The organism is Paenibacillus sp. NFR01 (assembly GCF_900111565.1).
In the GTDB taxonomy this organism is placed as follows: Bacteria; Bacillota; Bacilli; order Paenibacillales; family Paenibacillaceae; genus Paenibacillus_AQ.
Genome location: NZ_FOIK01000010.1, coordinates 1 through 57671 on the forward strand (window position 1 = coordinate 1; position 57671 = coordinate 57671).

Here is a 57671-nt window from a genome sequence, read left to right on the forward strand (position 1 = left end):
CTCCGTCTTTCATCCTCCCTTCAGGCGAAAAGAGGAATTATCCGGTATTAGCTACCGTTTCCGGTAGTTATCCCAGTTCATGGGGCAGGTTGCCTACGTGTTACTCACCCGTCCGCCGCTAAGCTTACCCCGAAGGATAAACTCCGCTCGACTTGCATGTATTAGGCACGCCGCCAGCGTTCGTCCTGAGCCAGGATCAAACTCTCCATAAAGGTGTTTGACTTGCTCATTTAAAACATCTGACGAGAATTTGCATTCTCTTTAATACTCACTCGTTGTTCAGTTTTCAAAGATCAAACTTTGTTTCGTCACTGCAATTTCTCGTCAGCAGCAACTCTTATACTATATCACATCCAGCCGTTCGATGCAAGCTCTTTTTTTTAACTTCATTCGAGCGTTTCATCTGATATTTCTTGGCCGGAATAAGAATATACCATGTACAGAGGATGAATGCAAGCTTTTTTTAAAAAAACTGATTTATGATTCTTTACTATAAAACAAGGCCGCGCCTGTAGGCGCGGCCTTGTAAGCTCGCAGCAGCATTTCAGCGTTTATTACTCCGTACGATTGCGCATATGCGGGAACAGCAGCACGTCACGGATGGACGGCGCGTTCGTAAGGAGCATGATCAAACGGTCTACGCCAATGCCGAGACCGCCAGTAGGCGGCATACCGTATTCCAGCGCGCGGATGAAGTCATCATCCATTTCATGGGCTTCATCGTTGCCTTGCGCTTTTTCCTGCAGCTGTGCTTCAAACCGCCCGCGTTGATCGATCGGGTCGTTCAGCTCGCTGAATGCATTCGCATGCTCGCGGGCCACGATAAACAATTCGAAACGGTCGGTGAAACGCGGATCCAGGTCGTTCTTTTTCGCCAGCGGAGAGATCTCGACTGGGTGTCCTGTAATAAATGTAGGTTGAATCAACGTTTCTTCAACAAATTGCTCAAAGAACGCGTTCAGGATATGTCCAAAGGTCATGTGCTTCTCGACAGGAACGCGATGCTCTTTGGCCAAACGCTGCGCTTCCTCGTCGGTCATGTGCACACCGAAGTCTACGCCAGTTACTTCTTTAACTGCATCCACCATGGATACACGGCGCCAGCCCGGCTTCAGGTCGACTTCCTGGCCTTGATAATTAATGACCTGGGTACCCAGCACTTCTTGGGCGATATGGGCAATCAGGCTTTCCGTCAATTGCATAATGTCTTTGTAGTCGGCATACGCTTCGTAGAGTTCGATCATGGTGAACTCCGGATTATGGCGCGTCGATACGCCTTCGTTGCGGTAAACGCGGCCGATTTCATATACCTTTTCCAATCCGCCGACGATCAGGCGCTTCAAATGCAGCTCAATGGCGATCCGCATATACAGCTGCATGTCCAGCGTGTTGTGATGCGTGATGAACGGACGGGCCGCCGCGCCACCGGCAATCGCATGCAGTGTCGGCGTTTCGACTTCAAGGAAGCCGATGGAATCCAGGTAACGGCGCATCGATTGAATAATCCGCGAACGGGTGATAAACGTCTGCTGAACTTCCGGGTTGATAATCAGGTCGACGTAACGCTGGCGATAGCGCAGTTCGACGTCTTTGAGACCGTGATATTTCTCCGGCAGCGGCAGAAGCGATTTGGATAATACTTCAAGATTGTCGACTTTAATCGAGGTTTCGCCGGTTTTCGTCTTGAACACCGTACCGCGAATGCCGACGATATCGCCCAGGTCGAGGATGGAAAATGCACTGTATTGCGCTTCGGAAATGCTGTCCTGGCGCACGTAAATCTGGATTTTTCCGGTCAGGTCCTGAATGTGGGCAAAGCTGGCTTTCCCCATGACGCGTTTACCCATGATCCGTCCGGCCACGCTTACCTCCAGCGCAAGCTCGTCCAGTTCCTCTTTGGTCAGCCCGTCATATTTGGCCAGCAGATCGCCGGCGGCAGCGGTGCGTTCATATTTTTTGCCGAACGGGTCGATGCCCAGCGCACGGAGCTCGTCCAATTTGGCACGGCGGATCTGCAGCAGCTCGCTGAGTTCGCTCTCGGTATTCTCTACGTTGTTGATTTCTTCGGTCATGATTTTCATCCTCTCTAACTGGCTAGCGTCTATACACAAGAAGAAACGGCTCCATTCTCACCGCATGAGAACAGTCCGTTCCGTGAAACAGGGATATTTGGAAAAAAGCTTCCTTGAGGGAAGCTTTCGTAACCGTTTCCTTCTTCCGCCCGAAAGGCGGCTTATCGTAACACAGGCCCGATGCCTGTGCTTATTTCATGGTGATATCAACAATTTTATATTGAATAACGCCGGCTGGTACGCTGACATCGACAATGGTACCCTTTTTCTTACCGATTATGGCTCTGCCTACCGGGCTTTCATTGGAAATCTTGTTGTTCAGCGGATCCGATTCCGCCGTACCGACAATGGTATATTCCATGATGTCGCCAAACTCCAGATCTTCGACTTTAACGGTAACGCCGATGCTTACGACGTCCGTGGCGATTTCATCGCTATTAATGATACGTGCGTTGCGAAGCATTTTCTCCAGCGTAATAATACGTCCTTCGATAAAAGCCTGCTCGTTCTTCGCGTCCTCATACTCCGAGTTCTCGCTGATATCACCGTAACCGATCGCTACCTTGATGCGCTCCGCCACTTCACGGCGTTTCACGGATTTAAGGGTCTCCAGTTCTTCTTCCAGACGTTTCAGTCCGTCCGGTGTAAGGATGACTTCTTTATCGCTCATCTCAACCGATTCTCCTGTCGTTTACAATTATTGAAAACACCATACTATATGCGAATCTGAAGGGATCAGAACCCTCCTTGCTGCACTGCTCTTGCGGTAACGGCGATTTTATACTGTGAAATTATATTGGAACCGCTACAAAATGTCAATGATGCCCCATATAAAGATCCATGTTTATCAATAATGCAGAATCATCGTTAATGAACCGCCGTCATTGCCGGATCCGCTGAAAGTTGGCTTTCGTCATGCTTCAGTTGTTCGACAAAATCATTCAGAATCCGTACCATTTCGTCACGCTTGGTTTCTTCCATAATAACGTCCTTGATGCGGGCAGCGGATTTCAATCCTTTCAGATACCAGGCCAGATGCTTGCGCATTTCCCGGACGGCCACGGATTCGCCCTTGAGGGCTATCAGCCGGTCCATATGAAGGATTGCTACCTTGATTTTCTCTTCCGGTCCGGGCTCGGGCATGAGCTCTCCGGTGTTCAAATAATGAATGGTCCGGTACAGCATCCACGGGTTGCCGAGCGCACCCCTCCCGATCATCACGCCGTCACATCCGGTTTGGTCCAGCATCGCGCGCGCGTCCTCCGGCGTAATCACATCGCCGTTGCCGATGACCGGAATCGAAACGGCCTCTTTGGCCATCTTGATATAACTCCAGTCGGCATGCCCGGTGTACAGCTGCTCGCGGGTACGACCGTGAACGCTCACCGCTTTTCCCCCGGCACGCTCAACGGCACGGGCATTCTCCTCCACAAAAATATGCTCGCTGTCCCAGCCAATCCGCATCTTCACCGTCACGGGCTTATCCACGGCATCCACCACGGCCGAAACCATCTCGTAGATTTTGTTCGGCTCCAAGAGCCAGCGGGCGCCAGCATCGCATTTGGTTACCTTTGGAACCGGACAGCCCATGTTAATGTCAATAATATCGGCATTGGTCTCCTTATCGACCACCTTTGCCGCCTCTACCAACGACTTGCGGTCTCCGCCGAAAATCTGCAGGCTAAGCGGCTTCTCGCGGTCATCCACGAACAGCATTTCCCGGGTGCGCTTGTTGCCGTGCATGATCGCCTTGTCGCTGACCATCTCCGCGCAGACGAGCCCGGTGCCGAATTCCTTGGCAATCAGGCGGAATGCCGGGTTGCAGACGCCGGCCATCGGAGCTAGAACGACTTGGTTTTTCAATTCAATATCACCGATCTTAAGCATGCAAGCTCACTTCCTTTGTACTCATTAATAAACAGGTATCGTTCTATTCTATCGGAGCGGTTCAATCAATTCCTCAACAGACACATCAAGAAAAATTGCAATTTTATTTAAAATTTGATCTTCCAAACGGCGGTTTCCCCGCTCCACCGCACCTAATACAGCAAGGGAAATTCCGACAGAATCCGCTAATTCCTGCTGCGTATAGCCTTTCAATTTCCGGAAGGCTCTGAGCCGTTGTCCCAAACGTTTGCTGTCCAAAGGCGGATTCCGTCCTTTCCTTCGATGTCCTTAAGCGCCGATGTTACCAAGCTGGAAAGCCGGTCATTGCCTTCCCCGGGAAGAATGTCGCTAAGCGGAAAAAGCACAAATGCGCGTTCCAGCATCCGCGGATGCGGCAGTGTCAGATCCGGCGTGTCCAATTCCTGCCCCTCCACCCACAGGAGGTCAAGGTCAACGGTCCGCGGTCCATAGCGGATATCGCGTACCCGGCCGAGCCTTGCTTCAATCTCCAGCATCGCATGCAGCAGTTGTTCCGGTTCCAGACTGGTCCGGAGCGCCGCGGCCATATTCAGAAACTGCGGCTGATCGAGATAACCGACCGGCTCGGTCTCATACACGCGCGATGTACGGAGAACCGCAATCGCCTCATGGCCGTCCAGCAGATGAAGCGCCTCACGCAAAGAGCCTTCACGGTTTCCGAGATTGGCCCCCAAAGCAATATAAGCCTCTGATGGCTCAGAGGTGGAATGTGTGTTCATGGATCGGTCTCACTTTCTTGTTCTGCGCAGCTCGACAGTCACGCCTTGAAAATGAATGTCAAACGGCGGATGCGGCTTGGTCACCTTGACCGTCACGGCATTGATAATAGTATAAGTGTCCAGTACCCGGGATGCAATACATTCTCCGAGCGCTTCAATCAGCTTGAAGGATTCGGTTTCGACAATCTTTTTGACCAGGTAGTGCACTTCGGCATAATTGACGGTCCGCTCCAGATCATCGTTTTGACCTGCTTCCTGCAAATCAAGCTCCAGTTCAAGATCGACATAAAAGCGCTGCCCCAGCTTACGCTCTTCTTCAAATACGCCGTGATATCCGTAATACTCCATACGGTGCAGTTTCATCTTATCCATCGTTTTAACCATCCCTTTGGTTTATCGTTTATGTCCGGTCCGCATACAGCATCGCATCACACATCGTTACCGTCCGTTTGATCTTCGCCACATCATGCACGCGCACGATTTGGCAGCCCTGAGCAATGCCGAAAGCAACCGTCGCCGCCGTGCCCTCGACTACATCATCGGCCGGAAGATCGAGCGCGGTACGGATGAATTTTTTACGCGACGTGGCCAGCAGCATGGGGTAACCCATCTCGACCAGCCGATCCAGTCCCATCATCGCCTGCATATTCTCATTATAGTCTTTGGCAAAACCGATTCCCGGGTCCAGAATAATCCGGCTGTCCAGCACACCTGCCGCTTTGGCGATGGCAATGCTCTCCCGAAGATCGGACTCCATATCCTCCAAAAAGCTACCGTAATCGCGATTCCTCCGGTTGTGCATCAGGATTATTGGGCAATCGAACGCTGCCGCTACCTTGGCCATTTCCGGATCGGCTTTTGCGCCCCACACATCGTTGATGATGTGCGCTCCCGCCTCCAGTGCCTGACGGGCCACTTCCGCTTTATACGTATCGATCGACAGAATCAGCTGAGGCGCCGCGCGGTGAATGCTTTCGATTACCGGGATCACGCGGGCTAATTCTTCCTGAAGGCTTACCGGGTCATGTCCGGGACGGGTCGATTCTCCGCCGATGTCGATAATATCCGCCCCCTCTTCCGCCATCCGCAGCGCATGCGCCACCGCCCGCTCCGGCTCGGCCCACAAACCTCCGTCGGAGAAGGAGTCCGGGGTTACATTTAAAATTCCCATGATCAGCGTTCGGTCCCCAAGCAGAAGCTCGCTGCCGCCGCAGCGGTAACTCCGTGTATAAAGTGTCGGTCTCATTGCGGTATCCCCGTCCTTCCTCTATATAAAGCGATCAAATTAGAGGTGTGTTGCCCACAGCGGCCTTCGCTGATGATATACTCGCTCTCTTCATCGCACAATGCCGTTACCGGTACAATCTCCTGAATGGAGGAGGTTACGAAGATTTCGTCGGCTGTCTTCAGCTCCTCCCAGGAATAAAAGCCTTGCTCCGTCATTAGACCGGATGCCCCGGCAAGCTCCAGCACCATTTCCCGGGTAATGCCCGACAGGATACCTGTCCGGATATCCGGTGTATAGAGCGTGCCGGCTTTGATGAAAAAGACGTTGCTCACGATTCCCTCGGCAAGATAACCGTCAGCGGTCAGCATTAAACCTTCCGCGCCGCGGGCGGCGGCGGGATAGCCGGCAAGCTCTCTTTTGGCCAAAATATTGTTCATGTAATGCAAAGACTTCAGCCGTACCGGGCCTTCGGGCGTGTTGCGCCGGGTCTGCAGCAGCTGTAGCGGTTTACCCTCTGTATACAGCGCCGGTGAAAAGGGCGGGAGCGCCTTGATATAGAGCAAATGGTTCGGATGTGCGTAGCGATCGCCCGGCAGGCCAAGCACATCTTCGCCTGCCGTTACGGTGTAACGGATATACGCTTCAGTGAGTTCATTTACTTCCATCAACTGCGATATCCAGGCCTGGAGCCGCTCCGGATCCGGGGTAAACGGAATGCCCAGCATACGGCAGCCGTCCGCCATCCGCCGCAAATGCCGTTCCAGCAAAAAAGGCACGCCGCCGTACGTGCGAAACGTCTCGAATAGACCCATTCCGTACAAAAAACCGTGATCCCGCGCGGGGACCACGGCTTCAGCGGCATGGACCGCCTTGTAGTTCAATCCGATATAGCTCATGCTTTCGCTTGGGCGGTGCGGCTGAGGAAATTGCGCAGCATCTGGTGCCCATGATCGGTAATAATCGACTCCGGATGGAACTGCACGCCCTCCACCGGATATTCCTTATGGCGCAAGCCCATAATTTCGCCCTCTGCGGTTTCCGCCGTAATCTCCAGGCAGTCCGGCAGGCTCTCGCGCTCCACGATCAGCGAATGATAACGCGTTGCGGTAAACGGCGATTCCATTCCGGCGAACACCGAGGTGCCGTGGTGATGGATCGGGGAGGTTTTGCCGTGCATCAGACGTTCGGCGCGGATCACGTTGCCGCCAAAAGCTTGTCCGATGGCCTGATGGCCGAGGCAGACGCCGAAAATGGGGATGCGTCCTTTGAAATGCTCGATCAGCTCAAGGCTGATTCCCGCTTCATTCGGCGTGCAGGGACCGGGAGAAATCAGAATATGGTCCGGGGCCAGCTTTTCGATCTCCTCCAGAGAGATTTCATCGTTGCGGCTCACCTTCACTTCTTGTCCGAGCTCGCCCAAATATTGCACCAGGTTGTACGTAAACGAATCGTAATTGTCGATCACCAAAATCATCGCGTTGCTCCCCCTTCGGCGCCGCCGGCGTTCCGGAGCTCCTGCAGCTTCTCGCTGCAGAGAACCGCCTTGACCACCGCTTTGGCTTTATTGTGGCATTCCCGGTATTCGCGGTATGGATCCGAATCGATCACGATCCCCGCGCCGGTCTGAATGTATCCGATTCCGTCCTGTACGGCCAGCGTCCGTATAACAATATTTAATTCCATATCCCCGCTGTAGTCAATCCAGCCCATGGAACCGGTGTACGGCCCCCGCCGTACCGGCTCCAGTTCTTCGATGATCTCCATCGTCCGCACCTTGGGCGCACCGGTGATCGTGCCGCCGGGAAACATAGCGGCGATCACATCGTAAGCGTCCTTGCCGGGGGCGATGATGCCCTCCACCTGCGAGACGAGATGCATGACGTGGGAGTAACGCTCCACCGTCATCAGCTCGGGCACCCGCACGGTGCCGTACGCAGCGACGCGGCCGACGTCGTTGCGCTCCAGGTCGACGAGCATGATATGCTCGGCGATTTCTTTCTCGCTCCCGCGCAGCTCCGCCTCCATGGCGGCATCCTCCGCGGGAGTGTGGCCCCGGCGCCGGGTTCCGGCAATGGGGCGGGCGCTGACCTTGTCCCCGTGCAGCTTCACGAGCAGCTCCGGCGACGCGCTCGAGAGCGCGAAGCCGGGCGAGCGGAGCAGGCCCATGTACGGGGACGGGTTCAGTTTACGAAGCCATTCGTAAACTTGCTCCGGCGTTGACGCGAGCGGCGCCTCCTGGCGCAGCGAGAGGTTCACCTGGAATACATCGCCTTGGCGGATGTATTCCTGCACCGCGCGGACGGCTGCCTGAAAGTTCTCCACCGCGAAGGCGGTGGACATGCCTGGCCACATACCGTCCGTGCCGCTGCCGGCGGCCTCCACCGCGGCGACGATCCCGTCCGCTTCGGCGGCGGTAGTGGTTAGCGCGGAAGCGGCCAGCCGCCGCCACTCGGCAAGCATCGCTTCAGCCTCAGCGGCAGCCTGCTGGTAAAGATCCTCCAAACCCTCGCACCCTGCAGCTACGACCGGTGTATACACCGCGCAGTATAACGCCTGTTCTGCATGATCGTAAATCCATAGCTGCTCGAATCGCAGCCAGACGTAATCGGGGAAGCCGGGCTGATCCAGGGCCTTGGATGGAAGCCTCTCCAGCGAACGGGCAACGTCATAACCCAGAAATCCGGCAACGCCGCCTGTAAACGGCGGAAGCGCCGCCGAAGCAGCGAGGGCAGGGGACCGATAGGGCCTGATCCACTGCCGTAACAGATCAAGCGGTGCGCCGGACAGCTGGACCGCCTCGGATCCAGGCCGGCTCAAATCCAGCATTTCGGCCACGGCGCCTTTTCCCTTGAGAACGGAAACGGGACGTAATCCCAGGTATGTATACCTTCCGCCTTTGCCGTTCTCCAGCAGGAGCGAATACGGCGCTGCGGCCTGCCAAGCGTTTTCCCATGAAACTGGCAGTCCCAGATCCAGATCGGACTTTAACACGTAAGGAAGCAAAGTGTATTTCTTCTCGGCAGCCCAGCGCTCCCACTCCGGCCAAGACGTCAAGACCTGCAATTTGGTTCCTCCTAAGCTATATTGCCTGTCAGTATACTGTACCGGGGACCGGTTTGCAAAGCCCCAAAATAAAAGAGCTTCCGCTATCCCTAAATCGGGACAGCCGAAAGCTCTTTATCGATGCTGGTTTCAGCAGCTTCAGTCAGGCTTAAGCTTCAAAATTGTACAGCGGCGTGCTCAAGTAACGTTCGCCGTTACTTGGAATAACGGCAACGACACGTTTGCCGGCGCCCAGTTCTTTGGCTACTTTCAGCGCAGCGAATACAGCCGCACCGGAAGAGATGCCGGACAATACGCCTTCTTCTTTGGCAACACGGCGCGCCGTTTCAAAGGCTTCGTCATTCTCGACATGGATGATTTCATCGTAAATATCCTGGTTTAGAATCTCAGGAATGAAGTTGGCTCCAATGCCTTGGATTTTATGCGGACCCGGTTTGCCGCCGGCCAGAATCGGCGATGCCGCCGGTTCAACCGCATACACCTTGATGTCCGGATATTGTTTCTTCAGCACTTCGCCCGCCCCGGAGATTGTTCCGCCTGTGCCGATGCCGGCAACAAACGCGTCCAGTTGTCCGCCGATGGACTCGATCGCTTCCACGATTTCCGGACCGGTCGTTTCCAGGTGGATTTTGAGGTTGGCTTTATTCTTGAACTGATCCGCCAAGAAGAAGTCCGGGTTCTCTTTCAGGATTTCTTCGGCTTTCTTCACCGCTCCGTTCATGCCTTCCGATCCCGGAGTCAGCACCAGCTCAGCTCCGTAAGCACGAAGAAGGTTGCGGCGCTCAAGGCTCATGGTTTCCGGCATTACGATAACGGCTTTGTAGCCTTTGGCTGCGGCAACAAGCGCCAGGCCAATACCGGTGTTGCCGCTGGTCGCTTCGACGATCGTTCCGCCCGGTTTCAGCTTGCCTTCTTTTTCCGCTTCCTCAACGATGCTGAGCGCGATGCGGTCTTTAACGCTGGAGCCCGGGTTTTGGTATTCCAGTTTCAGATAGATTTCAGCCGAGCCTTCCGGTACAATGCGGTTCAAACGAACCAGCGGCGTGCCTCCGATCAGATCTGTAATACTGTTAACGACTTTAGCCATGCGTGAACCCTCCTTGGAATGATAAATGAATTCAGCTATATATTCCCGACTAAATCGGTAGGTTTTACATTTGATCTCATCTTATCAATCTTGCAAGCGGTTGTCAATAAAAATTGCCGTATCGTACTTTGCCCGCAGATCGCTCTCCACCTGCTGGAGCGGAGCCGCCTGATCCAGCGCCAGCTCCTGCCGCACCTGCTCGCGAATTTCGGCCTCCTCCGGCTGCGGCGGAACGATCCGCCCGTCCAGCCGGATGAGGGCATATGCATCGTCCAGCTGCAGGGGACCGGCCATGTCGCCTTCATCCAGCTGACCCGCCGTCGTCAGCAGATCCGCCGGCCAGAACGGATCATCCTCTTCCACTGTACCGATGCTTCCTCCATGCTTGCGGCTCTCCTCATCAATGGATACTTCTTTGGCTAAGGCAGCAAAATCCTCCCCTGTCTCCAAACGGTCCAGCACCTGCTGCCCTTCCTCGTAAGTAGCCACTTTAATCAGCGAAAGCTGGAGCTCGGTCTTGGGCTTGAACCTTTCCGGATTTTGCGCCAGATAATCGTCGATGGCTGCCTCACTGACATGAATGTCCGCCGTGGCGATAGCCTGCAGCTTCAGCCGGTATTCCGTCTCCTCCTGCAGCTCCTGCCGGGTTAGCCCCAGCTCGGTCTGCATTTCTTCATAATACTGTTCCTCGGAATCATATCCGGCCATGCTGCGCTTCAGTTCTTTGGCAATTTCATCTTCCGATACGGCAATTCCGAGCTTATCGGCTTCTTTGTTGACGACAATGTGGTTAAGCATGGCAAGCAGCACTTCATCGCCATGCTTGTTGCGGAGTTCGTCGATCCATTCCTGTTCCGTAATCGCCTGCCCGCCGGCAGTCGCAATATCGGAGGAATCTCCATCCGCGGGCTCATCCTTCAAAGCGGCCATGGTGCGAAAGCTCCAATAGAGCAATCCGCCGAGCACCAGGGTGGCAACCGTGAGTATGACTACGGCATTGCGCAGCGCGCGTTCCTGTCTTGTCATCATTCCATCGTCCCTTACGATTTGGCCTGCTCGAGAACTTCCTTCATTTCGTCTTTGTTGAATACGTAAGCTTCATTACAGAAATGGCAGACCACTTCTACCTGTTCATCTTCTTCAATTAAACGTTCCAGTTCTGTCTGCCCTAGGCTGACCAGCGTCTGCTCCACGCGCTCCCGCGAGCATTGGCACTGGAAGCGGACCTCCATCTCATCGAGAATGACAGCGTCCGGCAGCAGCCAGCGGAGCATTTCCTCCGGCTCCATACCTTGGTCGAGCATGGCGGTGACGGAAGGCAGCGCACCTACGGCGCGTTCGATTTCAGTAATCTCCGAGTCACTTAGCCCCGGCAGGAGCTGAACGATGAACCCTCCGGCGCAGCGCACGGAATTATCCGTGTCCACCAGAACACCAAGCCCGACGGCCGAAGGGGTTTGTTCCGATACGGCGAAATAATACGTGAAATCCTCGCCAAGCTCACCGGAGATAATCGGAATGCTGCCGCGGTAAGGCTCCTTCAAGCCCAAATCCTTGATGATGTCGATAAAACCTTCGGTACCGACCGCACCGGCTACATCAAGCTTGCCTTGACTGTTGCTTGGCAGATGAACATGCGGCTCATGCACATAACCGCGTACTTCTCCCTTGGCATTAGCCTCTGCATTAATGTTCCCGATTGGCCCGTTGCCTTTGACCATAATGGCCAGTTTTTCCTCTCCCTTGAGCATCGCGCCCATTAAAGCCGCTGCGGTTACCGTCCGGCCCAGCGCCGCCGTCGCCACCGGGTAAGTATCATGTCTGCGCTGCAATTCGCTGACAAGCGCCGATGTCCGTACGGCAAACGCCCGGACTTTACCGCCGAGCGCCGTCCCGCGGACTAGCCGATCCTGTTGTGTATCCATCGGGTACAAACTCCTCCTATCTTTTGCCCAACATGGGCCTCTATATGTTTATTTGTTGCGTTCGTAAACGATGCGCAGTCCTTCCAGCGTCAACAGCGGATTCACTTCATCGATGCAATCCGTTTCTCCGGCAATCAGCGGCGCCAAACCTCCGGTGGAAATAACCTTCAGCTCCGTGGCGTTCATTTCCAGCTTGATGCGGCGGACGATGCCTTCCACTTGACCGGCATAGCCGAAAATAATACCCGCCTGCATGGCGTGCACCGTATTGCGGCCAATGACTTTCTTGGGCTTCTCCAGCTCGATGCGCGGCAATTTGGATGCCCGCTGGTACAAGGCTTCCGTCGAGATGCCGAGGCCAGGAACAATGGCTCCGCCCAGATAATTCGCGCCGGCATCAATGCAGTCGAAGGTGGTCGCCGTGCCGAAATCAACGACAACGAGCGGGCATTTGTACTGCTCAATCGCCGCTACGGCGTTGACAATACGATCCGCCCCGACTTCGCGCGGATTTTCGTAACGCAAATTCAGCCCGGTTTTGATGCCGGGGCCGACGAGCAGAGGTTCTTTGCCTATATACTTATTACACATTTCCACGATCACTTGGACCAGTGGAGGAACGACGGACGAAATAATGACGCCCTCTACCTCTTTAAGTGACAGACCCGACATGGAAAATAAATTGTGAATCAGGACTCCGTACTCGTCTACGGTCGACGAACGCGCAGTGCTGATCCGGAAATGGTGCAAAAGCGTCCGCTGCCGGTACACACCTAGGACAATATTTGTATTTCCGATATCCACGGCAAGAATCATTCCGGAGCCCCCTCCTTTTTGGCGTTGAGGTCCAGACTGATATCCAGGCTATCGAAGGAATAGGTCAGCCTGCCGACGGAAATAACGTCGACGCCAGATTCCGCGATCCGCCGTACCGTTTCAAGCGATACGTTGCCGGAAGCTTCCGTTTTGACATGCGGGGACTTGGCTTTGATGCGTTTAACCGCTTCGGTCATCAGCTCCGGCGGCATGTTGTCCAGCATGATGATATCGGCTCCCGCTTGCAATGCTTCCTCCACTTGCTCCAGACTTTCCGTCTCCACTTCGATCGTCATCGTATGCGGAATATTGGCCCGCGCCCGGCTGACCGCCTGACGGATGCCGCCCGCGCCTTTAATGTGGTTGTCCTTGATCATCACGGCATCGTACAAGCCAAAGCGGTGATTGGAGCCTCCGCCGATGCGGACGGCATACTTCTCCAGCATGCGATGTCCAGGCGTAGTTTTACGAGTATCAACCAGACGCGCAGGCAGGCCTTCCAGCTTCTGCACAAAAGCTGCCGTGCGCGAAGCGACGCCCGATAACCGCTGCATCAGGTTAAGCGCCAGCCGTTCACCCGTCAAAATGGCATGGGTACTGCCTTCGACCTCGGCAATAACCGTCCCTTTAGCGATCGCCTGTCCTTCCTGCACCAACGGTGTAAACGTCAGCGACGGATCAACAATCTCGAACACCAGCTCCGCAATCGGCAGGCCGCAGATCACGCCGCTTTCTTTGGCATGGATAATGCCCTTGGACTCATGGCCCGCCGGAATCGTCGTCCGGGTCGTTATATCGCCCGCACCGACATCCTCCTGCAGCCAGCCTTTAATACACTGTACCAATTCCTCATTATATCCGTTAAACATCATCGCTTAACTCCTCCACTATGCCCAGCTCGCGAATTTGGAGCAGATGCTTTTGCCACTGCGTATCGTTGCGCTGCGGATAATCCTCCCGGTAATGAGCCCCACGGCTTTCCTCCCGGGCCAATGCCGATTCCGCGATCAGCAGGCTGCAGGTCAACATGTTGGCGAACTCATATTCCTCCCGTTTGGTGAGTGCCGAAGCAAAGAGCGGCAATTGCCGTCTAAGCTCCTCCAGCCCCTTGTTCAGCGTCTCTTCATTGCGGCGCAGGCCGACATACCGTACCATCACCTTCTGCAGCTTGAGGCGCCGCTCGACAATCGCTTGAATCGGCGGCTCATTGCGCCCTTCCTGGCTGCCGGCCACCAGTCCGCTTACATCATGCGGCGGAAGTTCACGGATGCGCTCCACGATCCGCCGGCCAAAAACGATGGCTTCCGAAAGCGAGTTGCTTGCCAGTCGGTTGGCCCCGTGAACGCCGGTCGAAGAGACTTCGCCGCAGGCGAACAATCGGGTAATGCTGCTCTCCCCGTTCAGGTCGGTCTTGATGCCTCCCATCATATAATGCGCAGCAGGAGCCACGGGAATCCAGTCTGTCGTAATATCGAGTCCGTAACCCATGCAGGTCTCATAAATGGTCGGAAAACGGTGCTTGACCATTTCGGCCGGTTCATGGGTAATATCCAGGTATACAAAGGTCGATTTCGTCTTCTCCATCTCACTGATGATGGCCCGGGCCACGATATCGCGCGGCGCCAGCTCAAGCAGTTCATGATAATGCTCCATGAACCGCTCGCCGTTGATGTTCCGCAGCACGGCGCCTTCGCCGCGCACCGCCTCGGAGATCAGGAAACGCGGTGCGCCGGGATAACTGAGCGCCGTCGGATGGAACTGGATAAACTCCATATCCCGGATATGCGCTCCGGCCCGGTAGGCAATCGCCACACCGTCGCCGGTCGCCACCTCCGGGTTGGTCGTATAGCGATAAAGCTGACCCGCTCCGCCGGAGCACAGGATGGTCGCCTCTGCCTGCAGAAACACGCGCTCTCCGTTCGGCCGCTGCACGAGCGCGCCAAGGCAGGTCCCGTCCGATGTAATGAGGTCAATCACATAATGATCGTCCCATACCTCAATATTGGCATGCCGCGCAACCTGCTCGGCCAAAGCGCGGACAATTTCATAACCGGTGGCGTCCCCGTTGGCATGCAGAATACGGCGGTGGCTGTGCGCGCCCTCCTGGGTCAAGGCCAATACCCCGTCTTCCTTATCAAAAATCGTCCCAAGCTGGATCAATTCCTGTACGCCGGCCGGCCCTTCATTGACTAACGCATCCACCGCGCCGGAGGAGCATAGCCCGGCACCGGCCATGAGCGTATCCTGCCGGTGATAGGCCGGAGAGTCATCCTCAGCGATAACCGCAGCGATCCCGCCTTGGGCATATCTTGTATTGCTTTCCATTAGCGACTTCTTCGTAATCATAATAACCTTACGGTCTTCGCTGGCTTTAATCGCTGTATATAAGCCGGCGATGCCTGAGCCGATCACCAGACAATCCGTATGTATCTGAGACAGCTTGCCCAGCTCAAAATCTACTAAATAACGTGGAATCATTCCCGCTTTCACCTGTTTCAACGAAAGAGTAGCGCATGCTACCGGACTTGTAGCATGCGCTCTAAGGATTTTCTGGCTTTGTCGGCGACGGCAGGCGGTACGTAGATCTGCGGCTTCATTGTCTCCAGGCATTTGACCAGCTTTTTGAGGTTGTTAACTTTCATATTCGGACAAACCAGGTATTTCGTAGCAAAAATAAATTCCTTGTCCGGGCTGTCCTTGCGGAGCTGGAACCCGGTTCCGTCTTCGGTACCGACGATAAACTGCCGGCGGTCCGATTTCCGGCAATAATCGATAATGGCCGTGGTGCTTCCAACAAAGTCGCCCATCGCCACCACTTCGGGGCGGCATTCCGGGTGGACTACAAACTCCGCTTCCGGATACTTCGCCTTCATCTCCACAACATCCTTAACGGTCAGCATGTCGTGGGTGTTGCAGTAACCTTCCCAGATAATCAGCTTTTTCCCGGTTTTATCCTGTACATATTGCCCCAGATTTTTATCCGGCACCCAGATGATTTCTTCGGCATCCAGCGATTCGATCACCCGCACCGCATTGGCGGAAGTACAGCAGATATCCGTCTCCGCTTTGATTTCGGCCGAGGAATTAATATAGGTGACGACTTTGGCGTTAGGATGCTGTGCTTTCAGCTTGCGCAATCCTTCAACGTTGACCATATCGGCCATTGGACAGCCCGCGCGTTCGTCCGGAATCAGCACTGTTTTATTCGGTGCGAGAATTTTCGCGCTTTCCCCCATAAAGTGCACGCCGCAAAATACGATGACATCGGCATCGGTTTCCGCGGCTTTTTGAGCAAGCAAAAAGGAGTCGCCCCGAAAATCGGCAACTTCCTGAATTTCGTCGCGCTGATAATAATGAGCTAAAATAATGGCGTTGCGTTCCTTCTTAAGCTGTTCGAGACGTACGCGAAGTTCCCGATTCTGTTCCTGCTTGCGCTCAAGCGCCAGAGCTTCCACAGTTACTCTTTCCCCCTTATTTCTGACCTTTTTAGTATCCGGTATACAGCCTTCCCGGCTGCGTGATTTACAGAAGAATAGATTATTTTTTATTAATCACTAATGTACACAACGTTCCACCCCCTGTCAATGTAACGGGGGAGGAATCACGTGCTTCCCATATCGGGCGCAGGCATAAATAACCCCACAAAAAATCCGGCGAACCCGAAGGTCCGCCGGAGGTTTATGGCTTTAGGTTAAGCCGTTGGTAAGCTTAACTTAATTTTCCGTCATCTTTGTTGCCTTCGCCCGAGTCGTTTCCTTCTCCGGTATCCGGCTTGTTCGGAAGCTCTTTGGTAAGATCGCCAACGATGGAGGAGCTATCATCCGGTTTGCCCTGGATGCGGACACGCACATCTCCAATGTTGTCAATCACCGGCTCGCCGGCTTCAGTTGCCTCTTCCGTTACATCGGCCGGTTTGCCGTCTTCGGAGAGGTAACCTTGCTCGATCAGTTCTTTGATCTGTTCCAGTTCGAGCGTCTCTTTCACCAGCAGCGTTTGCGCGATGAGATGCATTTCCTTCGAGTGCTTCGTCAGCAACTCACGGCAACGTTCATAGCAGCTGCGGATAAAGTTCTGCATTTCCTGGTCGATCTCGTAAGCGATGGAATCGCTGTAGTTCTGTTCGTGCCCGATATCGCGGCCCAAGAATACTTGGCCTTGGGACGTACCGAACTGCATCGGTCCGAGCTTGTCGCTCATGCCGTATTCCATGATCATGCTGCGCACGATGCGCGTCGCTTGCTGGAAGTCACTGTAAGCGCCAGTACCGATTTCACCGATGAACAGCTCTTCGGCTACACGGCCGCCGAGCAGTCCGGTAACTTTATCAAGCAGCTCCTGCTTGGTCACCAGCATGCGGTCTTCCTTCGGAAGCATTATGACATATCCGCCGGCGCGGCCGCGCGGGATAATGGTAACTTTATGGACCATGTCGGCATGTTCGAGGAAATAACCAACGATGGTGTGGCCGGCTTCGTGGTAAGCCACGATCCGTTTCTCGCGGTCGCTGATGATGCGGCTGCGTTTCTCGGTGCCGACGATGACGCGGTCGATCGCTTCATCCACTTCGCGCATCGTGATATCCTTGCGGTTACGGCGTGCTGCCAGCAAGGCTGCTTCGTTCAGCAAGTTCTCGAGATCCGCACCGGTAAAACCAGTGGTGCGTTTGGCGATAACGTCGAGCTTCACGTCTTTGGTCAGCGGTTTGTTGCGGGAATGAACCTTCAGCACCGCTTCGCGGCCTTTCACGTCAGGGCGGTCAACCGTGATTTGGCGGTCGAAACGTCCCGGACGAAGCAAAGCGGGATCGAGAATATCGGCGCGGTTGGTGGCCGCGACGATGATGATGCCTTCGTTGCCGCCGAAACCGTCCATCTCAACGAGGAGTTGGTTCAGCGTTTGTTCGCGTTCGTCATGCCCGCCGCCGAGTCCGGCGCCGCGTTGACGGCCGACAGCGTCGATTTCGTCAATAAAGATGATACATGGCGCGTTCTTCTTGGCATTCTCGAACAAGTCGCGGACGCGGGATGCGCCGACCCCGACGAACATTTCCACAAAGTCGGAACCGGAAATACTGAAGAACGGAACGCCGGCTTCCCCTGCGACTGCACGGGCCAGGAGCGTTTTACCGGTCCCTGGAGGACCCACAAGGAGCACACCTTTCGGAATACGGGCGCCTACCGCGGCAAATTTGCGAGGATCCTTGAGGAATTCGACCACTTCGACGAGTTCCTGCTTCTCTTCATCGGCACCTGCCACGTCTTCAAAGGTAACTTTCTTCTTCTCTTCATTATATAGGCGGGCTTTGCTTTTGCCGAAGTTCATGACTTTGCCGCCGCCGCCCTGTGCCTGATTGAACAGGAAGAAGAACAGGATGAACATAATCACCAGCGGAATGATGGAAGAAAGGAATGTCAGCCAAATGCTGTCGCCTTCCATTTTCTTCTGAACGAGTTCGACCCCGTTGGCATCACTTGCAGCTATAAGTTCATTGAGGGCTTGGTCGGTTGGAGGAACGTATGTGGAGAAGTTGCTCGACTTGGTGTCGGCCGGCTTGTTTCTATACTCGCCGGTAACCAGGAAGGCGTTGCCTTCAAACTGGACCGTCATGCTCTTCACATTGTCGCTCTTGAGCTCCTGTCTAAACTCATCGTATCTAGGGAAATCGGCGGATTCATTGCCATTGCTGACAAATTGGACAATGCCCACCACGACTAAAAATAAAATCAAATAAAAACCAGAATTCCGGATGAACCGATTCATCCCCTACCTCCTCTCACAACGCTCAAGTTATTGTACCATAGCCTGCCGGGGGTCCTCAAATTCAGGGGAAAGCCCGGAATGTGATCCGTGGATCTAAGGCTGTCGATTAACTTATTTGGAATAAACTTCAGGCTTCAGTACACCCACGTAAGGGAGGTTCCGATATTGCTCTGCATAATCGAGTCCATAACCCACTACGAACGCGTCCGGGATAACAAAACCGGTATAAGCGGCCTCAAGGCTGACCGTGCGGCCCGACGGCTTATCGAACAGCGTCACCACCGTGACGGAAGCTGCGTTGCGGCCCTGCAGCATTTCAATGAGATAGCTGAGGGTCAGACCGCTGTCGATAATGTCCTCTACAATAAGAACATCCCGTCCTTCGACGGAGGTATCCAGGTCCTTAATGATTTTTACGACTCCGGAAGACTTGGTCGACGCCCCGTAGCTGGACACCGCCATAAAGTCCATTTCCACCGGTACTGTAATAGCTTTAACCAGATCCGCCATAAAAATAAACGCACCCTTAAGCACACAGATGACCAGAGGCAGCCGGCCTTCATATTCCTTGCTCAGCACTGCGCCAAGCTCCCTGATTCTTTGTTGGATTTCCTCTTCGCTGATCAAGATTTCTTGAATATCGTTCTGCAACTTGCGAACCTCCTAAGATATACTATGAAAGACTTACTTCGACCATTACGCCCCTTCGCGCTTCTTATACTTCTTCCTCCAGAGATAAAAAAAGAACCGAGGCCGTGTGCCGCCCGACAACGGCATGCGCCGAGCGTCTGACGCCCGGAATCCAGACAATATTGCCCAGACCATCGCAAACCAGCGGAATCGCGGCACGCTTCGAAGAAGGTATCTTATCGTCAATGTAAATATCTTTTACCTTTTTGCTTCCGTTTAATCCCATAACCTTAATGGTATCTCCAGGCAACCGGGAACGGACAGTCAGCGGCATGACCAGCGCATCGCGGTCAAACCATGCGGTCATTTTCCCGTTATCTTCCCCCTGTACGCGCAAATCTTCCTTGTTCAGTATCTCCATCGTCAATACTTTGCCGATCTCCGCAATATGCAGCCGGGAGTCCGGCCAAGTCAGCCGATATGTATAGCTTGCCTGCCGTTCGGAAGGCTTAGACGAGAACCGGATCGTGTCGTACTCCCGCCTGCAAACGATGCCGCCGCCGAGATCCAGGCTCCAGGTCGTCGGTTCATGCTGCAGCGTTCCCCGGCGAACCGCCTCAATCTTCGGAAAATCCAGTGCAACGGTATCCGCCGACAGATAATTTAATATTAGTTTAATCAAACGCCGTTGTAAAGCGGACGGCATCGCCGCGAAGGCGCGGCGCTCCAAGGCGGATTGTCCATTCTTGCGAAAAACAATCTCTTCATAGTATTTGGCTGTTGCCTCCTCCATAAATTCATCTTCCGCGCCGGTAATTTCGGCCAGTTGAAGCAGCGATTGGCGGATGTTCGGATGATGTTTCTCCAGCTCGGGCAACAGTTCCAGCCGGACGGCGTTGCGCTTATAATGCGTTTGCAGATTGCTTGCATCCACCGCATAGGCAAGGCCTTCGCTCGCGCAGAGCGAAACAAGCGCTGTTTTGTTAATACGCAGGAACGGCCGGATGAGTTCCACCTTTTTTTCGGTCCGCTTCCAACGCATTCCGGCAAGACCGGATGGTCCGCTTCCCCGCAGTAGGCGAAGCAGCACCGTCTCGGCTTGATCGTCGGCATGATGGGCCAGCGCCACGCCGCGCGCGCCATAGCGATGCGCCGTTTCAATGAGAAAGGCGTAGCGTTTCTCCCGCGCCGCGGCTTCGGGCCCAAGCCCGCTGCTCTTGGCGTACGCCGGAATATCGAATTCCGCGAGCTCAAACGGCAGATCGAGACCTGCAGCCATGGCCCGGACAAGCTCCGCCTCTTCACGCGACTCCTCGCGGAAGCCGTGGTTCACATGAGCGCATACCAGGGTCAGGGGCATCCGCGTAACGGAGATTTGATGCAGAACATGCAAAAGAGCCACAGAATCCGGCCCTCCGGAAACTGCGACTATCAAGGTGTCATGAGGTGCCCACAGCTCATGCTCGGCGGCAACTGCAAGCACCGATTCCATAAGTTCTTTCAATGGCTCCATCGGAGGCTCCTCGGACTATATATGGATTAATTGCGTAAAACAATGTAAAGAGTGAAGACCAGCAGAAACAAAGAAAAAGCAAAGGCGCTCTTCAGCCAGCGCGGCGTGGCCATGGTTTCTTTGCCGGATTTGCGGGGGAGATACACATGGCTCCGCCAGGCGGCAAGTGCTTGCGATGAACCGGAAAATGCACCTTTTAAAGCTATGCACAGCCAAGAAGACAGCTTCTTGTCCGGTACCAAGCGCGCCAGTCTCAGCAATTCCTCCACGCTTCTCGTTTGCGGCAGCTGCTTGGCGGCAGCCTTCAGGCCATCCTCATTCATCAGACGGAGGCATAAAACCGCGAACGAAAATAAATCGTAGCCCTCGTCTCCCGTTCGGCTCCCGGCATTCCAGAACCCCCGGTCATGCCATTCGGTGAACTGCTTGACGCTCCGGCCAATCAGGCTGGCGCCGCCATAATCGATCAACTCGGCTTCGCCGTAGTCGGAAACGAGCACGTTCTCAGGCTTAAGGTCGCCGAAGACAAAGCCGGATTCATGCAGCTTACGCAACTTCTCCAGCAGCCGCAGGCCGACAAGGCCGAGCCAGGCGGAACCATTCTTCGCCAAAAAAAGATGCAGCGGCCGTCCTTCCACATACCGCATCACATAAAAAGGCAGATTGCCGCCATCCCGGCTATCGTCCGACTCCAGCAAAAACATCGACAGCGGCGATTCCCGCCGGGAACGGTGCTCGGCTTGTTTCAAAGTAGATTGCAAGGAGGTCAACATATTGATCTCGGATTGAAGTTCGAGCGTGTCGTTGCCCATCTTCAGGGCATACCGCTCCTTGCGGCCCTCGCGCTGCACCAGATATACGGTTCCATTCGCTCCCTTGCCCAGCAGCCGCTGCACAACATAACGGTTGCCCCGCCATTTGCCGGTAATTACGGTGCCTGCCGGATAGAGCGGGCTAGACGACATATCCACCAATCTTCCCTTCTCGTTCCTCGCGGCGGTTCAAAGACTGCAGCTCGCTTTGTCCATCCAGTGTAACATATCGATAATGTTCAAGCACCTTGAATATCGCCGGCCCGGTGGGCGTAGCGCCCCTCATTTTCAGCTTGGAAAACAGCGTGCGGACCTCCGAAACGTTGCCCGTCCAGTCCAGATCGAGCATGGCCGCTTCGCTGTCCGAACGGCCCGGGAAATGAAAAACGGCAATCTCGCTTTTGCCTTCCCGCGATTCCAAGCTTAGCGCCAGATCGCGGATAGCGTCCTCTACTACCCCGAGCTTCGGCTTCATGCTTGCGCTAGCGTCGATCAAAAGGGCAATCTGAAGCGGAGAGGTTTCGGTCAGTTCGTCGACGACCGTTACGATCTGCGCCCGTTTCTGCGGCGGCAGCTCTTCCAGCGAGCCTTCGCCGAGAATTTTTTTTACCTCTTTATTAACCGCCTGCTGAATCGTCTGAACCACGGTTTTGCGGGTCATCATCTGGATTGTCTGCGTCAGCTGAGGCGTCCCGACAATCCGGCTAATTCCCCCGCCGGCTCTGGCAATCTCGGCGATCTCCCGGCTCCCGAGCTCCCCGATGGTGCCGTAATCGACCACACCGACGACATTGACGGTAATGCCTTCCTGCCGCGCATGCGCAGCTGCCATCACCGGGCTATCCCCCACGTTGGAACATCCGTCCGTAATGAGCAAAATTTGCTTCATCTTTACGTCCACTCCCTTGTCCTTGGTATCTGTTTCTAGCATATCCAAGGTTGAGAGATTCTAAACCCGCTGCCCGCAAATGATAGATTAGCTGACAGTACGCGGACGCTCCATCCTGCCGATCCCGGGCATATGCAGGCTCGACCACTCCGGATGATAATGATCCACCCGGCTAACGACGATCGTCATATCGTCATGGATAGCCTGTCCCTGATAGCGGATGACCTTCTCCAGTAACTCATCGGCCATTTCCTGGGGATCGCTGCCCTCCAGCTCCTGAATGAGCCGTTTCATCCATATTTCTTTATTAACGGCATATCCAGGCGCATCGTAAATACCATCCGTCATCATAAAGAGAATATCCCCTGCATGCAGCTGGAGGGTAATCAGCTCCACATCGATATCCTGAATGATGCCAATCGGCAAATTGCTGGCCGTTACCGGAATCACTTCACTGCCCCGGCGGATAAAACTCGGCGCGGAAGCGATTTTCATAAATGTCGTCTGCGCCGAATACTGGTCAATCAGCGCCATGTCGACCGTCGCGTAAAATTCATCCGGGGAACGCAGCAGCAGAATGGAATTGACGGATTTCACCGCCAATTTCTCATCCATTCCCGACTGCAGCAGCTTCTCCAGCATCGACAACGCGGCGCTGCTCTCCATCCGCGCGCGTTCGCCGTTCCCCATGCCGTCGCTGACCGCAACGGCGAACGTTCCGTTGCCCAGCTCCTTTGTGCTGAAGCTATCGCCGGAGAGGACATCGCCGCCTTTGGCCGCCGACGATACGCCGGTCGACACTTCAAACGCTTTGGCCGAGCCGAAGGTGACCATCGACAGGCCGTCGCGGCGTGCCATGGCCGTCTCGCTGATGACGGCGATATTCTCCTCCAGAATATCGGACAAGAGCGGCGCAATGATCTTGCGGCATTCGTCAAAGCCGCGCGTATACGCATGCACCACTTCAATCTCGATCTTCCCGGGATCGAGGGTCACGATTTCGATGCTGTGGATGGACAGCCCGAGCTTCTCCAGTGCCTCGCGGATTTGCCCTTCCTGGCGGTACATGGCTTGTCCTTCGCGTTTGATCTCGCGCGCCAGGTCCTCCATGACCTGCGAAACGCCGGAAAGCTGCTCGGCGACGAATTGGCGGCTGTCGTAAATCTGTTTTTTCCAGCGCAGATCATGCTGGTACATTTCGTACTGGCCCTTCATGACGCCAAGCACTTCCGCCGTTTTGCCGCAGAGCCGGCTGTATTCCGGCGGCAGCGCCGCCGCTTCAATCTCCGGCTTGTCCTCTACGGCAGACATCATATCGGTCATATACTTGTACGTTTGATAGAATTTCGCATCCCAGCAATGGCTGCGCCGGATGCAGCCGGCGCAGACGGTGTCTGTCACCGCACTCATGAAATCGCCCATTTCCTTGTCGCTTTTGCCGACATCGCCCGAACGGGGAATCTGGTTAAAGCTGCTGGAGAGCTGTTGGAACACCTGCGAGAACTGGGTCACCCGTTCGGCAGTAATATCCCGGACCCTGCGGGCATATTCATGTTGGGAGCGGCTGTGATCCGCAGTTCCCGGCACATATTTGGCAATGGAAGAAATGATTCCCTTTGGTGTAAGAAGAAACAACAGCACCGCGGCGCAGGTCTCCCAGGTGGACGCCATGACATCGCCCGGACCGAGAAAATAAACGGAAAGAATGGTCGATCCGAGAAGCATGCCGATGGATACGGCGCCTTTACGCCCGGACTGCATCATCCCCGCCAGCATGCCGGAAAAGGCCAGCAGGCTCATCTGATAAATCGCACCGATATCCGCCAGGCTGAGAATCAGCCCGGTGACGACGCCGACCGCCGCACCGAGCGGGGCACCGCCGGCCATGGCGAAGAGTAAAATCAGAAAGCGCGAAAGAATATGCTCCGGCGACAGCCCGCCCACGGACCAGCCGACCAGGCCGGTCATGACGGAGGCCAGCAGAATCATCAGGCAGAGCACCTCGTCGTTGCGCAGCAGCCTTGTTTTTTGCTTATAGATAAACAGCGGAAGCGCCTGCAGAAATACCAGCGTCAATACAAACCCAAGCAATGCATCCAGGGCGGTCATCAGAAGCGGCAACCAGTCAAGCGAAGGGCCGATGACGACCCGGAATAACCCAACCAGAAAGGATGACACAAAGACCATAAGCGGCGCATAAGACAATTCTACCCGCTCGAAGGTCACCAGCCCGCGGTAGATCAGGGAGAAGACCGCAAGCTCCGCGGCCACGGCGACGGCACCGGGGAACGGCGTGAACAAACTGCCGGCAATCAGTGAGGCCGCCACCGGAAGGACCGAATCCTTGCGCATAAAGAGAATGACGGCAAAATAGGCGGCGGCGAACGGCGTCAGCTCGTCCAAAATCATGGCGCGGCCAAGTAGAAAACCCATCAGCGTGAGCAGCAGCGTCCATCGTTTCAGGACGATCTGCTGAAGCAGTGGCTGTCTCAGGCACCAAGCGGCAAGCCGCGCGCCCCAGCCCTCTTTTTCCGAAACCTCTTCGCGGTCCGCTTTAACCCACTCCGGCAAATTCACCACACTGCTTTTACTCATCTTCAATCCGCACCACCCGTCTAGGAATTTTATTGGTTCCCATTATATAGCGGGGGTCTTTGGAAAGTTTGTCAGAACATCAGGGCGCGTCCAAAGAAATTTCCGACAAAAAAGCCAACGCCGACAATCGGCCGAAAAGTATGCTTATCCCTTGCCCGGCCCCGGTTTGGCCGCTTGCCCGCACCGGCAATCCTCCGACATTCGCCGCCGGGGGGAAGCCGATTCGCCAGCGATTGCCCCGGAGTGGTGCATTATTGGCAAAGATGCTGTCGGCAATTTATTATCGTGGCGACAAAAAAACCGCAGAGGCTGGAAGCCCTGCGGTTATTGCAACAACTATGGAATTAAACGCGCTTCGCTCCGCGACCGCCGCGTTTTCCTTCTGTGTTCTTCTTGATCGAAGACATCCGTTCTTCGCTGTCTTTCAGGAAGCGTGACATTTTATCCTCGAATGAAGGTTTACCGGCTGCAGGCTTGAATGGACGCCCTCCCCGTTCACGGTTAAATCCACCGCCACCACCGCCGCCGCTACCTCCACCAAAACGGTCACCGCCGCTTGGACGATCCGGTCTTGGAGCTCTTGGAGGACGTACTTCCGATGCCGGCTTGTCGACGGCTTGCTTAATGGAAAGCCCGATCTTACCGTCCTTGTCGACATTGATCACCTTGACGGTTACTACATCACCAATCTTCAAATGATCGTTAACATCCTTGACGTAGTTATCAGCGATTTCCGAAATGTGAACGAGCCCTGTGACACCTCCTGACAGATCCACAAATGCTCCGAAATGCGTGATGCCTGTCACCTTGCCTTCTAACTTGGTGCCCACTTCAATTGCCATAGAATAAAATGATCCTCCCTTAAAAATATACAGCCGAATAGTTGCTACCCGGTCTGCGGTGATTTGATTATACAGTAAAGAACAAGGCAAGGCAACAGAGCGAAAGCCCTTTTCCCTTGGGCTTATTGCTCTGTATCGTCCGTACGGATCGGCTTTTCCCCTCGGGGATACATATTATAGTTTTTGCGCGCCAGCTGGCCGACATACTCGTCGTCCTCCAGCCGGGACACATCATATTTCAATTGGTTAAGTGAATTGGTCACATTGTCGCTGCTCGCCTGCTTCTGCGCAAGCTGCTCACTCTTCTCCGCGATGGCGGCGCTTTGGGCAAAGAAGATATACCCCGCCCAGCCGAAAAACACGCCTACGGCGAGAACCCATATCAATCTTCTTCTCTTGGCGCCCTGAGCTGAAGCCGTCTTGCCGCTCCCGCTTTTCTCTTCCGCAGAAAATCTGTTCATGCAGCTTGTACCTCCAGTTTTCGATCAACGTTGTCGCCAAGCGGCAATCCGCTCGGACAGTTTCTTCACCCAGGCGCTGTGGTAAAGCCGGGACCAGTGCGGAGAGATCCACCTGACCGGAAGCACCCAGATCGGCTTGGTCATAACTTTCAGAACCTTGAGGATAAACAGCAGGATGCGGCCCGTAAGCACCAGCGTTCCCCGAAGCAAACGCCACAGCCCGCGGAGCGGCCCGCCGATCACCGTCTTGATGATTCTCCACAGCAGCCGGAAAGTATACTGTACCGATAGAATTAACATTACCACAAAACGCTTCACCGTAACACTGAAGATCAAAAAATAGACCCATATGCCTAGAAACAATCCTACGAAGACATAAAACCGCAGCTCTCCCTGATTTCCGGCATACATCATGCGAAACACGAACAGCGCGGCAAGCAGCCAGTAGAACAAGTCGAGCAGCGCGTTCAGCCACCTTGGGAATGTCAGCTTGAGTGACAGCACCCGGTAGCTGTCATAGGCCAGTCCCATAGCGGCGCCGGATAAGAGCATGTAGAACAGCGTGACCCATTGGATGGCCGGGTTCATTTAAACAGCTTGCCGAGAAAACCTTTGTTTTTGCCCTGCGCCCCGGGATCGAGATAAACCAGCGACTGGATGTTTCCTTCCAAAGAGAGCAGTCCGTTCTCCAGGCTGAGGTTTTTGATATGTAAATGGTTTCCGCGAATCGTCAGGTGGCCGAGCTCGGTCCGCAGCAGGAACTCCTCGCTGTCGAAGCTCTCCACATTTTGTACGCCGGTCAGCTCCAGTTGCTTGCGGCTGCGCATGTGCAGATCATGCTGCTTGTTGGTTTTGGCTGGCTCAATCATGGCATGTACCCCTCCTTATTTGGTACTAATCTATGGCCCGAGGAGAGATTATAGAACAAAAAAAGCGCCCCTTTACGTAATGTAAAGAGACGCTTTTTCCGCGAACCCAGCCCTGCTTCTACCAGTCGAGCCCGTTGCTCTTCGCAACCGGCTCCTCCCGGACCAGCGAATACATGCCGGCGGCTTCGTCTTTGCGGGTCGTTTCGACCAGTTTTTCGACTTTGACCGTCACCAGCTTCTGACCGAACTGCACGGTGATCTCGTCGCCGAGCTTCACGGTGCTGCTGGGCTTGGCTTCCCGCCCGTTGATCAGCACCCGGCCTTGGTCGGACACGTCCTTGGCCACCGTACGGCGTTTGATCAAACGGGAGACTTTCAAAAATTTATCAACACGCATTAGTTGACGGCTTCTTTAAGCTTGTTGCCCGCCTTGAAGGCAGGTACAGTGGATTCAGGAATTTCGATAGGTGTGCCCGATTGCGGGTTGCGGCCGGTGCGGCCGGAACGTTTGCGGGTTTCGAAAGTGCCGAAGCCGATCAGCTGAACTTTGTCTCCGCCGGCCAGTGCATCGGTAATTTCGCTCAATACGCCGTTGATTACGGCTTCAACGTCTTTTTTTGCCAATCCGCTTTTTTCGGAAATGTTGTTGACCAGATCTGTCTTGTTCATTGTTTAAGTTCCTCCCAGGGTACGAAAAAATAAATGAAATGAAGCTTTGCCGCATAATCTGCCGCAATTTGTCATTTCGTCTTTATGATATTCTGGATACTGCTTTGAATTCCTGCTGAATGGACCGGATTTTTTTGAAAAACGGGACATTGGTGCTAGAAAATGCTTCTCCATTCCCAGCATTGCCGCATCGTAAGCCGGATATACCGGGCATGACGGCCCCGGATCAGAAGACGGTTCAGCCTTTGCGCTCCTCGGCTTTGGCTTCCTGCCAGAGCTCCTCCATTTGCTCGAGCGTGCTGTCGCCCGGGCGGCTTCCCCGCTCCGCCAGCCGGCGCTCAATGTACTGGAACCGGGAAACGAACTTACGGTTGGTGCGGGTCAGGGCTTCCTCCGGGTCGGCGCCGATAAACCGGGCAACATTGGTGGCTGCGAACAGCAGGTCGCCGAGCTCCAGCATTTGCTCTTCGGCAGGCAGGCCGGCTTCCACCGCCTGTGACAGCTCTTCGACCTCCTCGCGGACCTTGACGAGGCAATCGGCCGCATTCCCCCAGTCGAAGCCGACCTTCGATGCTTTCTTCTGCAGCTTGTACGCCTTCATGAGCGCCGGGAGATCGCGGGGAACGCCGCTGAGCGCGGATTCCGCCTCCGGCTGGATGCCTTTTCGCCGCTTCTCTTCGGCTTTCATGCCTTCCCAGTTCTGCAGCGCCGCTTCCGCGTCGCGGGCGTCCTTGTCGCCGAACACATGCGGATGCCGGAAGATCAGCTTGTCGTTCAGCGTTTCAATGACATCGAATACGTTGAAGGTGCCAATCTCTTCCTCCATTTGCGAATGCAGCATGATCTGCAGCAGCAGATCGCCCAGTTCCTCCTTCATATGGTCCGGATCGTCCTCATCGATTGTTTCAAGTACCTCGTAGGTTTCTTCGATCAAGTTTTTGCGCAGCGAGTCGTGCGTCTGCTCCCGGTCCCACGGGCAGCCTTCGGGACTGCGCAGAATGCCGACGATTTCATGCAGGCGGGCGAACGTACGCCCCCGGACATCGCCCGACGCATTAGCCGGTACGTACACCAGCGACAGATTGCCGTAGCCCTCCAAACGGTCCAGCTCATACAGCGGAACCCGCTCGATCTTCTCTTCGCCTTCCACGCCGAGGGCATGTCCGACCACGACCTCGTATTCCGGGGGATACAGCTCCATCAGGCATAGCTTCGTCTCCGAAGCCGTAAAGCTGTCGTACACCTGACCGATCAGGGTGTGCAGCTCCGGCTGAAGCTGATGACTGCGGATCCCGGAGGCATCGAGCAGTTGAAACCCTTCGATCGGATCAAAGCCGAGACGCACGAAAGCCTCGTCTAGGAAGCTTTCGCCGCCGAGAATGTCGAGGTTAATCCCGACTTCCGCGCAGCGCGAGCGCAATTGGGATACGGCCGACTCGGCCACCATCGGATGCCCCGGAACGGCATACACGATCTCCGTACCTTCCGGTGCCTTCAGCGCCTCGTCCACCAGCCGGTTCGTAATTGCCGCGTACACCTCCGGGAAAGAATCCAGCGATTCGTACAGGGCGTCGAATGTGTGCCATTTCAGTTCCATTTCCGCCAGCAGCCCGACGACTGGATGTTTGTCCGTCCGCAGATAGACGGCGGTCGCCGATTTCAGCTTTTTGATAATGCCGAGGGTCAGCCGGTCGGGATTGCCCGAGCCCAGGCCGACGACGGTCAGATTTGCGCTCATTGCTATTCACTCCTTGGGGGCAGCCGTTCCCCGCAGGAAACCGGACCGCCGGATATGTAACGCCATATATGGCGCTGACGAAGTCACGATGCCGCAAGCGCTGCGCCTCCTTTAAGGGAATAAGCGCAGCCGCTTTAGCTTGTCCGCCAGCCGCGGGCCGAAGCCCGGAAGCTGGCGGAGTTCCTCCTCGCGGAGCAGCCGCAGGGCGACCGCGCCTACGGCGAAGGCGGCGCAGCCGGCCAGCACGCCGAGCACGCTCTGCGCCAGGGCCGCGGTGCGGGAGCCGCCAAGGCCCGCCGCCTCCGCCGCGGCCGAGGCGCCGTAGCTGACGGCGGCGGCCGCAGCGGCCAGGCCCGCGAGCAGCGCCGCGGGCCGCACGGCAGCGTCTGCGAAGCGCAGCCGCAGATAACCCCGGCGGCGCAGCAGCAGCACGTTCAGCGCTGCCGCTGCGCCGTTCGCGGCCACGCTGGCGATGGCCGCGCCGGCAATGCCCTGCTGCGGAATCAGCAGCAGGTTGAGCGCCGCCTTGAGCAGCGCGGCGGCGAGCAAATGCAGGGCCGGGGCGCGCACGATGCCCAGCCCCTGCAGCAGCGCGGCGGAGATGATGCTGACGGTACCGCCCGCGGCGGTGAACGCCAGCCAGGCCATCGCCCCGCTGCCCGCGGCGTCCCCGTACAGTGCCGTATTGACCGGCACTGCAAGAACGGCTAGGCCGACGGACGCGGCCAGGCCGAGCAGCCAGAACCAGCGCAGCGACAGGCTGCAGCGCTTCTCGATCAGCAGCCGGTCGCCGCGATAGTTGGCGTCGGCCAGCGCCGGAATAAAGACAACCGACAGGGAGGTCGCCAGCATCGTCACGAGCTGGACGAGCGGCAAACCGCGGTTGTAGATGCCGAACTGGACCATCGCAGCCGCATCACTCTGGCCGGAGGCGAGCAGACGGGGCACGGTGAAGACATCCACCAGCCCGATCAGAGGCGTTGCCAGGAGGCCGAGCATCACCGGCAGGCTATAGCCGAGCAGGCGGCGCAGCCGGCTGCCGGGAGCACTTCGGCCACCCGCCGCAGGCAAGGTTGCCGGCAGCTCCAGCGCGGCCGCTTCCTCGGCGGCCGTGCCGGGTTGCTGCTCGGCATCCGGCTCCCGCCCCTGCCGGTGCCGGCGCAGATAGAGCAGCACCACGAGCAGTCCGGCCGCGCCGCCGGCCGCCGACCCGAGCAGCGCGCCGGCGGCAATGCTGGCCGCATCGGCGCCTTCCCGGGTCAGGTAGAGCAGCAGCGCAATCATGACGCCGACCCGCACCGTCTGTTCCACCACCTGCGAGACCGCGGTGGGCACCATGTTGTGCAGCCCCTGAAAATACCCCCGGAGCGCAGCCATCAGCGGAACGACGGCTAGCGCCCAGGCACTGCTCCGCAGCGCGGCCGTAACATGGGAATTTCCAATCCACTTTGCCAGAAGCGGAGCGCCGGCGTAAACGGCGCAAGCCAGCAGCAGACCGCTGAGCAACGTCGTTAACGCGGATATTCGCAGCACCTTGCGGCCTTCCGCGGCATTCCTGCCCGCCGATGCCTCAGCGACGAATTTGGAAATCGCCGCCGGCAGGCCCAGCATGGCAACGGTAGCCAGCATATTGTAGAGCGGGTATACGGTGTTATAAATGCCGAACGCAGCATCTCCGCCCATGTTTTGCAGCGGAATCTTCTGCAGCGTTCCGATCAGCTTGGTTAAAATCGCTGCCGCGCTGAGTATAAATGCGCCTTCAAGCAATTTGGAGCCCTGCGAACTTTTTTTCATACGCAATAAACTTCTCCTGCCCTGATCTCCACCCGGAATGAATTTCTATATTATCACGTGCGGGAGGCAAAAGACAAAAACCCCGCCTTCCCTTTGTCTATCATACCAAAAGGAAAGCGGGGCCTGTAGTGCCAATACCGGTTACTGCTCCATTTGCTTGCCGAGGAACGCGGAGGCCGTCTCTGCCATCTTTATCTCGAGCTGAGACATTTTAACCGAATCGTCTTTGTTCAGCAATACCACACAGCCGATCGGATCGCCTCCCGAAATAATGGGAGCGGCTACATAACTGGATAAAGTTTCGGCATGCTCCTTCCCGATGTCGTAGCTGCCGTTGTTGGTTTCAAGCACCGTTTTACGATTCTCCATCACCCGTTCCAGCAGCAGGCCGACCGGTTTTTCTAAATAATCCTTTTTTGAACCTCCGGCTAAGGCGATAAAGGTGTCGCGGTCCGTAATCATGGCGATATGCCCCGTGCTCTCATATAGCGACTCGGCGTATTCTTTGGCAAAGTCGCCCAGCTCGCCGATCGGCGAATATTTCTTAAGTATGACTTCACCGTCGCGGTCGACGAAAATTTCCAGGGGATCGCCTTCACGGATGCGCAGCGTGCGCCGGATTTCCTTCGGTATTACCACCCGGCCAAGATCGTCGATACGGCGTACAATTCCAGTAGCTTTCATTTCACAAGTTGCCCCGCTTTCTTAGGTAGTATGGTCCAACTACTGTCTTTATGGGAAAGGATAATCCCAGCGATTTATCGTAATATCTGGACATAGTATTCATCTGTTCCCAATTCCTTATACGCCCCGCAAATGAAAAACAAGCCTCCCCGCCGAGTAGGCGTAAGGAAGGCTTGTCCGGTTGTTTTTATTTATTTCGCTGCTTCGGTAGCTGCAGGTTCTTCGGAGGCCGCAGGGGATGCGGACGGCGCAGCGCTTGCCGCCGCGCTCGCTTCCGGCGAGCTGGCCGGCAGGTCGATCTTCACGTTAAGCGACTCCATATCCTTCTCCATGAAGGATTCCAGGTTCTTGGAGGCCAGCGTGCTCTTTACGGTTTCTTTCTCGTCGGCGGTCAGCTGATCGAAGGTTCTTTCGGTCCGCGATTCAACCTCCATAATGTGGTAACCGTATACGGTTTTGACCGGATCGCTGATCGTGTTCAGCGGCAGCGTCTGCGCCGCTTTCTTGAATTCCTCTACATAACCGCCGAGCGCGGTATCCTTATATTCGCCGCCGTTTTCCACGGAGCCCGTATCGTCCGAATACTCCTTCACGATTGCCGCGAAGTCTGCTCCGCCGTCGAGTTTGGTTTTGACCTCTTTGGCGATCTTGAGCGCGTCTTCGTCGCTGCGCTCTTTGCCGTCTTTGTCGGTCAGACCAACGAGGACATGGCGCACGGTAGCCTTGGTGTAGTCGCCTTTGGTGGCTTCGAATTCCGTTTTGACTTGGTCATCGGTAATCTTCAGGAGCATGTCCTTATATACGGTAAGCACGCGCAGCATATACGCGCGGACATCGGCTTCCTTCAGATTTTGTTCTTTCAGGGAGCTTTCGTAGGTGTCACCCAGTCCCGATTTCAGCGATTCCATCTGGGCGTCGGTTTCCTTCTCGGCCTCTTTCTTCGCTTCGTCGCTTGCCTTGCCGTCCAAATATTCAAACGCCACTTCCTGCTTCAGAATCGACTCCTTAAAAGCATCGATTTCCAGATAAGCAGCCTGCTGCGGCGTGAGGAATTTCATGATGCGCGTATCCAGATCAAACTCTTTCTCTGTGATGGTGCCGCCTTCATAGGTTGCAACCGCTTTGCTGGTATCCTTCGCAGAATCGGCATTGTCGCTCTTGCCGCAGCCTGCCAGCATGGAAAAGGAAACGGCCGCCGCCAGCGAAACCAGCAGCACCTTCCAGGATTTTTGTCTATTTAACCGCATTGTGTAGTTCTCCCTTCGATTTTAACGACTGTTTCGCCGCCGCCAGAAAACTTTCCAGCAATTCCAGCAGCTCTTTGTCATTGAGATTTTTTGTTTTCAGCCGGATGGCCGCTTTCGCATCTCTATCAAATTGTACACGTCTTTCGAAGCTATTGCCAACCTTGGCCAGCTTAGCGGTATCGAACGCCGCCGCTGCGCCTTCATGGAAATTCAGCACCGCTTCGTCTCCGCGCCGGATGATCGACTCCAGCCCGTACAGCTTGCCGTACACCTTAAGCCGGGCCACGGACAAGAGGTTGACCACCGATTCCGGCAGTTCGCCAAACCGGTCCAGAAGCTCATCCTCAAGCTCGGCTGCATCGTCGAAAGACGACACCGCGGCGACCTTTTTGTAGATTTCAATTTTCTGGATGCTGTCGTAAATATACTCGGACGGAAGATACGCGTCAATCGACAAATCAATGACCGTGTTTCCTTGCTTCAGTGAGGTATCTTCTTCCCCGAGCACCGTAACCTTGCGCTTGCGGATTTCCTCCGCCAGCATCTGCGAATACAGGTCGAATCCGACCGACGCAATAAACCCGTGCTGTTCCGCGCCCAGCAGATTGCCTGCACCGCGGATGGACAGGTCGCGCATGGCGATTTTGAAGCCGGAGCCCAGCTCCGTGAACTCCTTAATCGACTGCAGCCGCTTCTCCGCCACCTCAGTCAGTACCTTATCACGCTGATACGTAAAATACGCATAAGCGATCCGGTTGGAACGGCCCACACGCCCCCGCAGCTGGTACAGCTGGGAGAGTCCCATTTTGTCGGCATCGTGCACGATCAGCGTGTTGACGTTCGGGATGTCCACGCCGGTCTCGATGATGCTGGTGCTGACCAGCACATCGTATTCCCCGTCCAGAAAGTCAAGAATCGTTTTCTCCAGCTCGCCCTCCGACATTTGGCCATGGCCGATGCCGACCCGGGCTTCCGGAACCAGCATGGAGATTTGCGCCGCCATTTCCTGAATGCCCTGTACGCGGTTGTAGAGATAATACACCTGCCCGCCGCGCGCCAGTTCGCGTTCCACCGCTTCGCGGATGAGCGTCTGACTGTGCTCGACCACATAGGTCTGCACCGGGAACCGGTTCTCCGGCGGCGTTTCGATAACCGACAGATCGCGCACGCCGAGCATCGACATATGCAGCGTCCGCGGAATCGGCGTCGCCGTCAGCGTCAGCACGTCGACGTTGGTCTTCAGCTTTTTGAGCTTCTCTTTATGCGTAACCCCGAACCGCTGCTCTTCATCGACGATTAGCAGACCGAGATCCTTAAACACCATGTCCTGCGACAGCAGGCGATGCGTCCCGATAATGACATCAACCGTTCCCTGCCGCACGCCCTTAAGCGTTTCGTTCTGCTCTTTGCGGCTGCGGAAGCGGCTGAGCACCTGAATGTTCAGCGGATAATTGGCGAAGCGTTCGCGGAAGGTCTCGTAATGCTGCTGCGCCAGAATGGTCGTCGGCACCAGCACGGCCACCTGCTTTCCTTCGATCGCCGCTTTGAAGGCGGCGCGGATCGCCACTTCGGTTTTGCCGTATCCAACGTCTCCGCATAAAAGACGATCCATCGGCCGGTTTTGTTCCATGTCCTTTTTGATTTCCTCGATTGCCCGCAGCTGGTCGCGGGTCTCCTCGTACGGGAACATCTCCTCGAACTCGCGCTGCTCCTGCGTATCCTTCTCGAAGCCGTATCCCAGCGCGCTTTGCCGCTCCGCGTACAATTTGATCAAATCGTCGGCGATATCCTGAACGGAGGAACGCACCTTGCTCGTAACCCTTGTCCATTCATTGCCGCCAAGCTTATATACCTTCGGTTCCTTGTCCTCGGAGCCGACGTATTTCTGAATAAGATCGATCTGATCGATCGGCACGGACAGCTTATCGCCGCCGGCATACATAATATGCATATAATCCCGATGAATGCCGCTGACCTCAAGCGTCCCGATGCCCATGTATTTGCCGATGCCATGATTTTGATGCACGACGTAATCGCCAATCTTCAGCTCGGTATAGCTCTTGATCCGCTCGGCGTTGTCCATCCCCCGTGAGGATGCTTTACGCGCCTTGCGCTGCTTTTGCGAGAACATTTCGCCTTCCGTAATGACGGCCAGATGAATCGAAGGCATTTCAAAACCCGAGCCCAGGTTCCCCTGCAGAATGGTCGGCTCCTCAATGCCGTAATCATACAGGACACGCCGCACGCGTTCGATCCGTTCTTCTCCACTGGCCAGCATAACGACCTGAACGCCGGATTTATGCCAGCGCTCCATCTCGGTCTTGAGCACGTTCATCTGCCCGTGGAAATCCTGCATGCCGCGGCTGATAAAGCCGAGGATGTTCTGGGGCTGAATATGCGGAACCTGCCGCAGGAAAATCGACATAAAGAGGCTTTGAAACGGGCGGCGATACATAATCGTGTCATTATCGACGGATAAGTGCAGGTCGGGCAGCGTTTTGCCGTTTTGCAGCAGATGTAGATTCCACTCCGATTCATCACGCTCCAGCTGTTTGGCCGTTTCCAGCAGCCGCGCCGGTTCATCCAGCACGAGAACGGTGTCCTTGGCCATGTAGTCGTATAAGTGGGTCCGTTCGGGATATAAGAGACTGATATATTTATAGATTTCAGGAAAATACGTGCCCTCGCGCAGCATCTCCAGCTCGCGGCCGATCTCCTCCCGCAGACGCAGCTTCGCCTGCCGGTCGGTCATCTTCTCCAGCTGCCGCTCCATCATTGCCGCCGCTTGAACGGCTGCCGCATCCAGGCGCTCGCGGTCCGCAATAATCTCTTTGGCCGGCGTAATGGTCACGCTGCGCACCTTGTCGATGGAACGCTGATCAGCCGGATCGAAGGTGCGGATGGAATCCACTTCGTCGTCGAACAGCTCCACCCGGTAGGCCAGCTGCGAAGTCATCGGATAAAAGTCGATGATGCCGCCGCGGACGCTGATCTCGCCGCGGTTCTCCACCCGTTCCACCCGCTCATAGCCCATCTCGATCATGGCATGCAGGAACTCATCGAGCGACAGGGTACCCTCCTGGGTTACCGTCAGCTGCGCCTTGCCCATAACTGGCGCCGAAGGCAGCAGCCGGCGGACACCGGAATACGGCACAACCACAATGCCGCGGAAGCCCTGCGCGCATTTGGTCAGCACATCGATGCGCTGGGCCAGCGTCTCCGGACTGGAGACCGCCGCTTCTGCAGCGACAAGCTCATTCGCGGGATATAAAAGAACCTGGTCCGAGGAAAGCGCTTCCTGCAAATCTTCGGCGATCTTTTGGGCCGAGAACATATTATGGGTAACGACCAGCAGTGGACGTTTGATATCCTCATACAGCGCAGCCAACATAATCTGTCTTGCCGAACCGGATAAGCCCGAAATGAGCTGCTCCTTCATCCCCGCGGCTAAGCCGCGCGAAATCGACTGGAAATCAGAATCCTTGGAAAATGCTTCAATCAGACGTTGTAACAACAAAAGACACCTCTCTTACTGAACAGGCTGGCCCTAACCTTTCCGCTATGCCGCAACCTGTGATGATGGGAATCGAAAACAAGCCTTAGCTGATAAGAGCCAAGGCTTGCGGATAACGATAGAGACCGCCTTCCCTTGCCTACTGCAGCGGACTGGCCAGCAGACTGAGCTCAGGGTTGTTCTCCAAGGCCTCCTTGCAATAATCGCATGTCACCTTCACCGTAATTTCACCGTTCGGATCATATGCGATCATCTCTCTGCGCTCCGCAGGGGTTAAGGTATGAAGACCGAGCCGAATTTCGGAAATGTTCCGCTTATCGATGCTTCCGAGAAAGGTCCGGCAGTGTCTGCACACATAGTTTATTGCCATCTATATGCCTCCTGAAGGTAGTATATACCGTAAGTATACCCCGTCCTTCGGCGGTTTAGCCTGGAGGCATGGCCGGTTTCCCGTCAGCCGTTGAATTTGGCCATCGTCTGCTCGAACGTATTCCGCAGGCTGAATTCAAGCGCATCGCAGGTATCCGTAATCATCGCATTCAGCTTATCGCCTTCTTTTTTCGGAAACGCGGACAATACGTAGTCGACAATGGCAAATCCGGGTTCCGGGCGGGAGATGCCCATGCGCACACGGTTAAAATTTTGCGTGCCCGTATGCTGAATGATCGATTTGATGCCATTATGTCCTCCGGCGCTTCCCTGATAACGCAGCCGGATTTTTCCGATTTCGGTATCCAGGTCGTCATAGACGACAATCAGGTCTTCCAGGCTCACTTTATAATATTCCATGTAGGCACGGACGGATTCTCCGGACAGGTTCATAAATGTTAACGGTTTGATGAGCACTGTCTTTACGCCGTCGATTACGCCTTCGCTGATAACCGCTTTGCATTTATTCTGGTTAAATGCCATCCCGTGCCGATCGGCCAGCGCATCCAGCGCCATAAAGCCGACATTATGCCGGGTTTTGGCATACTCCCGGCCGGGATTTCCCAGTCCTACAATCCATTTCATGTTCAGGCTGATCCTTTCTGCCGGTCCTATAAGCAATCGGCCCCGGTTTTTGGTACAATATGTGTTATGAGGCGACACGAATACGTTCGCCGCGACCCATTTCATACTCCGAAGACAGGTGATGATGCACGATGCTCCCTCAAGGCGTAACCTTAACCCATCAGCGCCATTTCCAGTACCACATCCAGTTTGCCGTGCCTGTCGAAGTTTACCGGAACAATGAGTTCGTTGCCATCGGCGTAATGACGGCGGCGGACGACAGTTTCGTCGAGCTCGAAGGCACGCTCTTTAACCGTAGCTTGTTCACCTTTTTCTCGCGTCCCGGCTATTAGTGGGCAGGCCATCTACAGGGCGGCATCACGCCGACAAGGGTTACATCTTCCGCTGACGGAAGGTGTAACCCTTTACTGCTTTCGGCGGGATGAACCGTAGTCCCCGCATGCCAAGCCTCACTTATGGTTATTCGATCTCGAACAGTTTACTGATGGACAGTTCTTCATGGACGCGGATAATCGCTTCACCCATAAGCGGAGCAACGGACAATACCTTCAGCTTGGACGTCGGGTTCGGATTTGTGATCGGAATGGTATCCGTTACAATAATCTCCTTAATCGGGGAATTCTCCAGGCGGTCATGCGCCGGACCGGACAATACCGGGTGCGTACAGCAGGCGTATACTTCTTTGACGCCGCCTTCCATCAACGCATTAGCGCCGAGAACAATGGTTCCCGCCGTATCGATGATATCGTCGATCAGAATCGCGGTTTTGCCTTCGATATTCCCGATGATGTTCATGACTTCGCTGACATTCGGCTCCGGACGGCGTTTGTCGATGATCGCCAGCGGCGCATTCAGGAAATCAGCCAGTTTTCTTGCGCGCACCACGCCGCCGTGGTCAGGAGACACGACGACCGGATTCTCGATTTGTTTGGAACGGAAATATTGCGCGATAATCGGTACTCCAAGCAGATGATCGACCGGAATATCGAAAAAGCCCTGGATCTGCATCGCATGCAAGTCCATCGTAATTACGCGGTGCGCGCCGGCTTTCTCAATCAGGTTCGCCACCAGCTTGGCCGTAATCGGGTCACGGGAACGGGCTTTGCGGTCCTGGCGTGCATAGCCGTAATAAGGAATTACGACATTGATGCTCTTGGCGGATGCGCGCTTGAGCGCATCGACCATAACCAGCAGCTCCATCAGATTATCGTTTACCGGAGCGCAGGTCGACTGCACAATGTAGACGTGGCAGCCGCGTACGCTTTCCGAAAGCTTAACCTGAATTTCACCGTCGCTAAAGCTTGTGGTGTGCGACTCACCCATCGGAATCCCGATGTAATCGGCAATTTGGCTGGCCAGCTTGGGATTCGAATTACAGGTGAAGATCTTTAACTTGGAATCACAATAAGTCATAACGTTTAAACCCTCCGTGACGGAATTTAACTGGGCGAAGCCGCCGGACAGCCGGTAGCCGCGTTACGGCGTGTTCGCCCCTTTACTTACGCTGAACTAGGACTTTTCTTTCTTGGCTTTGGCCCGGGCACGGATTTTGTCTGCGTATCCCGGCTTGTTCTCCTGTCTTGCTCTGGCAATCGCCAGATCGTTATCCGAAACAGAGCGTGTAATGGTCGATCCCGCCACGACATAAGCGCCTTTGCCTACGGTTACCGGCGCAATCAGATTTACATTGCTGCCGACGAACGAATCATCTTCGATAATGGTCTTTGCTTTATTATATCCGTCGTAGTTGACGGTGATTGCACCGCAGCCGACATTTACGTTGGTGCCTACCGTAGCATCCCCGATGTAGCTGAGATGCGACACCTTCGAATGGTCGCCGATCACGGCGTTTTTGACCTCGACAAAGTCGCCGATCTTTACATCTTCGCCGAGCACAGCGCCCGGGCGCAAATAGGCAAAAGGCCCAACGGTAGTCCGTGCGCCGACTTGTGCCTGATTCAGCACGGAATGCTTCACGCTGGCTCCGTCCCGGATCACGCTGTCTTCGATTTCGCTGGAAGGTCCGATCACGCAATCTTCGCCGATTACGGTCGCGCCCTTCAGGATGGTACCTGGATATATCACTGTATCTGATCCAATTTCGACATCGGCGCCGATATAGGTAGAGGCCGGATCGATAAGGGTCACGCCGCCGAGCATATGCTTCCGATTGATGCGCTCCTGCATATAGCCTTCCGCTTCCGATAAAGCCAAACGGTCATTGACGCCGATCGACTCCGCCACATCCCGCGTTTCATAAGCCAGGACGGTATCCCCGCCGGACCGCAGAATGCCGATGACATCGGTTAAATAATATTCCTGCTGGTTGTTGCTATTGGTGACTTGTTCAAGTGCTGCAAACAGCTTTTTATTATCAAAACAGTAGGTGCCGGTATTGATTTCCTTAACGGCAGCTTCCTCGGCTGTGCAGTCCTTCTGTTCCACAATCTTCAGCACGTCGCCGTTCTCGCCGCGGATAATCCGTCCGTAGCCCGCCGGCTGCTCCAGGGACGCCGTCAAAATCGTTGCCGCCGCCTGCTTCTCTTCATGCAGCGCCATAATCGCGTTCAGCGTCTCTTCCGTTACCAGCGGAGTATCGCCGCAAACGACAATGGTTGTTCCTTCCTCGCCGCCGATTAAATCCTTGGCTTGCTTAACGGCATGGCCCGTACCTAGCTGGGTTTCCTGCAGCACATATTCCGCGTTCTGGCCCAGATAGGCTTTCACTTTCTCCGCGCCATGTCCGACTACGACAACAGTGCGCTCGCAACCGGTTGCCTTCACCGCGGCCACCACGTGTCCGACCATCGGTTTTCCGCATACGGGATGCAGCACTTTGTACAATTTAGATTTCATGCGCTTGCCCTGGCCCGCGGCAAGTACAACAGCCATTCTCTTCAAGAATGCCAACCTCCTACTTCATTAGCTCACTACTGAATATATCTCATTCCGGGCAAAAAGAAAAGAGAACCATATGCATGGTTCCCTTTTCTTCGAACCCCAAATAAAAGGCATAGCCTTTCGCCGCCCACGTGTGGGCAGCTGTCCCCTGGAGGCAGCTTCGGCGCTTACGCTCCCTCTTCAATCACTTCTTCTTCCTCGGTAGCGGCGCGATCATATTCGGCCAGTACCGCAGATTGAATCTTCTCGCGGGTTCCCGAGGATATCGGGTGCGCGATATCGCGGAATTCGCCGTCCGGTGTGCGCTTGCTCGGCATAGCAACGAACATCCCATTATTTCCGTCGATGACGCGAATGTCATGAACAACAAACTCGTTATCGATTGTAATGGATGCGATTGCTTTCATTCTCCCCTCAGAATTGACGCGGCGGAGTCTGACATCCGTAATTTGCATGTGTGTGTTCACCACCTTTTTCCATCAGAGACTTGGTGTATAATTCCACACAGCAAGGCAAATTCCTTCTTTTTGAATCCCATAAAATGACTGTCAAAGAAGATTATTTTTCGAATATCATGGTTTTCGACATGTTTCGTCCGCTTTTCTTACGATTCCTCAAAGATTCGACAATATCCTGCCTGTCGCCTCAGATCAAAGCAAGCCTTCAGGAAGGGAAAAAGTTACCCGGACGCGCGGTAATGCGCCGTCCCTTCGAATCGACCTCATTCAGCTTGATGAGTGATACATAGTCATGCAGCAGGCGTTCCCCGTTATCGACCGCACCGGATTCGACAAGCACACCGACCCCGGCCACCTCGGCGTTAAACTCCCCAAGCAAATCGACCATCCCGCGTACCGTTCCGCCGGCTTTCATGAAATCATCGACGATCAGCACCCGCGACTTCTCCTTGAGCGCCCGCCGCGAGAGCGACATCGTATGGATGCTCTTATGCGAGCCGGACACATAATTAATGCTTACCGCCGAGCCCTCCGTTACCTGATGGTCCCGCCGCACCAGCACCACGGGCAGCCCGAGCTGCGCCGCCGTTGCATACGCCAGCGGAATCCCTTTGGTCTCGACCGTCATGACCACATCGATCTCCTTGCCGTAAAAGGCGGTGGCGATGATTTTGCCCGCTTGCTCCATCAGCGAAGGTAGCCCGAGCAGATCCGACATATATAAATAACCGCCGGGCAAGATCCGTTCACTCTGCTCCAGCTGCGTGCATAACCCCTGGATGAAATCAAGCGCCATCTCGACCGGCATCCGCGGGATATACCGAACGCCGCCGGCCGCACCGGCCAGTGTCTGCAGCTCGCCCATGCCTTCTCCCTCGAACACTTCCTTGATAATCGCCAGATCCTCGCTGATCGACGACTTCGCCGAACCGTAACGGTCCGCAAACGTGGATAAAGGCAGCAGCGCATGCGGTTTCTCCAGCAAAAATTGCGTCATATCTACCAAACGTTGGCTTCTCTTAAGTTTCTTCACGGAATGCTCCTCGCCAAAACCGAATATTATTATCAAATAATATCACTTTTGTACGGATTTATAAAGAAAAAACGAGCCCACTAACTTAAGGATCGCACCGCGTACACTTCTTTGCAAAATCCGCGCAGGCCATTGTAAATCCGCGCCACTTTGGACTGCTTGGACACCAGGCCGAACACCGTCGGTCCGCTGCCCGACATCAGCACGCCCTCCGCTCCCAGCTTGATCATTGCTTCCTTGAGCTGCCGCACTTCCGGATGCAGCTTCAGCGTCACGTCTTCCAGCACATTGCCGAGTCCGGCGCATACGGCCGCAAAATCGCCGGCCTCGATGGCCTGGCGCATTCGGGGCGCGGACGGATGCACCGGAATGCTTGAGGCGCGCAGACGTCCGTACACTTCAGCCGTCGATACGTTAATCGGCGGCTTCGCCAGGATGACCCAGCATTGCGGCGGATTCGGGATCGGCGTCAGCCGTTCTCCCCGCCCCGTGGCCAGAGCCGTGCCGCCGGTCACGCAGAACGGGACATCCGAGCCCAGCTCGGCGCCCAGCTCCTGCAGCTCCTGCGGCGGGATGCCCAGGCGCCAGAGGCGGTTCAGGCCGCGCAGCGTCGCCGCAGCATCGCTGCTGCCGCCGGCCAGTCCGGCGGCCACCGGAATTCTTTTGTCCAGATGGATATGTACACCGCTCTTCACGTTATAACGTTCTTTGATAAGCCTTGCCGCCTGAAAGGCCAAATTCTTCTCGTCCAGCGGGATATATCCGGCCTGGCTTGAGATAATAATCGAATCCCGCCGAAGCTCCGAAAGCTCCAGACGATCCGCCAGATCGACCATCGTCATAATCATTTCAACCTCATGAAAACCGTCAGCGCGCTTATGAAGCACATCCAGCATCAGATTGATCTTGGCCGGCGCTTTTTCGTACATTTTCAAGGCGTTCACCCACCCTCAGCTTTTCCCGTAAAAAACAACTTAACATATTATATGAAAAACCCGGGTCGAAGTCCACTGGAGGCGGTTTGAAGCCAAAAAGACGGCTTCCTTGCGGAACCCGCCTTTCGCTTGCCTGTACTAATCGGGATTATGATTTCCGCGCCGCTTCTTCCGCCAGCTGGATGGCCCGTTTGACCATATTGCCGGCGTCCTTGGCCCGAATACCGCCCCAGCCCTCGCGCTGAACGGTGTCGTAAAACCCCAGTTCCTTAGCGAGCTCCGTCTTCAACTCCTCGGACATCATGCTTCGTCTTCTGCGGCTCATTCCCATTTCCTCCTCGGGTCTGATTTTGGGCTTATCCCTTTGTAGTATGCTGCGGGCGGCGGACCGCCATGCAGAGAAGAAAATAAAAACAGCCTCCCGAAGGAGACTGCTGCACGTCTTACGACTTCATATACATAATCCGCATCTGCCCATCATCTTCGCAAACCGTGATTTCCACAGATTCGGTAAGTATATCGGCATAGCTATAGGACACGCGCTTAAAGCTTTGCTGCTCATCCAATTTGACAATAAACACAGAAGGGTACGTTTCTTCCAGGACTCCGGTACGTTCGACGGTTTTGCGACGGCCACCGTTAGCACGCAATGTGATCTTGTGACCGACATGAGCTTCGAGACTGCGTTTGATTTCCAACAGCGCGTTATTAGCCATTGCCTGACGACCACCTCTTTCCTTGTCCATTATACAATTGTTTGCATACAATGTCAAATCAGATAATTATATTAGATGACACATGTGATGTCAACGGATTTTTTGTGGATTTTGAAGTAGCCGAGCATTATTCCTTGTTAGCTGTCGCATAAATTCGGCTATAACGTACCGATGCTTCAAACACCAACAACAAAAAAAGACAGCCGGATCCGGCTGTCCCTAAGAACTTGCTGGCAAAACCTTTGCTATACCACCGAAGGAGTCACTTTTAAAGTCGACAGATTGTTCAGCCGTGGCATGCCGATCCTGAAGCTTCCCCGTGTCTCGATGCCGCCCATGCCCTGCTTGCCGCTGATCGTATGATTCAGGACGTCGCCCAAGCTTACGGTGTCGCGGATCGAGGTAAACGCCGCCTTGGCCGCGATATACACCGGATCGAGGGCATGGATCAATATCCGGCCCGGCGAGCTGGCAAAATTAGCGCCAGCGCTCAGCAGCGCCTCGAAATGCGATTGGCAGGCGCCGGCCACAATGGTCAGGGAATCAAAATGCTTCTCATATTCGCGGGCAACCTGAACGGCGGCCACAAAATTCTGCGAATTTTTGTAGCTGCCGAGATTATACAAGTCATAAGCTTGCGGCTGCTTCAGCACCCCGTCGTGACCGGTAATGACTACGATATCCGGCCGCACCCGCGGCAGCAGCCGGAATAACGTATCGGCCATCTTCGATTCGTGGACATGATGGCCTTCCGCCGGAATCCGGAGCTGCTCGTATAGGTTAAGGCTTTTATTCAAATACAATGCATCTCCGTCCAAATGTAGCACCTTGCCCGGCACTTCGAAATACGCTGCTTCAATGGAGGACTGCGTCCATGTACTCCCGGAGACGCTCTCTCCGCTGCGCTGGCTTTGTTCCTGCCGGTCTTTGCGCAGCTGGGTTAAAGATTCCGTCGCTTTAATCTGCGCCTGCTGACCGCGCTTGGTAACGCGGGTCGGCGGCACCTGAACCAGGTCTTCGAGCGGGGCGTCGGCAAGCAGGCGGAATTCCGTGCCTTTGATAACCGCCTTGTTCTGCACGACATTCTCCACTCTGAAGGTTATATCGCCGCCGTACGATTTTCGAACGACCAAGTCTCCCAAATTCATCACAACACCACCTCTATCCCCATCGTATGGGCAAAGGTCACGGTTGGTTCTTGACTTGGGCTTATTTTACTGCGATACGATTCCCGCCGTGTACAGCACATCGCTCAGCTTGGCGTATTCCTGAAGGCTCAGCGTCTCGCCCCGGCGCGCCGGATCGATTCCCGCTTCCGCCAGCAGCGCTTCCAGGCGTTCGCGACCCTCACCGGAGAAGAAGCGGGCCTTCAGATTATTCGCAATCGTTTTACGGCGCTGGGTGAAGGAGGCCTGGACCACTTCGAAGAAAAACTTCTCGTTCATGACCTGCACCGGTGGATTCTCGCGTACCTTCAGGCGAATGACAGCGGATTCCACGTTCGGCTGCGGAATAAAGACGGTATGCGGAACCGTGCACACGAGCTCAGGCTCGCTGTAATACTGCACGGCGATGCTCAGGCTGCCGTATTCTTTGCCGCCCGGCGACGCCGCCATCCGCTCGGCCACTTCTTTCTGGATCATCACAACAATATTTCGCAGCGGCAATTTCTCTTCCAGCAGCTTCATCAGGATCGGCGTCGTCACGTAATAGGGTAAGTTGGCCACAACGCTGACTTTGTCCACACCGGCGAAATCCTCGGCAAACACCTGATGCAGGTCGACCTTCAGCACATCGTCGTTGCGGATGGTGACATTCGGATAAGGGGACAACACGTCCTGCAGAATCGGGATCAGCCGGCGGTCGATTTCGACCGCAGTGACCTTGCCGGCCGCCGCGGCGAGCCGCTCCGTCAGTGCCCCGATGCCGGGCCCGATCTCCAGCGCCCCCGATTGCTCGTCCAGTTCAGCGGCGGATACGATTTTATCGAGAATGTTCTGGTCGATCAAAAAGTTTTGTCCCAGACTTTTTTTAAATGAAAAACCGTACCGTTGAATAATTTCCTTCGTCCGGCCCGGAGATGAAATACGATCTGTCATGCGTTGCTTCCTCCCTGGTCGATTTGCTTGACCGCCTCTGCGAATTCCTCCGGCGTAATCCGGAACATGGCTAGGCGCTTGAACAACTGCTTGCCATTGCAATACCCGATGCCCAGCAGATTGCCCAGCTCCATGCGGCGTTCGGCTGCCCGCGGATGCACCAGCATGCCGGAAGCCATCAGCGAATCCAGCCCGATCTGCGGCGGCGCGGCCTCATCCGCCGTGTGCACATGCATCAGCGCCTGACGGATGGCCTCCGGCGACGCGTTCTCCACGCCGATGTCGCCCTTACGGGTGGCATCTTTCTCGGGAATAAACGCATGCTTGCAGCCCGGAACCTTGGCGGATACAATCTTACGGATTCGTTCACCGGCATGGTCCGGATCGGTCAGGATAATTACACCCCGCCGCTCCATAGCCAGCGCGATTTTGGCAATCACCTTGCGGTCGACCGCGGAGCCCCCGGTTTCGATCGTATCGGCGTCTACCGCCCGCTTCACGGCAACCGTATCGCATTTGCCCTCCACCACAATCAGTTCCTTGATCATTTATTTCCTTGTCTCCCCTCTTTACACACAAAAAGAAGAGGATTCGCTCCCCTTCTTTTTGGCTAAAGAATGTATAAGTGATGAAGCGGCAGCCCGTTCAAATGTGCTACCCTCACTATAGCTTATAAAACATGATTTTGCAAAAGACCTCTTCCTAATCCAGCTCCGGTTTGACCGGCCCAATCACGTACACGGTCCGGGATTTGCGACCGAAGTTACGGGCATGGCTCAGTGAATCGTAATACACATCCACCTTATTGCCTTTAATGGCACCGCCGGTATCCTCTGCTCGGCGGAATCCAAGCCCTTCAATGTACACCCACCAGCCAATCGGAATTACATTCGGATCGACAGCGATGGTCCGCCCTTCCGTTACGCGCGTTCCGGAAGCAGTACGGGTTCCAATTCCCGGCTCTTCTGAAGAATAAGCCGTCATGGACACATTTTTAAGTATTTTCTTGTATTCGAAATCGACGCCGGCTTTATGCGCGACGCTGCTGCTTTTTACAGCGGCTGTGGATTTTTTCGCAGTGGTTTTTGTTGTGGTGGTAGTTTTGGCAGCAACTTTTACAGGAAGCGGTTTTGTGCCAACGGCAATAACCTTGTCTTTGGTCACAGTCTGCACTTCCTTGCTGATCATGCGCATGGATACCAGCTCACCGTCTTGGTAAGTCTTTTCGATGTTCTGGACCATGACGCCGGCTTCACCAGCTTGAGCCACTTTCACGGTTCCCTTGGTCAGAGAGGGGTCAGCGGTTTTAATAATCCGGAAAGGCAAGCTCTCCGTCCGCTGTACGATTTGTTTGCTGATACGGACAATCTTAACTTCCATGTCGGCAGAAACTGAGGTGTCTAGCGAAGGAAAAATTTTGTCATTGGCACCCAGCGTGAGGCCCAGTTTGTCAATGGCTTTGCCGAGGTTGTCCTCGGTCGTATATAAGGTTTGTGTCTTACCGTCTGCTGTCAGGCTGATCGACTGCGCGCGGTTAATCACCACACGGTCGCCGTCCTTCAGCTTCTCAGTAAGGGCTACGGAAATTTCATCATGGGGCAGCAGCGAAATTTTTTCCGCTTCCAGCACATCGCCAAGCAGCGCTGCGCGCGTCGTGAACGATTGCTCCTGACCGTCTATGACCAAAAATATCTCTTTGCTGCTCTGACCATGTGCATATAGCAGAATTAGCAGAGCGACGACGATTGATACCACACCTGCAAGCGAAAGTACGCGAGGATTCACTTGCTTCCACCGTAATGCGAAAGACCTGCTGGATGATTGCGATTCATGGGTGGCCTCTGGTTGGAATACGCCCATTTCTCCATCCTCCTTACATAGCCCCGTCGACGATGATGTATCTCTAAGATGACCTGACCCTGTCTGACGAAACTAAGCTTGAGTTTGCAACAGGATACGCCCGCATTTCTCTTAGCGTGTCCTGCTCATGGATCGCCTGCCCGGCATAACGTCCCCAGTTCCTGTTATATAACAGTATGTGGGACTCATCTCCATTATTCAAAATAAAAGAAGCCTGAAAGAGTTCACATTGGGAGGACTCTTTCGTGGCTTCTCCGGTGTCTGAATAGCGGGATGTGAATGCACGAGGTTTCCTCTCTTACTTGCGCTTGCGGGGTTAGCTGTCGGGTTCGGACATAAGAGAGATGCCCTATCTCAGGTCACCCGCTCACGGCGGATGCCCTCAAATTCACCCCAAAGACCACATAAAGAAATCAAATATTGAGCTGCGCATTTCTCGGATGTACGCTATGTACGGACATGCGTCAGTCGATATTGGTTCCCCCGCTCTCCATACGGAGACTCAGCGAGACGATCTATGAATCGTGGCTGTCACAATAACAACAGCTCATTGCACTGAAAAGATGATATCCTGTTTTGATGCAGGTTGTAAAGGACGTTTCAACCACGTTTACGCAAAAAAATGATTAAAAATTTGTAATAATCGGCGGTTTTTGAATTAAAAAAGTTTAATACATCCGCCATACTCGTTTTTTTACCCGCTTTACTCCCGTTTTCAAACAATCCCAAATCGTTCCAACGCGTTCGCATACGTAATTTCGGCCAATTCCTGTAAATCAATCCCTTTTATTTCCGCCGCGGCTTCGGCGACAAGTTTGACGTTTGCGCTCTCATTCCGCTTGCCCCGGAACGGGTGCGGCGTCAAATACGGGGAGTCGGTTTCGATCAGCAGGCGGTCGAGTGGCGTCTGCGCCAGCACCTCTTTGGGTACCCTGGCATTCTTGAAGGTAACCGGTCCGCCAAAGGACAAATGGAACCCTAAATCGAGGCACATTTTTGCCGTCTCCCAGCTTCCTGAAAACGAGTGCATCACCCCGCCGATTTCATTGGCTTTTTCTTCCCGGAGGATGCGGACAATGTCTTCATGGGCGTCGCGGTTATGGATACTTATCGGCATTTTCAGCTCGCGGGCCAAGCCGATCTGTTTGCGCAGCACCTCATGCTGTATCTCTTTGGGAGAGGTATCCCAGTAGTAGTCCAATCCAATCTCACCAATCGCCACGACCTTGGGATGGCTGCAGAGCGAGGCAATCCACTCCAAATCCCCGTCACGCATATCGATCGCATCCTGGGGATGCCAACCAACCGCGGCATAGATAAAATCATACGTCTCTGCCAGCTTCATCGTCGTCGGAATGGTCTCGCGGTTAAAACCGATATTTATCATCTTGTGGACGCCGGCTTCTACCGCGCGGGCAATAACGGCTTCGCGGTCTTCGTCAAATTGCGGCGCATCCAGATGCGTATGGGTGTCGAATAATTTCATGCTGTCATTTCCTCCTGTCGATTCCTTGGCTCAGAATTAATTTTTATGCTGTTTTTCAAATATTTCAGCGACGGACAAAGGCAGCCGGGGAAGGGCTTGGCGCAGCCTATCTTGCGGAAAATAAAGATGGTACCTGCCGCGGTGAATGCCGCTGATCGAACGCACGATATCGGACACCTCGGAGATTTCCCGCAGCCTGTCCTGACGGTCAAGCAACAAAATTTGCTTGCTGTCAAAGCCTTCTTCCGGACGGAACACATCATAGGGTAAATCTGTCGGAAAGTCGATTTCCAGGTCGTAATCGGGGTTCAGTCCGGCGGCGGAAAAGCTGCGGCGAATCTCGTCGATCGTCTCCAGATCCAAATTTTCAGTTTCTACATATTTATACAGTCTACGATGAATAAAACGGCAGCAAAGTTCGCTTAACAGAGGGTCTTTCTCGCGTGTCCACTGCATAAAAGCAGTCTGAACCAGCGCTTCATCCAGTAGCAGATACTGCTGCACCGTCACCTCACCGCCAAACAATTCACGCAGCGGTTCCACCATAAAGCCAAAGGTGTACCCTTCCTGAAACAACTCCTTCGCCCTGCGGAAAATCTGTCGCAAAATAATTTCCGAGCTCCGCGTTACTGGATGAAAATACACCTGCCAATACATCTGGTAACGGGACATCAGATAGTCTTCAATCGCATGCATGCCTGATTCCTTGACCACGACCCGGCCGTTATACGGACGCAGCATCCGCAGTATTCGGTCGATATCGATCGTGCCATAGTTAACCCCGGTATAATACGCATCGCGAAGCAAGTAATCCATCCGGTCGGCATCCAGGGGACCTGACACAAGATTGACAACTATTTCATGCTCATACGTTTTCGAGATTACCGAAGCGACTTTTTCCGGAAAATCTGGGGCAACCTCCCGCAAAATGGTGGTGATTTCCGTATCCTCCAAGATGATGCGGCAAGTCCATTCCTCGTGGTGCACCGCAAAAGCCTCTTCTATAGAATGGGAGAACGGGCCGTGTCCCAAATCATGCAGCAGCGCGGCACAAAGCGTAAGCAGGGCTTCTTCGGGCAGCCAGTCTTTATAGCCGCTCCGTTCGAACTGCGAAATAATGCGCCGCGTAATTTCATAGACCCCCAGCGAGTGGGAGAATCGGCTATGCTCCGCGCCGTGAAAAGTCAGATACGACGTCCCCAGCTGGCGAATCCGCCGCAAGCGCTGAAATTCGGGCGTGTTGATCAGTCTCCAAATGATGACATCCTGCACATGGACGTAGTTATGTACCGGATCTTTGAATACTTTTTCTTCCGATAATGGCTGCTTCATAAAATCAACTCCTTAAAATAGATTAAATGTTGTCGCAGAATGTCGAATGTTGACGTATTATATACTGGAAGATCGACAATATATTTCTGGAGTTTTTCTCCAATATTAAGGCTATCTGTAGGCGAAATCATGTTTTTCTTAAAAAATTCCCTAAAATTAGCCTCAAAAAAGGTTGACTGTTCTGGGAATGGTTGGTATTATAAATATCATAAAACGGTGAACGTTGTCGAATAATGACGCCTTTGAATATCGAGAGGAGCAGCGATTACAAATGATGAAATCAACAGGAATTGTAAGAAAAGTAGACGAACTTGGACGGGTCGTTATTCCGATTGAATTACGCCGTACCTTGGGCATTGGTGAGAAGGACGCGCTGGAAATTTATGTGGACGGCGAACGTATTATGCTTAAGAAATACGAGCCGGCTTGTATTTTCTGCGGAAATGCCGAGAACGTAACTTACTTCAAAGGAAAAATTGTTTGTCACGAATGCATTTCTGCGATCCCTACCCCTGTGACAAATTAAGACGAATCGGTTATAATAAGAACTAATCAAATTGTTAATTCTAACCTTTTTATATCTCCTTGGCCTCCCGCTTTCGGCGGGAGGTATTTTTTTGCGTTCCGATAAAATATACCCCATAATTACACCCTTCACCAATTAAAGGGACAGTTTATCCCTTATTTATTCCAATAAGGCATTATAAATGTCCCTTTTTGCCATTCCTCGATCCTGAGCTGCCTTTTTCATTGCTTCCTTCCGCGGCATTCCCTCTGCTTCATAATGGGCGACATGGCCGGCAATATCCATTTCCCGCCACCAGGCGGATTCGGCCTTTTCCGCTTCCTCCCGGCTTTGTCCTTCCACCACGACTACGTATTCGCCCAGCGGCGGATGCTCTTCGAGCCAAGCCAGCGCTTCTTCCATCGTTCCGCGTACAAATTCCTCATACCGCTTGGTCAGTTCGCGGGCGAGCGTAACCCGGCGGTTGCCAAAGGTCTCCAGCAGCAGGGCTAACGTTTTAGCCACTCGATGAGGGGATTCATAGAACAGGAGCGTGCTTTGGTCGGAACGCAGTTCCCCCAGCCGGGCGCGAATGTCCTTTTTCTCCCGGGGTAAAAATCCGGCAAAGGTGAAGCTGTCCGTCGGCAGGCCGGAGGCGATCAGAGCCGACAATGCTGCATTTGCCCCGGGCACCGGAATGACCGGAATTCCATGGCTGATGGCCAAGGCCACCAGGTCGGCCCCCGGGTCGGAAATGGCAGGCAGGCCGGCGTCGCTGACCAGCGCTAAATTTTTACCTTCTATTATATAGCGTATCAGTTCCGGCCCGCTGGCCGCTTTATTATGCTCATGATAGCTGAACAGCAGGGACGGCGAAATTTCAAAATGGCTGAGCAGTTTGCGGGTCTGCCGCGTATCCTCTGCCGCAATAATGTCGCATTCCCGCAGCATGCGAACGGCCCGGTAGGTCATATCTTCCAGATTGCCGATCGGCGTGGCGACCAGATACAGCGATCCGCATCCATCCGGCTTCCCCATCCCCTGTGGTTCCGCTTGAAAGCTGCTTTGGTAGGTGATTGTCATGATTTACCCTCTTTATTTCCATAGTAGATATCCATAATCTCCGGGCAATATTGATTGTCCTCATTATAGACGATCAGCGGAGGTTGTAAACGCGCTTCCGGCTTTCCGTCCCGAGCTGCTTCAATCAGCACCATGTTGGCTTCGAGATGCGCCCGCGGATGCACAAAGCGGATTACCTTCGGCTCCAGACGATATTGGCGCATGAGGCTCACAATGTCCACCAGACGCTGCGGCTTATGCACCATGCTGACCTTTCCGCCCGTGCGGACCAGGCGGACACAGGCCTGAATGACCTCCTCCAGCGTACAGCCCAGCTCGTGGCGGGCCATCGCCTGATGCGTATTCAGCTTCAGGTCTCCGGTGGTTAGCGGCATATAAGGCGGATTCACCGTAATTGCATCGTAAACGCCGTATCCTGCTTTTAAATGTAGCTCACGCAAATCGCCCTCGTGGATGGTGATCTGCCCTTCCAGGCCATTCAGCGCCACGCTGCGCCGTGCCATATCGGCCAGACGGGGCTGGATTTCAATGGCTTCAATCGAAGCCTTTGTCCGCGTCGTCAGAAGGATCGGAATGACGCCGTTGCCGGTGCAGAGGTCCAGTACTCTGCCCCGCGGCGGTACGCCGGCAAACCGCGCGAGCAGCACCGCATCCATAGAGAAACTGAATACTTCATCGCTTTGGATAATCTGCAGATTGTGGGTCAGCAGATCGTCCATCCGCTCGCTCGGCAGCAGCTCGGCTGCCTTTTCGTTAAAATTGTTCATCATAAGCTCCTGATCTTCTATTGTAGTAAAAAAACCGTAGGAAAAAATCCCCTACGGCGTGAATACTCATTTATTTAGAAAAGAAAGACAGAAGAGACAATCACCCTCGGTGCGTAAATGTCCGAAATACACATTGCAGATGTGAAAGCCTTCATGATACAGTCTCGCCAAATTATCATAGCCCTCGCCGACGACTTCTCCCTGCCCCTCTCCGGAAGGAAGCTGCGTCTGCGTCTCCGCAAGCCTTTGTTCGACTTCCAGAGGCGCCTCGCGTTTTAAGATTCTGCGGAGTTGTTCATTCTCCAGGCTGAGCTGTTGGTTGGCTTCCATCAATTCTTTAACAGTCTGTTTCCAATCCGCAAGAGTATTCCGCATGCCTTCCAGCTGCGTCTCCATCTCCTGCATGTGTGCAAATATATTTATCTTCTCCAAGTTTCCACCCCGAAAGTAACCTTATATGGTTTACTTGACGACAACATCATCCATTGGAAGTTCCTTAACTTTGCCCACTTCAAACAACTGCACATGGACGGTACGCGTTCCGGCATTGATGCCGACCACCTTGCCCTCGCCCAAAGACGTTACAACCAGCTTACCTACCTGCGGCAGCTCTTCCTTCACGCTTTCATAATTATCATGCTCAAATTTCAGGCAGCACATCAGCCGGCCGCATAGACCCGAAATCTTTGTCGGGTTCAGTGACAGGTTCTGGTCTTTGGCCATCTTGATCGATACCGGCTCGAAATCGCCTAACCAGGACGAGCAGCAGAGCACCCGGCCGCAAGGACCCAGACCGCCCAGCATTTTCGCTTCATCGCGCACGCCGATCTGGCGTAGCTCGATCCGGGTACGGAAGATACTGGCGAGATCCTTGACCAGCTCCCGGAAATCAACGCGGCCTTCCGCCGTGAAATAAAAAATGATTTTGTTGCGGTCAAACGTAAACTCCACATCCACCAGCTTCATCTTGAGGCCGTGATCGCGGATTTTATTTAAACAGGTGGCAAAAGCGTCCTTGGCCGCGTTTTTGTTCTCCTCCACCACGCGCGCGTCGGTCTCCCCGGCAATGCGCATGACTTTCTTAAGCGGCAGCACGACATCAGCTTCCTGCACTTCTTTTTTGCCTACGACAACCTTACCGTATTCGACGCCTCTCGCCGTCTCGACAATGACGCATTGATCGCGTTCTATCGGGAAATCAAGCGGATCGAAGTAATATATTTTACCCGCCTTTTTAAAGCGGACACCTACGACGCTATACAAAAATTAACCCCCTTGTTTGCCGGTAAAAGGAACTTTTATCCAAGCATGCTCCCTGCCCATTCATGCTTGTCCTTCCTCATCCGTTAAACCGATACTTCCAAACTGAGTGTTTACGGAGGGGATCATACCAATAATCCGTCAGTGCTCCAGACGGATTAAAAAATGCTCCAGACATAGTTGGGCATTGGCGTTGGACCGCAGCCGTTTCTTGGCTTCAGCCGCAGCTTCCATGTAGTTCACCCACTGTTCCGTACTCCGCTGAGGGGCATGTCTGGAAATAAGGTCTAACTGATCTATGAAAACGATGCTTTCGTGTCTTCGGTATAGGAAGTTAAGCATATCTTTGAACCATAGGTGGAACATGCTGAACAAAATGTCCAGATGTTCACCGAGCCCGGTTTTAAACAGCTTCTGCCCGGCGGTCGCCACTGCTGCGCTGCTTTTGCCCATTGACTCCTTTGCTAATTGTAACACTAGATTTCTCATTTCTGCAAACCAATTCTGTGCCAAAAGTTCCCTGCAACCCTCAATTCCGGCGCTTAACGCCGCGGCGCATTTACCAAGCGGTGCGGCAACCCCCTCTTCGGCCAAAACCTGGAGCATCAGCTCCGGGTTAAGCGGATGAAACGGGATACGCTGCGTTCGCGACAGGATGGTCGGAAGCAGAGAACTGCTGTTATCGGAGAGCAAAATACCTACCGCCGGCGCGGGTGGTTCCTCCAGAAATTTAAGCAGACTGTTGGCGGCCTGCACCGTCATTTTGTCCGCTCCTTCTATAATATAAACCTTCGGATGGATGCCTTCCGACCGGTAAGAGAACTGGCGCTGCAGCTCGCGGATCTGATCGATCTTGATGCTGGCGCCATCCGGCCTCAGTACGGTCAGATCGGGATGATTGCCATGCTGCACCTTCCGGCATTCCAGACATACTCCGCAGGCGTCATCGGCGCTGCCGGTGCAAAAGATCGCCTGAGCGAACGTCTGCGCCGTCTTCATTTGCCCGCTGCCGGCAGGGCCGGTGAACAGATAGGCATGGCTGACGGCATTTTTACGCAGGGCATTCCGGAGCAGCCGTTTGGCATCTTCCTGGCCCAATATATCCTGAAACGACATAACTTCCTCCAAATCTATAGGTAAAGCCTCTAGAAGGCGAAATTCACAAGCAATCCGCGAATTTCGCCGACTCTGGCCAACAGGTCAATCCGTCCCTGCTCGCTATTCAGCAGATCATCGGCTAGTTCGAGCAAGGCCGAATCGATTTCGTCCAACAGTTTGTACCGTTTGCCTCTGCCCCTGCGGTCCCAGCCCTTCGTCTCTTTGAGAATGACGCCGCGGCGCGCCGTCTCCTCCAGGAAACGTTTGATCATATTCCGGTAGATCGCCAGTTCGCGCACCGTCATCGACTTGGCCAGGCGGTCGCCCTGCTGCTGAATATCCTGGATTTGCCGGTTCAGCTCATCCATCGTCTTCTGCTCACCGTGCTGCTGGAATACATCCGAGAATGTTTTCTGCTGGATTTGCCGCCCGGCACTATCTCCGCTGGAGCGTTCGCTTTTTAAGGGCCTGTAGCCCGGGTTGATTTTCAAGGTGATCTACCGCCCTTGCTATATAAACTTAATAATGCTCAAACCGGTCAACCGGAAGGACAAACACGGTCGCTCCGCCAACCTGTACTTCTACCGGCAATGGCAAATAGGAATCTGTCGTGCCGCTCATCGGTGTTACCGGAGTTACCAGTTGCTCGCGCACTTTGCAGCTGTTGCGGATAACGCTTAGCACAGCTTCTACCTGTGCATCGTCGACCCCGATCAGAAAGGTTGTATTGCCCGCCCGCAGAAAACCGCCGGTACTTGCCAGCTTGGTGGCGCGGAAATTGGCTTTGACCAGCTCACTGGACAACCGGTTGCTGTCTTTATCCTGGATAATCGCGATGATGAGATTCATAGTTCATCCTCCTTAAGCGTTATGGATGGGAAGCTTTCTTCAACAGTGGCCTACCCACTATATTTGACATTCCGCCTTAAAAATCCTTTAAAATCCGCTCTTTCAGCGTGCGGACGATATCTTCTTCGACCAAATGAATCGGCCGGCCGGCATCCAGCACCACGATCCGCTTAGGGTCCGACTCCACAATCCGCAGATAACCCTCCCTGACCTTTTGGTGAAACGCAAGCCCCTCCATATCGAGGCGGTTTACTTCCCGGCCCTGATTGGCAGCAATCCGCGCAAGACCGACTTCCGGTTCGATATCCAGATAGAACGTCAGGTCCGGCATCCGCCCCCCGGTCGCAAAGCGGTTGATACCCCATACCTCGTCAATGCCTAGCCCGCGTGCATAACCTTGATAGACGAGGCTGCTATCGACAAAGCGGTCGCACAGCACGGTCAGTCCTTCGGCAAGCGCCGGCTCCACGACCTCGGCCAGATGCTGGCTGCGGGCAGCCGCGTAGAGCAGCGCTTCCGTCCGTGCATCCATTGCCGTATGCGACGGGTCGAGAATAATGGAGCGGATCTTCTCGGCAATTTCAATGCCGCCTGGCTCCCGGGTAATCAGGTAAGGCATGGAATGATTCTGCAGATATGCCGCAACCCTTCCCAGAACGGTCGTTTTCCCCGAACCATCGCCTCCCTCCAGTGTAATGAAATACCCATTACGTCCCACTGCTCATTCTCCGCCCTTCTTCTTGTTGTATACCTTGATCCGGATAAGCCCCGGATCCGCGTTGCCTTGAAACTTTGCTCCGCCGTTTCTGAGCCGGATCAACCAGGCTACCGTGTCGGCACGGACAGTCTCCCCGGGATACAGAAGCGGGATGCCCGGCGGATACGGAACAATCATCTCCGCAGCAGCCCTCCCTGTACTGTATTCAAGCGGCACGCTTTCGGTTTCGCTCTCGGTTGACGGTTTAAGGCTAAACGCGACCGGCTCCGAAATTTTGCCCTCCGCGTGATTGTTCCACGTGGAAAGAGCTATTTCCGGCTGAGTGCCTGCGGCCGGCTTGTCCGCCGGCGCCTCGCCGGCGATTTGCCGCAGCGCTTCCAGCAGCAAGGCGCTGTCCTCCGCCTTCGAGCCGAGGCTGAAGGCGAGTACGACGTGCCGGTCATCGCTCATCTCCGGCACGATGCCCTTCTCTTCGAGCCTGCGCTGCAGCTCGAAGCCCCCCAGGACCCCGGCGGCATCGCAGATGACGGCCTTGAAGGGGTCCTGGGCGGTGTACGCCGCCGGGCGCGGCGGCGGCGCAGGGTCGGCGGCAGCGCGGGCGCCGCCGGAGGACTGCTGCCGCGCTGCCGGCTGCAGCAGCCGGAAGCGCGGCAGCTCCGCGAGGCCGCGCTGCAGGGCGTCTACGGCGGCGAGGCCCGCCGTGA

Annotated in this window: 60 protein-coding genes, 1 rRNA gene and 1 riboswitch (1 of these 62 running past the window's edge); of the genes, 2 read left to right on the forward strand and 59 right to left on the reverse strand. The window is 54.7% G+C overall.

What is annotated here, in order from left to right; all coding sequences use genetic code 11:
• From BMW84_RS23545 to pth, 37 genes are all read right to left on the reverse strand, one after another.
• Positions 1-212: ribosomal RNA gene (locus BMW84_RS23545) — 16S ribosomal RNA — on the reverse strand; the annotation flags it as partial.
• A 342-nt stretch (positions 213-554) separates the two neighbouring features.
• Positions 555-2072 (reverse strand): lysine--tRNA ligase, encoded by a 1518-nt coding sequence (lysS, locus tag BMW84_RS23550; RefSeq protein WP_091072820.1) that lies wholly within the window; start codon positions 2070-2072, stop codon positions 555-557.
• 190 nt (positions 2073-2262) lie between these two features.
• Positions 2263-2742 (reverse strand): transcription elongation factor GreA, encoded by a 480-nt coding sequence (gene greA, locus BMW84_RS23555; RefSeq protein ID WP_091072822.1) that lies wholly within the window; start codon positions 2740-2742, stop codon positions 2263-2265.
• Between the two features lie 197 nt (positions 2743-2939).
• Positions 2940-3959, reverse strand: a complete 1020-nt coding sequence (gene dusB, locus BMW84_RS23560; RefSeq protein WP_091072823.1) for a tRNA dihydrouridine synthase DusB — start codon at positions 3957-3959, stop codon at positions 2940-2942.
• 48 nt (positions 3960-4007) lie between these two features.
• A complete protein-coding gene (locus BMW84_RS23565; protein ID WP_091072825.1) occupies positions 4008-4217 on the reverse strand; it encodes a helix-turn-helix domain-containing protein in 210 nt (69 codons plus the stop codon).
• Positions 4169-4717 (reverse strand): 2-amino-4-hydroxy-6-hydroxymethyldihydropteridine diphosphokinase, encoded by a 549-nt coding sequence (gene folK, locus BMW84_RS23570; RefSeq protein ID WP_091072826.1) that lies wholly within the window; start codon positions 4715-4717, stop codon positions 4169-4171. The genes BMW84_RS23565 and folK overlap by 49 nt, the downstream gene beginning before the upstream one ends.
• Before the next feature lie 9 nt (positions 4718-4726).
• The gene (gene folB / locus BMW84_RS23575; protein WP_091072828.1) at positions 4727-5089 is read right to left on the reverse strand and encodes a dihydroneopterin aldolase; all 363 of its coding nucleotides are present in this window, start codon (positions 5087-5089) and stop codon (positions 4727-4729) included.
• Between the two features lie 28 nt (positions 5090-5117).
• Complete coding sequence (gene folP, locus BMW84_RS23580; RefSeq protein ID WP_091072830.1) at positions 5118-5963, reverse strand: dihydropteroate synthase; 846 nt, start codon at positions 5961-5963, stop codon at positions 5118-5120.
• Positions 5960-6841, reverse strand: coding sequence for an aminotransferase class IV (locus BMW84_RS23585; protein ID WP_091072832.1), 882 nt, complete (start codon positions 6839-6841; stop codon positions 5960-5962). The genes folP and BMW84_RS23585 overlap by 4 nt, the downstream gene beginning before the upstream one ends.
• The gene (gene pabA / locus BMW84_RS23590; RefSeq protein ID WP_091072834.1) at positions 6838-7419 is read right to left on the reverse strand and encodes an aminodeoxychorismate/anthranilate synthase component II; all 582 of its coding nucleotides are present in this window, start codon (positions 7417-7419) and stop codon (positions 6838-6840) included. Before pabA ends, BMW84_RS23585 begins: the two co-directional genes overlap by 4 nt.
• On the reverse strand, positions 7416-9008 hold the full coding sequence (locus tag BMW84_RS23595; RefSeq protein WP_091072835.1) for an anthranilate synthase component I family protein: 1593 nt from the start codon (positions 9006-9008) through the stop codon (positions 7416-7418). Before BMW84_RS23595 ends, pabA begins: the two co-directional genes overlap by 4 nt.
• 148 nt (positions 9009-9156) lie before the next feature.
• On the reverse strand, positions 9157-10095 hold the full coding sequence (gene cysK, locus BMW84_RS23600; protein ID WP_091072837.1) for a cysteine synthase A: 939 nt from the start codon (positions 10093-10095) through the stop codon (positions 9157-9159).
• Between the two features lie 84 nt (positions 10096-10179).
• Positions 10180-11124 carry a peptidylprolyl isomerase gene (locus BMW84_RS23605; RefSeq protein ID WP_091072839.1) on the reverse strand — a complete coding sequence of 315 codons (945 nt, stop codon included), beginning with the start codon at positions 11122-11124 and terminating at the stop codon, positions 10180-10182.
• Positions 11125-11135: 11 nt separating this feature from the next.
• On the reverse strand, positions 11136-12020 hold the full coding sequence (hslO, locus tag BMW84_RS23610; protein ID WP_091072840.1) for an Hsp33 family molecular chaperone HslO: 885 nt from the start codon (positions 12018-12020) through the stop codon (positions 11136-11138).
• Positions 12021-12068: 48 nt separating this feature from the next.
• Positions 12069-12836, reverse strand: coding sequence for a type III pantothenate kinase (locus BMW84_RS23615; protein ID WP_091072842.1), 768 nt, complete (start codon positions 12834-12836; stop codon positions 12069-12071).
• On the reverse strand, positions 12833-13708 hold the full coding sequence (nadC, locus tag BMW84_RS23620; RefSeq protein WP_091072844.1) for a carboxylating nicotinate-nucleotide diphosphorylase: 876 nt from the start codon (positions 13706-13708) through the stop codon (positions 12833-12835). Before nadC ends, BMW84_RS23615 begins: the two co-directional genes overlap by 4 nt.
• Positions 13698-15314, reverse strand: coding sequence for an L-aspartate oxidase (locus tag BMW84_RS23625; protein WP_091072846.1), 1617 nt, complete (start codon positions 15312-15314; stop codon positions 13698-13700). The genes nadC and BMW84_RS23625 overlap by 11 nt, the downstream gene beginning before the upstream one ends.
• A gap of 38 nt (positions 15315-15352) precedes the next feature.
• A complete protein-coding gene (nadA, locus tag BMW84_RS23630; RefSeq protein WP_091072847.1) occupies positions 15353-16291 on the reverse strand; it encodes a quinolinate synthase NadA in 939 nt (312 codons plus the stop codon).
• Between the two features lie 253 nt (positions 16292-16544).
• Positions 16545-18596, reverse strand: coding sequence for an ATP-dependent zinc metalloprotease FtsH (ftsH, locus tag BMW84_RS23635; protein ID WP_091072849.1), 2052 nt, complete (start codon positions 18594-18596; stop codon positions 16545-16547).
• A 111-nt stretch (positions 18597-18707) separates the two neighbouring features.
• The gene (gene hpt, locus BMW84_RS23640; RefSeq protein WP_091072850.1) at positions 18708-19247 is read right to left on the reverse strand and encodes a hypoxanthine phosphoribosyltransferase; all 540 of its coding nucleotides are present in this window, start codon (positions 19245-19247) and stop codon (positions 18708-18710) included.
• A 64-nt stretch (positions 19248-19311) separates the two neighbouring features.
• A complete protein-coding gene (gene tilS, locus BMW84_RS23645; protein WP_091072852.1) occupies positions 19312-20739 on the reverse strand; it encodes a tRNA lysidine(34) synthetase TilS in 1428 nt (475 codons plus the stop codon).
• 26 nt (positions 20740-20765) lie between these two features.
• Positions 20766-21710, reverse strand: a complete 945-nt coding sequence (locus BMW84_RS23650) for a protein kinase domain-containing protein (protein ID WP_091072853.1) — start codon at positions 21708-21710, stop codon at positions 20766-20768.
• Positions 21694-22440: a vWA domain-containing protein gene (locus tag BMW84_RS23655; RefSeq protein ID WP_091072855.1), complete on the reverse strand. Its 747-nt coding sequence runs from the start codon at positions 22438-22440 to the stop codon at positions 21694-21696. Before BMW84_RS23655 ends, BMW84_RS23650 begins: the two co-directional genes overlap by 17 nt.
• An 87-nt stretch (positions 22441-22527) precedes the next feature.
• Positions 22528-25035: a stage II sporulation protein E gene (gene spoIIE / locus BMW84_RS23660; RefSeq protein WP_091072856.1), complete on the reverse strand. Its 2508-nt coding sequence runs from the start codon at positions 25033-25035 to the stop codon at positions 22528-22530.
• 344 nt (positions 25036-25379) lie between these two features.
• Positions 25380-25877: a S1 domain-containing RNA-binding protein gene (locus BMW84_RS23665; RefSeq protein WP_091072858.1), complete on the reverse strand. Its 498-nt coding sequence runs from the start codon at positions 25875-25877 to the stop codon at positions 25380-25382.
• A 122-nt stretch (positions 25878-25999) separates the two neighbouring features.
• Entirely contained in the window at positions 26000-26338 is a 339-nt protein-coding gene (locus BMW84_RS23670) for an FtsB family cell division protein (RefSeq protein WP_091072860.1), read from the reverse strand.
• A gap of 24 nt (positions 26339-26362) precedes the next feature.
• Positions 26363-26926, reverse strand: coding sequence for a spore cortex biosynthesis protein YabQ (gene yabQ, locus BMW84_RS23675; protein WP_091072861.1), 564 nt, complete (start codon positions 26924-26926; stop codon positions 26363-26365).
• On the reverse strand, positions 26923-27207 hold the full coding sequence (yabP, locus tag BMW84_RS23680) for a sporulation protein YabP (RefSeq protein WP_091072863.1): 285 nt from the start codon (positions 27205-27207) through the stop codon (positions 26923-26925). Before yabP ends, yabQ begins: the two co-directional genes overlap by 4 nt.
• A gap of 118 nt (positions 27208-27325) precedes the next feature.
• A complete protein-coding gene (locus tag BMW84_RS23685) occupies positions 27326-27604 on the reverse strand; it encodes an RNA-binding S4 domain-containing protein (protein ID WP_091072865.1) in 279 nt (92 codons plus the stop codon).
• Positions 27604-27876 carry an HU family DNA-binding protein gene (locus tag BMW84_RS23690; protein ID WP_091072866.1) on the reverse strand — a complete coding sequence of 91 codons (273 nt, stop codon included), beginning with the start codon at positions 27874-27876 and terminating at the stop codon, positions 27604-27606. The genes BMW84_RS23685 and BMW84_RS23690 overlap by 1 nt, the downstream gene beginning before the upstream one ends.
• Positions 27877-28114: 238 nt before the next feature.
• Positions 28115-29614, reverse strand: coding sequence for a bifunctional methyltransferase/pyrophosphohydrolase YabN (mazG, locus tag BMW84_RS23695; protein ID WP_091072868.1), 1500 nt, complete (start codon positions 29612-29614; stop codon positions 28115-28117).
• Positions 29615-29725: 111 nt separating this feature from the next.
• Positions 29726-31408 carry a polysaccharide biosynthesis protein gene (locus BMW84_RS23700; protein ID WP_091072870.1) on the reverse strand — a complete coding sequence of 561 codons (1683 nt, stop codon included), beginning with the start codon at positions 31406-31408 and terminating at the stop codon, positions 29726-29728.
• 141 nt (positions 31409-31549) lie between these two features.
• Complete coding sequence (gene spoVT, locus BMW84_RS23705) at positions 31550-32092, reverse strand: stage V sporulation protein T (RefSeq protein ID WP_091072871.1); 543 nt, start codon at positions 32090-32092, stop codon at positions 31550-31552.
• A gap of 191 nt (positions 32093-32283) precedes the next feature.
• Positions 32284-33339, reverse strand: coding sequence for a peptidylprolyl isomerase (locus BMW84_RS23710; RefSeq protein ID WP_091072873.1), 1056 nt, complete (start codon positions 33337-33339; stop codon positions 32284-32286).
• Positions 33326-36853 (reverse strand): transcription-repair coupling factor, encoded by a 3528-nt coding sequence (gene mfd / locus BMW84_RS23715; RefSeq protein WP_091072923.1) that lies wholly within the window; start codon positions 36851-36853, stop codon positions 33326-33328. The genes BMW84_RS23710 and mfd overlap by 14 nt, the downstream gene beginning before the upstream one ends.
• Positions 36854-36992: 139 nt before the next feature.
• Complete coding sequence (locus BMW84_RS23720) at positions 36993-37223, reverse strand: anti-sigma-F factor Fin (protein WP_091072875.1); 231 nt, start codon at positions 37221-37223, stop codon at positions 36993-36995.
• 83 nt (positions 37224-37306) lie between these two features.
• Positions 37307-37867, reverse strand: coding sequence for an aminoacyl-tRNA hydrolase (pth, locus tag BMW84_RS23725; protein WP_091072877.1), 561 nt, complete (start codon positions 37865-37867; stop codon positions 37307-37309).
• 131 nt (positions 37868-37998) lie between these two features.
• Between pth and BMW84_RS23730 the strand changes: the two genes are divergently transcribed.
• The gene (locus BMW84_RS23730; protein ID WP_091072879.1) at positions 37999-38199 is read left to right on the forward strand and encodes a hypothetical protein; all 201 of its coding nucleotides are present in this window, start codon (positions 37999-38001) and stop codon (positions 38197-38199) included.
• A gap of 127 nt (positions 38200-38326) precedes the next feature.
• On the opposite strand, the gene BMW84_RS23735 is transcribed toward BMW84_RS23730, so the two are convergent.
• The 13 genes from BMW84_RS23735 to BMW84_RS23795 form a co-directional block, all read right to left on the reverse strand.
• Positions 38327-39280 (reverse strand): ribose-phosphate diphosphokinase, encoded by a 954-nt coding sequence (locus tag BMW84_RS23735; RefSeq protein ID WP_091072881.1) that lies wholly within the window; start codon positions 39278-39280, stop codon positions 38327-38329.
• 96 nt (positions 39281-39376) lie between these two features.
• Positions 39377-40768, reverse strand: a complete 1392-nt coding sequence (glmU, locus tag BMW84_RS23740) for a bifunctional UDP-N-acetylglucosamine diphosphorylase/glucosamine-1-phosphate N-acetyltransferase GlmU (RefSeq protein ID WP_091072882.1) — start codon at positions 40766-40768, stop codon at positions 39377-39379.
• 167 nt (positions 40769-40935) lie between these two features.
• Positions 40936-41223 carry a septation regulator SpoVG gene (gene spoVG / locus BMW84_RS23745; protein WP_020425826.1) on the reverse strand — a complete coding sequence of 96 codons (288 nt, stop codon included), beginning with the start codon at positions 41221-41223 and terminating at the stop codon, positions 40936-40938.
• Positions 41224-41431: 208 nt separating this feature from the next.
• Positions 41432-42259 (reverse strand): pur operon repressor, encoded by an 828-nt coding sequence (gene purR / locus BMW84_RS23750; RefSeq protein ID WP_091072884.1) that lies wholly within the window; start codon positions 42257-42259, stop codon positions 41432-41434.
• Between the two features lie 80 nt (positions 42260-42339).
• On the reverse strand, positions 42340-43194 hold the full coding sequence (ispE, locus tag BMW84_RS23755; RefSeq protein WP_091072885.1) for a 4-(cytidine 5'-diphospho)-2-C-methyl-D-erythritol kinase: 855 nt from the start codon (positions 43192-43194) through the stop codon (positions 42340-42342).
• Between the two features lie 148 nt (positions 43195-43342).
• Positions 43343-43519, reverse strand: a complete 177-nt coding sequence (locus tag BMW84_RS23760) for a small, acid-soluble spore protein, alpha/beta type (protein WP_091072887.1) — start codon at positions 43517-43519, stop codon at positions 43343-43345.
• Positions 43520-43637: 118 nt separating this feature from the next.
• Positions 43638-43910 (reverse strand): biofilm formation stimulator Veg, encoded by a 273-nt coding sequence (veg, locus tag BMW84_RS23765; protein WP_091072888.1) that lies wholly within the window; start codon positions 43908-43910, stop codon positions 43638-43640.
• Between the two features lie 245 nt (positions 43911-44155).
• Positions 44156-45058, reverse strand: a complete 903-nt coding sequence (yabG, locus tag BMW84_RS23770; RefSeq protein WP_091072889.1) for a sporulation peptidase YabG — start codon at positions 45056-45058, stop codon at positions 44156-44158.
• 66 nt (positions 45059-45124) lie between these two features.
• Positions 45125-46009 (reverse strand): 16S rRNA (adenine(1518)-N(6)/adenine(1519)-N(6))-dimethyltransferase RsmA, encoded by an 885-nt coding sequence (gene rsmA, locus BMW84_RS23775; RefSeq protein WP_091072891.1) that lies wholly within the window; start codon positions 46007-46009, stop codon positions 45125-45127.
• Complete coding sequence (rnmV, locus tag BMW84_RS23780; protein WP_091072893.1) at positions 46006-46557, reverse strand: ribonuclease M5; 552 nt, start codon at positions 46555-46557, stop codon at positions 46006-46008. The genes rsmA and rnmV overlap by 4 nt, the downstream gene beginning before the upstream one ends.
• Positions 46558-46711: 154 nt before the next feature.
• A complete protein-coding gene (locus tag BMW84_RS23785) occupies positions 46712-47869 on the reverse strand; it encodes a 3D domain-containing protein (protein WP_091072895.1) in 1158 nt (385 codons plus the stop codon).
• A 290-nt stretch (positions 47870-48159) separates the two neighbouring features.
• Positions 48160-48387: riboswitch (cyclic di-AMP (ydaO/yuaA leader) on the reverse strand.
• 197 nt (positions 48388-48584) lie between these two features.
• On the reverse strand, positions 48585-49355 hold the full coding sequence (locus tag BMW84_RS23790; protein ID WP_091072897.1) for a TatD family hydrolase: 771 nt from the start codon (positions 49353-49355) through the stop codon (positions 48585-48587).
• A gap of 36 nt (positions 49356-49391) precedes the next feature.
• Positions 49392-50687 (reverse strand): HD domain-containing protein, encoded by a 1296-nt coding sequence (locus BMW84_RS23795; RefSeq protein WP_091072899.1) that lies wholly within the window; start codon positions 50685-50687, stop codon positions 49392-49394.
• A 271-nt stretch (positions 50688-50958) separates the two neighbouring features.
• Between BMW84_RS23795 and BMW84_RS23800 the strand changes: the two genes are divergently transcribed.
• A complete protein-coding gene (locus tag BMW84_RS23800) occupies positions 50959-51213 on the forward strand; it encodes an AbrB/MazE/SpoVT family DNA-binding domain-containing protein (protein ID WP_019914502.1) in 255 nt (84 codons plus the stop codon).
• Between the two features lie 159 nt (positions 51214-51372).
• Here the strand turns inward: BMW84_RS23800 and rsmI are convergent, their stop codons facing one another.
• The 9 genes from rsmI to BMW84_RS23845 all read right to left on the reverse strand — a co-directional run.
• Positions 51373-52230, reverse strand: a complete 858-nt coding sequence (gene rsmI, locus BMW84_RS23805; RefSeq protein WP_254773128.1) for a 16S rRNA (cytidine(1402)-2'-O)-methyltransferase — start codon at positions 52228-52230, stop codon at positions 51373-51375.
• 41 nt (positions 52231-52271) lie between these two features.
• The gene (locus BMW84_RS23810; protein ID WP_091072903.1) at positions 52272-53042 is read right to left on the reverse strand and encodes a tRNA1(Val) (adenine(37)-N6)-methyltransferase; all 771 of its coding nucleotides are present in this window, start codon (positions 53040-53042) and stop codon (positions 52272-52274) included.
• 66 nt (positions 53043-53108) lie between these two features.
• The gene (locus BMW84_RS23815) at positions 53109-53474 is read right to left on the reverse strand and encodes an initiation-control protein YabA (protein ID WP_091072905.1); all 366 of its coding nucleotides are present in this window, start codon (positions 53472-53474) and stop codon (positions 53109-53111) included.
• Positions 53475-53504: 30 nt separating this feature from the next.
• Complete coding sequence (locus BMW84_RS23820; RefSeq protein ID WP_091072907.1) at positions 53505-54305, reverse strand: PSP1 domain-containing protein; 801 nt, start codon at positions 54303-54305, stop codon at positions 53505-53507.
• A gap of 138 nt (positions 54306-54443) precedes the next feature.
• The gene (gene holB, locus BMW84_RS23825; RefSeq protein ID WP_091072909.1) at positions 54444-55418 is read right to left on the reverse strand and encodes a DNA polymerase III subunit delta'; all 975 of its coding nucleotides are present in this window, start codon (positions 55416-55418) and stop codon (positions 54444-54446) included.
• A gap of 29 nt (positions 55419-55447) precedes the next feature.
• Complete coding sequence (locus BMW84_RS23830; RefSeq protein WP_091072911.1) at positions 55448-55891, reverse strand: YaaR family protein; 444 nt, start codon at positions 55889-55891, stop codon at positions 55448-55450.
• 28 nt (positions 55892-55919) lie between these two features.
• Positions 55920-56249, reverse strand: coding sequence for a cyclic-di-AMP receptor (locus tag BMW84_RS23835; RefSeq protein WP_091072912.1), 330 nt, complete (start codon positions 56247-56249; stop codon positions 55920-55922).
• A gap of 76 nt (positions 56250-56325) precedes the next feature.
• Positions 56326-56967, reverse strand: coding sequence for a dTMP kinase (gene tmk, locus BMW84_RS23840; RefSeq protein ID WP_091072914.1), 642 nt, complete (start codon positions 56965-56967; stop codon positions 56326-56328).
• A 3-nt stretch (positions 56968-56970) separates the two neighbouring features.
• On the reverse strand, positions 56971-57671 hold the 3' end of the coding sequence (locus BMW84_RS23845; RefSeq protein WP_091072916.1) for an aminotransferase class I/II-fold pyridoxal phosphate-dependent enzyme. It continues 862 nt past the right edge of the window; 701 of the gene's 1563 nt are visible here — the last part of the coding sequence; its start codon lies beyond the right edge, outside the window; its stop codon occupies positions 56971-56973.

What these genes read in the sequence shown, in the direction of transcription:
- dusB (WP_091072823.1), bottom strand. Translation starts at nt 3,959, where the DNA reads ATGCTTAAGATCGGTGATATTGAATTGAAAAACCAAGTCGTTCTAGCT.
- nadC (WP_091072844.1), bottom strand. Translation starts at nt 13,708, where the DNA reads ATGATGTTTAACGGATATAATGAGGAATTGGTACAGTGTATTAAAGGC.
- cysK (WP_091072837.1), bottom strand. Translation starts at nt 10,095, where the DNA reads ATGGCTAAAGTCGTTAACAGTATTACAGATCTGATCGGAGGCACGCCG.
- spoVG (WP_020425826.1), bottom strand. Translation starts at nt 41,223, where the DNA reads ATGCAAATTACGGATGTCAGACTCCGCCGCGTCAATTCTGAGGGGAGA.
- rsmA (WP_091072891.1), bottom strand. Translation starts at nt 46,009, where the DNA reads ATGACAGATCGTATTTCATCTCCGGGCCGGACGAAGGAAATTATTCAA.
- BMW84_RS23760 (WP_091072887.1), bottom strand. Translation starts at nt 43,519, where the DNA reads ATGAGCCGCAGAAGACGAAGCATGATGTCCGAGGAGTTGAAGACGGAG.
- tilS (WP_091072852.1), bottom strand. Translation starts at nt 20,739, where the DNA reads ATGGAGCCATTGAAAGAACTTATGGAATCGGTGCTTGCAGTTGCCGCC.
- yabP (WP_091072863.1), bottom strand. Translation starts at nt 27,207, where the DNA reads ATGATTGAGCCAGCCAAAACCAACAAGCAGCATGATCTGCACATGCGC.
- BMW84_RS23665 (WP_091072858.1), bottom strand. Translation starts at nt 25,877, where the DNA reads ATGGCAATTGAAGTGGGCACCAAGTTAGAAGGCAAGGTGACAGGCATC.
- folB (WP_091072828.1), bottom strand. Translation starts at nt 5,089, where the DNA reads ATGGATAAGATGAAACTGCACCGTATGGAGTATTACGGATATCACGGC.
- BMW84_RS23835 (WP_091072912.1), bottom strand. Translation starts at nt 56,249, where the DNA reads ATGAATCTCATCATCGCGATTATCCAGGATAAAGACAGCAACCGGTTG.
- BMW84_RS23730 (WP_091072879.1), top strand. Translation starts at nt 37,999, where the DNA reads ATGCTCCCTCAAGGCGTAACCTTAACCCATCAGCGCCATTTCCAGTAC.
- BMW84_RS23685 (WP_091072865.1), bottom strand. Translation starts at nt 27,604, where the DNA reads ATGCGTGTTGATAAATTTTTGAAAGTCTCCCGTTTGATCAAACGCCGT.
- spoVT (WP_091072871.1), bottom strand. Translation starts at nt 32,092, where the DNA reads ATGAAAGCTACTGGAATTGTACGCCGTATCGACGATCTTGGCCGGGTG.
- BMW84_RS23605 (WP_091072839.1), bottom strand. Translation starts at nt 11,124, where the DNA reads ATGATGACAAGACAGGAACGCGCGCTGCGCAATGCCGTAGTCATACTC.
- BMW84_RS23785 (WP_091072895.1), bottom strand. Translation starts at nt 47,869, where the DNA reads ATGGGCGTATTCCAACCAGAGGCCACCCATGAATCGCAATCATCCAGC.
- lysS (WP_091072820.1), bottom strand. Translation starts at nt 2,072, where the DNA reads ATGACCGAAGAAATCAACAACGTAGAGAATACCGAGAGCGAACTCAGC.
- BMW84_RS23625 (WP_091072846.1), bottom strand. Translation starts at nt 15,314, where the DNA reads ATGATTCCACGTTATTTAGTAGATTTTGAGCTGGGCAAGCTGTCTCAG.
- rnmV (WP_091072893.1), bottom strand. Translation starts at nt 46,557, where the DNA reads ATGATCAAGGAACTGATTGTGGTGGAGGGCAAATGCGATACGGTTGCC.
- rsmI (WP_254773128.1), bottom strand. Translation starts at nt 52,230, where the DNA reads ATGGGGAAGCCGGATGGATGCGGATCGCTGTATCTGGTCGCCACGCCG.
- holB (WP_091072909.1), bottom strand. Translation starts at nt 55,418, where the DNA reads ATGTCGTTTCAGGATATATTGGGCCAGGAAGATGCCAAACGGCTGCTC.
- BMW84_RS23720 (WP_091072875.1), bottom strand. Translation starts at nt 37,223, where the DNA reads ATGGCAATAAACTATGTGTGCAGACACTGCCGGACCTTTCTCGGAAGC.
- BMW84_RS23690 (WP_091072866.1), bottom strand. Translation starts at nt 27,876, where the DNA reads ATGAACAAGACAGATCTGGTCAACAACATTTCCGAAAAAAGCGGATTG.
- folK (WP_091072826.1), bottom strand. Translation starts at nt 4,717, where the DNA reads ATGAACACACATTCCACCTCTGAGCCATCAGAGGCTTATATTGCTTTG.
- BMW84_RS23700 (WP_091072870.1), bottom strand. Translation starts at nt 31,408, where the DNA reads ATGAAAAAAAGTTCGCAGGGCTCCAAATTGCTTGAAGGCGCATTTATA.
- hslO (WP_091072840.1), bottom strand. Translation starts at nt 12,020, where the DNA reads ATGGATACACAACAGGATCGGCTAGTCCGCGGGACGGCGCTCGGCGGT.
- pabA (WP_091072834.1), bottom strand. Translation starts at nt 7,419, where the DNA reads ATGATTTTGGTGATCGACAATTACGATTCGTTTACGTACAACCTGGTG.
- yabG (WP_091072889.1), bottom strand. Translation starts at nt 45,058, where the DNA reads ATGAATTTGGGAGACTTGGTCGTTCGAAAATCGTACGGCGGCGATATA.
- BMW84_RS23710 (WP_091072873.1), bottom strand. Translation starts at nt 33,339, where the DNA reads ATGCGGTTAAATAGACAAAAATCCTGGAAGGTGCTGCTGGTTTCGCTG.
- folP (WP_091072830.1), bottom strand. Translation starts at nt 5,963, where the DNA reads ATGAGACCGACACTTTATACACGGAGTTACCGCTGCGGCGGCAGCGAG.
- BMW84_RS23615 (WP_091072842.1), bottom strand. Translation starts at nt 12,836, where the DNA reads ATGATTCTTGCCGTGGATATCGGAAATACAAATATTGTCCTAGGTGTG.
- BMW84_RS23795 (WP_091072899.1), bottom strand. Translation starts at nt 50,687, where the DNA reads ATGAAGCAGCCATTATCGGAAGAAAAAGTATTCAAAGATCCGGTACAT.
- spoIIE (WP_091072856.1), bottom strand. Translation starts at nt 25,035, where the DNA reads ATGAGTAAAAGCAGTGTGGTGAATTTGCCGGAGTGGGTTAAAGCGGAC.
- veg (WP_091072888.1), bottom strand. Translation starts at nt 43,910, where the DNA reads ATGGCTAATAACGCGCTGTTGGAAATCAAACGCAGTCTCGAAGCTCAT.
- BMW84_RS23585 (WP_091072832.1), bottom strand. Translation starts at nt 6,841, where the DNA reads ATGAGCTATATCGGATTGAACTACAAGGCGGTCCATGCCGCTGAAGCC.
- ftsH (WP_091072849.1), bottom strand. Translation starts at nt 18,596, where the DNA reads ATGAATCGGTTCATCCGGAATTCTGGTTTTTATTTGATTTTATTTTTA.
- pth (WP_091072877.1), bottom strand. Translation starts at nt 37,867, where the DNA reads ATGAAATGGATTGTAGGACTGGGAAATCCCGGCCGGGAGTATGCCAAA.
- BMW84_RS23735 (WP_091072881.1), bottom strand. Translation starts at nt 39,280, where the DNA reads ATGACTTATTGTGATTCCAAGTTAAAGATCTTCACCTGTAATTCGAAT.
- BMW84_RS23800 (WP_019914502.1), top strand. Translation starts at nt 50,959, where the DNA reads ATGATGAAATCAACAGGAATTGTAAGAAAAGTAGACGAACTTGGACGG.
- yabQ (WP_091072861.1), bottom strand. Translation starts at nt 26,926, where the DNA reads ATGAACCCGGCCATCCAATGGGTCACGCTGTTCTACATGCTCTTATCC.
- BMW84_RS23810 (WP_091072903.1), bottom strand. Translation starts at nt 53,042, where the DNA reads ATGAACAATTTTAACGAAAAGGCAGCCGAGCTGCTGCCGAGCGAGCGG.
- greA (WP_091072822.1), bottom strand. Translation starts at nt 2,742, where the DNA reads ATGAGCGATAAAGAAGTCATCCTTACACCGGACGGACTGAAACGTCTG.
- BMW84_RS23655 (WP_091072855.1), bottom strand. Translation starts at nt 22,440, where the DNA reads ATGAAGCAAATTTTGCTCATTACGGACGGATGTTCCAACGTGGGGGAT.
- BMW84_RS23790 (WP_091072897.1), bottom strand. Translation starts at nt 49,355, where the DNA reads ATGAAATTATTCGACACCCATACGCATCTGGATGCGCCGCAATTTGAC.
- BMW84_RS23670 (WP_091072860.1), bottom strand. Translation starts at nt 26,338, where the DNA reads ATGAACAGATTTTCTGCGGAAGAGAAAAGCGGGAGCGGCAAGACGGCT.
- mazG (WP_091072868.1), bottom strand. Translation starts at nt 29,614, where the DNA reads ATGAGCGCAAATCTGACCGTCGTCGGCCTGGGCTCGGGCAATCCCGAC.